Here is a 41047-nt window from a genome sequence, read left to right on the forward strand (position 1 = left end):
ACACCTTCCGCGACTTCAACAACCTGCTCTCCAGCGAATGGGTCAAGCCCGTCGGCGAGGAGGCCAGCAACAACTTCGAGCGCTTCAGTGACCCGGCAGTCGACGAGATCCTCGCCGACTACAAGGTGGCGCTGGACCCCGTGGTGCAGGCCGACCTGGCCAACCAGCTGCAGCAGGTCGTCTACGACCAGATCCCCTCCATCAGCCTCTACTACGGCGGCTCCTGGGGCCTGTTCAGCAACGCGAAATTCACCGGTTGGCCCAGCGCCGACGAACCGTACGCCTCGCCCAAGACCTACGAGTCCACTCCGCTTCTCGTTCTCACAAATCTGAAGAAGGTCAATGATGACTAGCACCACGGCGGCGCCCCGCGGCGCCGAGAGCCGCACTCCAACGGGGCCCGGCCCCACGGCTGCGGCGCACGCGCCGAACCCGTTGGCCACGTCCCTGGGCTTCGTGGCCCGCAAGCTCGGCCTGTTCGCCCTCACCCTGTGGGCGGCCGTCACGGTCAACTTCCTGCTGCCGCGGCTGATGCCCGGCACGCCGGCGGATGCCGCGCTGGCCAAGCTCGCCCAGAACGGCCCCGTCTCCGAGGCCACCAAGGCCGCCATCGAGGCCCAGCTCGGTGTGCCCACCGGCAACATCTTCGAGCAGTACCTGGCCTACCTGCATCAGGTGGTCACGCTGGACTTCGGCATCTCGTACACCTTCTACCCGCAGAGCGTCGGGGAGCTGGTCTCGGCCGCGCTGCCGTACACGCTCGTGTTGGTGGGCCTGGTGACCGTGGTCGCGTTCGTCCTCGGCACCCTGCTCGGCGTGCTGGCGGCGTGGAAGCGCGGCACCTGGCTCGACAGCGTGCCCACCCTGGTGGGCTCGTTCATGAGCGCCTTCCCGTACTTCTGGACGGCTCTCCTGCTGCTCTTCTTTGCCGGCTACGTGCTGAGGCTCTTCCCAACCTCCGGCGCTTACGGCCCCACGGCCGAGCCGAACCTCTCGTTCGAGTTCCTCGGCGATGCGCTCTACCACGGGGTGCTGCCGGCGCTGACGATCCTGATCACCTCACTCGGCGGCTGGATCCTCGGTATGCGCAACACCATGATCTCCACCCTCGGCGACGACTACGTGACCTTCGCGGAGGCGAACGGGCTCAAGCCCCGCACCATCGCCCTCCGCTACGCGGCGCGAAACGCCATCCTGCCCAACCTCACCTCCTTCGGCCTGGCCCTCGGCGGTGTCGTGGGCGGCTCGATCCTGGTGGAACAGGTCTTCGGCTACCCCGGTATCGGCTACCTGCTCTTCAACGCCGTCACCAACCAGGACTACCCGCTCATGCAGGCACTCTTCCTGATGATCACCGTGAGCGTGCTCATCGCCAACTTCCTCGTCGACATTTTGTACGGCGTGCTGGACCCGAGGACCCGACGATGACAACCTCACTGCCCCCCACAACCGCTGCCATTCGCGCACCGATCACATCGATCGGCGAGGCCCCCTCCGCCTGGAAGGTCGTCGTCCGCGTCGCCTCCACGGTGTGGAGCAACGGCAAGGCCCGCATCGGCCTCGTCATGCTCGCCCTTTTCGTGCTGCTCGCGATCTTCGCCCCGCTGATCGCGCCGTACGGTGCCAGCGAGACGGGCTTCGAGCGCAGCGCAGACGGCAGCGCCGCGCACTGGCTGGGCACCACCGCCGCCGGTGAAGACGTGCTGAGCCAGCTGCTCTACGGCGCCCAGGTGAGTATCTTCGTCGGCCTCGTCGCCGGCCTGCTCTCCACCATCATCGCCGTGCTGATCGGGCTCAGCTGGGGCTACGTGCGCGGGTTCGGCGCCGACGTGATCAACTTCATCGTCAACCTGTTCCTCGTCATCCCCGGCCTGCCGCTGATGATCGTCATCGCCGCGTACCTCTCCGGCGGCGGCATCGGCATGATCATCGTGGTCGTCGTGATCACCGGCTGGGCATGGGGCGCCCGGGTGCTACGCAGCCAGACCCAGTCGCTGCGCTCCCGCGACTTCGTCACGGCGGCGGTATTCAGCGGCGAACGGCCGTTCCGCATCGTGTTCCGGGAGATCCTGCCGAACATGACCTCACTCATCGTGGGCAACTTCTTCGGCGCCGCCACCGCGGCGATCCTCGCCGAAGCCGGCCTCGAATTCCTCGGCCTGGGCGACTCCACGGTGGTGAGCTGGGGCACGATGCTCTTCTGGGCCCAGAACTCCAACGCCCTGCTCACCGGCCAGTGGGCACTGCTGTTCGCCCCCGGCCTCTGCATCGCGCTGCTGGCCACCTCCCTCACCCTCATCAACTTCGGCGTCGACGGCATCAGCAATCCGCGCCTCCGGGAAGGAACCAAGCGATGACCCCCGCACCGTACGCACAGACCCCGCCCGCCGCCAACACGACCCTGCTCGAGGTGCACGACCTGTCGGTGCACTACGGCTACGGCGCCGGCGCCACCAAGGCCGTGCAGAACGTGTCCTTCCGCCTGGCCCACGGCGAGTTCGTCGGCCTGGTGGGGGAGTCCGGCTCGGGCAAGTCCACCCTCGGCTTCGCGCTCACCGGGCTGAGCAGGCCGCCGGCGCACATAGAGAAGGGCCGCATCCTCTTCGGAGGCAAGGACATCGCCAGCCTGGACGCCGAGCAGCTGCGCGAGCAACGCCACGGCGGCATCGCCATGGTGCTGCAGTCCGGCATGAACGCGCTGAACCCCGTGCGCAGCATCCGCAATCACTTCGTCGACATCTTCCGCGCCCACGGGCACGTCGACCGCTCCCGCTGGACCGCCCGGGCCACCGAGCTGATCGGCAAGGTCGAACTGACCCCGCAGGTGCTCGACAGGTTCCCGGGCGAGCTCTCCGGTGGCATGCGCCAGCGGGTCTCCATCGCCCTGGCGCTCTCGCTGGAACCCGAACTGATGGTGTTCGACGAGCCCACCACGGCGCTCGATGTCCTGGTGCAGCACGCCGTGATGAACACCATCATCGAGCTGCAGAAGAGCGAGAACTTCACCGCCATCCTGATCAGCCACGACCTGGGCATCGTTCTCGAATCCGCCCAGCGGGTGATGGTGATGCACGAGGGCCGCATCGTCGAGGATGCCCCGGCCCGGCAGATCCTGGAGAACCCGCAGGCCGACTACACCCGGATGCTGCTCTCGCACTACGCCGACCCGCGGGCCGAGGTGGTAGAGCTGCCCGGTTTCGCCGACCGGCAGCAGCGCAAGGCGGAGGGGGCTTCGCGCACGGAGGCTGCCACCCACACGCCCACGGTCTCGCCGCGCACCCGTCGGGCCGACCAGCACGCCATGATCGTCGAGAACGTCTCGAAGATCTACCCGGCCCCGCGCCGCGGCGAGGCGCCGGTGCGCGCCGTTGACAACGTGTCGTTCACCCTCGAACCCGGTGCCGCGCTGGCGCTGGTCGGGGCCTCCGGCTCGGGCAAATCCACCATCGCCAAGCTCATCACGGCGGTGGAGAAGCCCACCAGCGGCCGCATCCGTTTCGGTGACCTCGACGTGGGCTCGCTGAACCGGCGGCACTTCCGCCGGCTGCACCGCGACGTGCAGATGGTGTTCCAGGACCCGTACTCCGCCCTGAACCCGCTGCACACCGTGGAGTACGCGCTCACCCGGCCGGTGATCAACTTCACCGGGCTGCACGGCACCGACGCCCGCCGCCGGGTGCTGGAACTGCTCGACATCGTGGGCCTGAGCCCGGTGGAGGAGTTCGCGGCCAAGCTGCCGCACCAGCTCTCCGGCGGGCAGCGCCAGCGTGTGGTCATCGCCAGGGCGCTGGCCAGCGACCCCCAGGTGATCATCGCCGACGAGCCCGTCTCGATGCTCGACGTGTCGCTGCGCGCCGGCGTGCTCGCCCTGCTCGAGGACCTGCGCGAACAGTGGGGGGTGAGCCTGCTCTACATCACCCACGACCTGCTCTCGGCCCGGGTGGTCACCGACAACATCATGGTGCTCAACGGGGGAGCGGTGGTCGAGACCGGCAACACGGCCGACGTGCTGCGCAACCCGCAGGACGACTACACGATCCGGCTGCTGGATGCGATCCCCAACCCGCGCAAGGTCGTCGCGTGACCGCTCCCTTCGGTACCCTCGCCCTGGCTCCCGAGCTCGAGCACTTCACCGTCGACACCGCGGCCGGGCCACTCACGGCGTTCCGGGTGCTGCCCGCGGGCCCGCGCCGCGGCGTGGCCCTGCTGGTGCCCGGCTTCACCGGCTCCAAGGAGGACTTCAGGCTGCTGCTGCCGCTGATCGCGGCGCACGGCTGGGAGGCCGTGAGCTACAGCCAGCGCGGCCAGGCCGACTCGGCCGCGCCGGCGGGCATCGAGAACTACCGGCTCGAGGACTTCGCGGCGGATGCCGTCACGGTCGCGCACGAGATCGGCGCGGGCGGTGCGGTGCACCTGGTCGGCCACAGCCTGGGCGGCCTCGTCGCCCGGGCCGCGCTGCTGCACAGCATCTCCCAGGAGCAGAGCGCGGCCCAGTTCGCCGACCTCACCATGCTCTGCTCCGGTCCCGGCGGCCGGGCCGGGGTGCATGCGGCGAATGCCGCCCTGGTGGCCGAGCACGGCACCCTGGCGGTCTGGGCGCTCGACCACCCGGAGGGCAGCCCGCTCACCGCGGACGACGTCTTCGTGCGCGACCGCCTGATCGCCTCCTCGGTCGACAACATCCTCGGCGGTGCCCGCATCCTGGACAGCACCCCCGACACCACCGACGCCGTGCGGGCCAGCGCGGTGCCCACCCTGGTCGCGCACGGCGACAGCGACGACGCCTGGCCGATTCCGTCGCAGCGACTGATGGCCGAGCAACTCGGCGCTCAGTACCGGGTGATCCCGCAGGCCGGGCACCTGCCCAACCTCGACAATCCCGGCTTCACCGCCGCGATGCTCAACGATTTCTGGGCATCCACCAGCTGATCTTTCGTCTTTTACACCGCACCACCGCTACCCAAGGAGATCCTCCATGCTCACTTTCCCCCACGGCTTCCTCTGGGGCGCCGCGACCGCCGCCCACCAGATCGAGGGCAACAACGTCAACAGCAACTGGTGGCCCAAGGAACACGCTCATGGCACCACCATGGTCGAACCGTCCGGTGACGCCGCCGACAGCTTCCACCGCTACCGCGAGGACATCAAGCTGCTCGCCGACCTGGGCCTGGATTCCTACCGGTTCAGCATCGAGTGGTCCCGCATCGAGCCGGAGCGCGGCTTCGCGTCCCGCTCGGCCGTGGACCACTACCGTCGGATGGTCGATACCTGCCACGAGTTCGGCATCGAGCCGATCGTGACCCTGATGCACTTCACGGTGCCGCGCTGGTTCGAGAACGACGGCTTCTGGCGGGCTCCCGATGCCGCCGACCTGTTCGCCCGGTACACCGAGCTCGCCCTGCCCGTCGTGGCCGCGGGCGTCAACTACGTCTGCACCATCAACGAGCCCAATATCGCCGCGATGCTCGCCGGCGGAGAGGACGCCGCCAACCTGGTGGCGCACGGCCTCGCCAACCCTGACCTGCAGGTGGCGGATGCCCTGCTGCTCTCGCACCAGCGCTCCCGCGAGGTGCTCAGCCAGGTACCGCACCTCAAGACCGGCTGGACCGTCGCCACCCAGGCCTTCGTGGCCGTGGACGAGGAGGGCGCAGCGGAGAAGCTCGCGGAGTACGGCCACCCGCGCGAGGACTGGTACCTGGAGAACGTGAAGGGTGACGACTTCGTGGGCGTGCAGGCGTACACCCGCACCTTCATCGGACCGGAGGGCCCCCGGCCCGTCGCCCAGGGCGTGGAGACCACCCTCACCGGCTGGGAGTTCTTCCCGCCGGCCGCCGGCATCGGTGTGCGCGCCGCCTGGGAGCTGACCGACCACGTGCCCGTGATGGTCACCGAGAACGGCATCGCCACCCAGGACGACAGCCGCCGCATCGCCTACACCCAGGGCGCCCTCGAGGGCCTGCACTCCTGCATCGAGGACGGCATCGACCTGCTCGGCTACCTGCACTGGTCGGCGCTGGACAACTACGAGTGGGCCTCCGGCTTCGCACCCACCTTCGGCCTGATCGGCTGGGACAAGCAGACCTTCGCGCGTACCCCCAAGCCCAGCGCCAGCTGGCTCGGCGAGGTCGCCCGCCGCAACGGCCTGGAGCCGTCGGTCGCCCCCGCCGCCTGACCTGCCCTGCAACTGTTGCCGATGCGGACAATTGTGCCCGGTGCGCCGGGCGCAATTGTCCGGAACGGGAACAGTCAGGCGGGATGCCGCGCGGCTAGACGAAGCGCTCGAGCACCGTGCCCTCGCGCATGCGCTCGACGCGCTTCACGTGCTTGGTGATGTCGCGCACCCCGCGATACACGGCGAGTTCGGCAACATCCACCACCTTGGTCGAGGCGTGCGACCGGGTCGGATGCGCGAATTCCTCGATCGACTGGAAGCTGTCCCGTCCGCGCGGCTCGGCGCTGAATCGCTGCGCGAAGCCGGTGTTCACGCTGGTGAGCTCGATGTCGGCCTCGTGCGCGGTGACCAGGCTGCGGGTGTCCACCGTGATCACGGTGTGGGCGTCGTCCCGGTAGGAGCGCGCGGCGAGCAGCTCGTTCAGCCGCGGCTTCTGCAGGAAGAAGAACACCCGGTCGTTGAGCATCGTGTACCACTCGCTGGGGGAGAGGTCTTCCAGCGCGGCCGCCAGCGAGGACTCGTGAATCGCCTTCTGGTGCCGGATGACGGCGGTGCCGTAGTCCGGATGTTCCAGCTCCAGCGACTCGCCACGCCGCTTGGTGAGGATCGCGGCCTGCGGTGCCCCCTGCCGCACGCCCCATCGGGTGACCAGCGCGGCCGTGCTGAGCAGTCCGTGCCGCTCGATCGACGGCCACGACCCATCCGCTGCCACGTGGTACAGCTCGGGGTAGAGGCGGATCAGGTCCTTGGAAAGCACGGGGCAAGCGTACCGCGGCTCCGCCGGCCGACCGGGGTCAGAGGTCGAACGCGAGCCGGGCGCCAAGGGCCAGCATAAGCACAGCGATAGCGCCGTCGAGCACCCGCCAGGCACCGGGGCGCGCGAAGATCGGGCGCAGAAGGCGAGCCCCGAAGCCGAGCCCGGTGAACCACAGGATGCTTGCCGTGATGGCGCCGCCGGCCCACCACCACCGCTCGGCGGGGTCCTGTTGGCTGGCCACGGCGCCGAGGAACACCACGGTGTCCAGGTAAACGTGCGGGTTGAGCCAGGTAAGGGCGAGAACCGTGCCCACGGCGACCCGCATCCCGGTGTTGCCCGAGGACCCGGTCACCAGAAGCGCGCCCGGACGGATGGCCCGCCGCGCCGCCCACAGGCCGTAACCGACCAGGAAAGCGGCCCCGACCAGTCGCACGACCACCATGACCGTCGGTGCCGCCGCCACCAGGGCCCCCATTCCGAGCACGCCGGCGAGGATGAGCGCCGCATCGGACAGAGCGGCAATGGCCACCACCGGCGCGATCACCCGGGTGCGGCCCTCGATGCCCAGCCGCAACACGAACGCGTTCTGGGCGCCGATGGCGATAATGAGGGACAGACCCGTGACCAGGCCCAACAGCGCGGGGAGGAGGGTTGTCGCAGGTGTCATGCCTCCCACGCTAGGGAGTCACGGAGGTTCAGTCCAGCTACGTTTTCTTAGGATGCGTAAGCTGGGCTTATGCAACGCTTCACCCTCGACCAGCTGGAGACCCTGCGCGCCCTGGTTCAGGACGGCACCTTCGAGAAGGCCGCCCGCCGGCTGCACGTCACGGCGTCGGCGGTCTCGCAGCGGGTCAAGGCCATGGAGCAGTCCTGCGGCCGGGTCCTCGTGCAGCGCACCACCCCTGTCCGCCTCACGGCCGCCGGTGCGGTGGTGCTGCGCTACGCCCGCCAGGTCGAACTCCTGGAGGCCGACACCGAGCGAGCGCTGCGCGAGAACGGGTCCGCCGAACGTTCCGTGCAAATCTCCCTCGCCGTGAACGCGGACAGCCTGGCCACCTGGTTCCTCGGCGCGCTCGCCGGGGTGGCCGACGAACTCGACATTACCTTTGACTTGCACCGCGAAGACCAGGAGCACACGATCTCGCTGCTGCGCTCCGGCGCCGTGATGGCCGCGGTCACCTCAGACCGCGAATCGATCCAGGGCTGTGTCACCGAGCCACTGGGCCGGGTGCGCTACCGTGCCGTCGCCACGCCGGCCTTCGTGACCCGCTGGCTCGCCCGCGGACTCGCCGCGTTGCCGGCGGCGCCCGTGGTCACCTTCGACAGCAACGACGACCTGCAGGACTCCTTCCTGCGGGCGCACGCCGGCGGCCCCGGTGCCCCACCCCGTCACGTCATCCCCACCTCCCATGACTTCGCCCGCGCAGTGCTGCTGGGCATGGGCTGGGGAGTGCTGCCCGAGCAGCAGTGCCTGGACGAGATCGCCGACGGCCGTCTGGTGGAGCTGGCGGCGGCGCATCCGGTGGACGTGCCGCTCTACTGGCAGCGCTGGAACCTGTCGTCGCCGCTCCTGGACGCCGTATCGGCGGCGGTGCGCGTTCAGGCTGAGTGGACACTGCGGCCGCTCACGGTCTGACCCTTTAAACGGCCCTACAGGTCCGTGTGCGCCAGCGGCAGGCCGCTGAGGCCGGCCCGGATCTCGACGCTCCGAATCTGGTCGAGGGGCACATCGGTCGACGCGGCGAGGTTCTCGGTGCTCGGGCTGGTCGCCGTCCAGGTCGCGAGCACCGTCGCGGTGCCGTCCTGATCGGTCATCACCATGTCGTAGTCCTGGGGTCCGTTGTCCTTCCAGAGCTGATTGAGGTACACGCACGACCAGTCGAACCGGGTGCCCCAGTCGGTGTCGGTGATGGTGAGGGCCGCGGTGAGGGCGTCTGCCTCCACGGGCTCCATGGCAACGACCATCGTCGGGGCCGGGTCGGCGGATGCGGATGCGGGCGGTGCGGCCTCGAGAGTCGCCGGCGTGCCGAGGGTGGCGCCGAGGAACCCGCCGCCCAGGGCGAGACCGGCAGCGACGGCCGTGCCGGCCACGGCCAGTCGCAGCCGGTTGCGCCGCGTGCGGGCGACGGCCGCCCCGGCGAGCCGCTGCACCGAGCCCGGCTGGTGCTGCGCGCCACGAAGATGCGCGGCATCGGTGGCAAGAACGGTGGCGGAAGCATCCGCGGAAGCATCTTCGGTGAGCGCCACGGCCTCCGCCGCGGGCAGGGCCGCCAGGATGCCGGGCAGCCCGGCGAGTTCGGCGACGGCGCCGGCGCAGGCGGGGCAGGTCGGCAGGTGGCGTTCGAAGGCGTGCCGGTCTTCGGGGCTGAGCGCGCCGAGCAGGTAGGCGGCGTCCCACTCGCGGAAGCGGTCGGAGGTCATTCGGTGACCCCTCTTTCCTGTAGGGCGAGCCGCATCGCTCGCAGGGCGTAGTGCAGGCGGGACTTCACGGTGCCCTCCGGCACCTGTTGGAGGAGGGCGATTTCCGCGATCGACTGCCCGAGGTAGTAGGCGCTCACCAGCACGGTGCGGTGCTCGGGAGTGAGCGCGGTGAGGGCATCCGTGAGCAGCCAGCGATCCAGGATGGCCTCGGTGGCGTCGGTCGACGCTCTCTCCGGCAGGTCATCGGTCGCGATCTCACGGGCGTACCGAGCGCTCCGCCTGTCGTCGATGACGAGGTTGCGGGCCACCGTGAACAGCCAGGCGCGAGCGGCGTCGTCATCCCGGTCCAGCAACGCCGGGCGCGTCCAGGCGCGGAGCAGGGTCTCCTGCACCACGTCCTGCGCGAACCCGTAATCCCCGGTCAGACGCACCACGTACCGAAACAGAGCCGGCCCGTGGGCGTCGTGCAGCGCCCGCAGGAGTTCCGCGTGTGGCTCTGCCACGGTCACCTCCCGGTCTGCCCGATGCCCACGATGAACACGGCTCTGCTGGACTAATTCTGCGCGACGAAGAGTTCGAATTCGACGGAGCCGGCGTCTTCGACCGAGACGAAGCCGAGGTCGGGGGCGTCGACGCCGTAGTCGCTGAAGGTGATCGGGATGCTGCCGACAACCTGGCCGCCGGTCTCGGTGAGCGCGGCCTGCAGCTCCACCGTGACCGGCTGGGTGACGCCGTGCAGGGTGAGTTCGCCGGTGGCGCTCAGGGTCTGCGCGACACCGGCCACGGGGGCCTCGAGGGTGACCGGTGCGGTGAGCGTGAAGGTGGCGGTGGGGAAGGCGTCGGCTTCCATCGCGGAGTCCCGGAAGTAGGCATCCCTGGCGCCTTCGTCGGTGGCGATGCTCGCCACGTCCACCGTGATCGTGGCGGCGGTGAGCGAGAGGTTGTCGACGGTGAGCTCACCGGTGACGTCGGTCGTGCGACCGGTCACGGTCACGTCGTTGCCCTGCAGCACCTCGTCGACGCGGTAGCCCGCGAAGGAGTCCGCGGCCACGCTCCAGGTGCCGGAGAGGTCGTCCGCGTTGACCTCGGTGGCCGCGCCGGCATCCGTCGTGCCCGGGGTGCCGGCGGCGATGGTGGGGGCCGCCTCGACGGTGCTGTTGGCGTAGTCGGCATAGACCGCGGGCCCGAAAGCCAGGGCGGCACCGCCGATGACGACAACTCCGCCCGCAATCCACAGCCCGATCTTCGTCTTCTTTTGCATGTCACCCTCGTTCATGGTCTTCGCGTGTACTTGGCGAGCGGATGGCGGTCATCCACTCTGTACAACGAGACGGCAGGCCAAAAGGTTCAGACCGGTTCACTTTTTCGAGAAACTAGCCGGTTCGACCGCTGATCCGGCGGCCCAACTCGGCCGCGGCGTGCTCCACGGCGGCGGCGAGCTCCGGCCAGCGTTCCGGCGGCACGCTGGACCGGGCGAAGGTCACGGCGATGCCGGCGGCGGGCCAGCCGCTGTGGTCGCGAACGGCCACCGCGACGGATGCGAGACCCAGGGTGACGTCGCCGTCCTCCGCCGCGTAGCCCTGCGCGCGCACCTCGGCCAGGAGCCGGCTCAGCTCGCGATAGCTGCTCACGCCGCCCGGCGCCGGGGTGTCGCCGCCGTCGCGCTGCACGAAGGCGGACGGGTCGGGGAACAGGGCCCGCACCTGCGCGACCGGCAGTGTCGCGAGCAGCGCCCGGCCGCTGGCCGTGAGGTGGCTGGGCAGGCGCACCCCGACATCTGTCACCAGGGCGGGGCGGCGGGGAGCACGCTCCTCCACGAGGTAGATCACATCGCGACCGTGCAGCACGGCCAGATGGGCGCTCTCGCCGATGGTGTCGACGAGCGAGGCCAGGATCGGCCGGCCCAGCCTGGCCAGGGGCTCCTGCCGGGCAAAGCCGCTGCTCAGCTCGAAGGCGGCCAGGCCGATGCCGTACCGACGGGCCTCGGGAAAGTGCAGCACGAAGCCGAGCTCGGTGAGCACGCCGAGCAGCCTGTAGACGGTCGACCGGGGGAGCCCGAGCGTCTGCGCGATGGTCGACGCCGGCACCGGCCCGCGCTGGGCGGCCAGGTGGGTGAGGATCTGCAGGGTGTGGCGGGCCGCGGGCACATCGGCCTTCGTAAGCGCCGCTCGGCTCTCAGCAGGCACGTGCACGGCGCCCCGGCTCAGCTGTCATGCGATGAGGCTATCGTCTCGACGCGTCCCCGGGGCGCAGGCCGGTTGCCGGTTCGGCAAGCCAGTTTGTCGCTGTGCCGCCGACGAGGGAGGATGCAGTCATGCACACCAACGACACCGCCCGCGAACCCCAGGAGCCCGACGCCATAGGAGAATTCTGGGATCAGCGCTACGCCGGAAATGCGACCCTGTGGAGCGGCCGGCCCAACGCCGCGCTGGTCAGCGAGACGCACTACCTGCGGCCGGGGCGGGCCCTCGACGTCGGCTGCGGCGAGGGCGCGGATGCCCTCTGGCTGGCGGCACAGGGCTGGGACGTGACGGCGCTGGATGTCTCGCGAGTGGCACTCGAGCGCGCCGCTCGCCAGGCCGAGCTTGTGCGGGCCGACCTGGTGGGCGGCACGGTGCGTTGGCTGCACTCCGGACTCGTCGAGGCGGCCCTGCCGGCGGCGAGCTTCGACCTGGTTTCCGCGCAGTACCCTGCCCTGTTGCGCACCGAGGAGAACATCGCGGAGCGCGCCCTGCTGGATGCCGTCGCGCCCGGGGGTGTACTGCTCATCGTGCACCACCCCACGCCGACCGCCGCTGAGGCCGCCGCGCACGGTTTTGATCCCGACCTGTACGTGAGCCCGGCCCAGGTCGCGGCCATGTTGGACGACAGCTGGCGGATCGAGGTCGACGAAACCCGGCCCCGCCACGTGGCCACCGGTGCCGGTGCCCACCACACCGAGGACGTCGTGGTGCGGGCGCGGCGCCTGCGCTGACGGGGCTCAGCGTTCCCTGAGCGTCGCCACGGTTCCCACCGGTGCCGCCCGCGTACCCAGCCGGCTGGGGGTCGGCTCTGCCGGGTTCTGGCTCACCACCAGTACCCGGGACCCGGACAGGTGGATCTCGTCTACCACGGTGCGGCCGCTCCGTAACAGGTCGGCGAGGCTGGGCGGCAGGTCCAGCTCATCGATACCCGGCGAGAAGGCGCCCGCAGCGCGGGAGGCGGGCCGCGGCGGCAGTCCGAGCAGCTCGGCGGCTCGATCGTTGTAGAGCACCAGATCACCGGCACCGTCGACGAGAATCAGCCCCTCGGGCACCGAATTGACCACGGAGTCGTTGGAGACGAACAGCCGGGCGAGCTCTTCGGGCCCCCAGCCCAGGGTGACCCGGCGCAGGTAGCGTCGCAGCACCCAGGTGGCCAGCGTTCCCGCCAGGAGCAGGGTGAGCGTTACGGCCAGGATGGCGGGCAGCCGGGCGTCGAGGGCGATCTGCAGAGTGCTGGTTCTCACGCCTGCTGCCACCATGCCCACCACCTCGCCGTCGGAGTCGAGGATCGGTACCACGGCGCGCACCGACGGGCCGGGGCTGCCCGGGGTGACGTCGGTGAACGACATGCCGGCCGTGGCGGGGCCCGTGCGGCCCACGTACTGTCGGCCGATTTCGGCGGGGTCCGGGTGCGTCCACCTGACGCCCGCCGGGCTCATGATCGTGATGAAGTCCAGTGCGGCGTCCCGGCTGACCTCGAGCGTGTACGGCTGCAGTGCCGCTGTCGGATCCGGCGATGTCGACGCCCTCACCACGAACGGGCTGTCGGCGATCGCGGCCGCCACCGCCAGCAGCCGGTCGGCCCGCTCGGCATAGCCGCGATCCCTGGCATCGACGAAGGCTGCAGTGCTCACGAACACGGCCAAAGACACTATGAACACAGAGTGAGCGACGAACAGCCGGCGTGTAATGCTCCACCCGTGCATCGTTCGCACCCATCCTTTCCCGGCCGCATCACGGGGCCACGTCGTCGTGACCATCCTGACCTCTAGGGAGAACGTACGCCCAGACCGCCGCGCCGGGGCCGGTGCCCCTGGCGTGCTGATCTGCGTCGCGGCGGTTTATCCGGTCTGACCAGCACTTGAGAGTGCGCGTTGTGGGTCGGTGAGTCGGGGGTCCAGGGGACTGGAGTGCCCTACCGTGGTAGGCTCGGTGACGGTCTTCCGACCCTTCACCAGGACGCGAACGCGTAGCCCCCAGCTCGACTGGGACGGCCGTGTGCGTACGGTGAGGCCCAGACGGACGCGATCCCATGGTCGCTCCAGCCCACGCCGTTTCTCGGTGTCGAGGCCGGTCTCGGCCTACCCGTCCGACACAGCGAGCCCCGTGTTGTCGACCGCTCAGGCGGTCTATTCGGCGTGCTCCGGAGAATCCGTGACCGAAATCATCGCCGTCAAGGCAGAAGTACCCGCCAGCGAGGCGGAGCAGACCGAAACTGCAGCAGCAGCAGCAGCACCGGGAATCGCCGTCAAGGCGGACAGGCTCTACAAGGCCTTCGGCCGTAAACCCCACGACATCGTCAAGAAACTTCAGAGCGGCGCGAGCCGTGACGAGCTCGCGCACCTGGGAACGGCCGCCGTCATCGACGCTTCCTTCGAGGTGCAGCGTGGTGAGATCTTCGTGGTGATGGGCCTCTCCGGCTCGGGCAAGTCCACCCTCATCCGCATGCTCAACGGCCTACTCGAGGCCACCAGCGGCACTGTCACCGTCGGAGACACCCCGATCACCGGCATCCCGGCAGCCAAGCTGAGGGACGTGCGCCGTCAGAGCATCTCGATGGTCTTCCAGCACTTCGCACTGCTGCCGCACCGCACGGTGATCGACAACGTCGCCTACGGCCTCGAGGTGCAGGGCATTCCCCGTGAGGAGCGCCTCGCCAAGGCGCGCACCATCATCCGCCTGGTCGGACTGGACGGCTGGGCCGACAATCTGCCCTCCGAACTCTCCGGTGGCATGCAGCAGCGCGTCGGCCTCGGCCGGGCCCTGGCCGCCGACACCGACGTTCTCCTGATGGATGAGGCGTTCTCCGCCCTCGATCCGCTGATCCGCCGCGAAATGCAGGAACAGCTCATCGAGCTGCAGGCCGAACTCGGCAAGACCATCATCTTCATCACCCACGACCTCAACGAGGCCATGTTCCTCGGCGACCGCATCGCCGTGATGCGCGACGGCCGGATCGTGCAGATCGGCACGCCCGAAGAGATCCTCACCGACCCGGCCAACGACTACGTCGCCCAGTTCGTGCAGGATGTCGACAGGGCGCGGGTGCTCACCGCCGGCAGCGTCATGGAGCCGGCGCGTTCGGTGGTCACCGTCACCGCCGGCCCGCGTGCGGCTCTCCGCACCATGCGCGACCTGCAGACCTCGGCCACGTTCGTGTTGCGCCGCGACCGCAGCTTCGCCGGGGTCGTGCGCGACCGCGACGTGCTCAACCAGGTCAAGGCCGGCGACGGCGACCTGCGGGCCATCATCCTGGACGCCACCGCGGTGGCCGCCGACACCGCCCTGGTCGACCTCGTCGAACTGGCCGTGGAGAGCGACCTGCCCATCGCCGTGGTCGACGACCGCAACCGCCTGCTCGGCGTGATCCCCCGGGTGACCCTGCTCGCGGCCCTCGGCAATGTCAGTCCGACGACCGGTGAGCTGCCGGTGATGGAACCGCCGGCCACTATCTCGATGAGCATCATCACCGAAACCCTGCGCGAAACCGCGTCGGAAGGAGTACAGCCGTGAACGACTTCCGGATTCCCCTCGGCTCCTGGGCCGATACCTTCATCGACTTCATCACCGACACCTTCGGGTTCTTCTTCGACTTCGTGCGAGCCATCTTCAGCGGCGCCTACGACCTCGTCGACCTCATTCTGGCCACACCGCCGTTCTGGGTGATCATCCTGGTGGCCGCGGCGTTGGCACTGATGATCCGCGGCTGGAAGTTCGCCGTGGGCACCGTCGTCGGCCTCGTTGTCATCGTCGGCGTCGACCAGTGGGAGAACGCGATGGATTCGCTCGCCCTGGTGCTCGTCGCGAGCGTCCTGGCGATCCTGTTCAGTGTGCCGCTGGGCATCCTGTCGGCCAAGTCCGGCGTGGCGTCCAGCATCATCCGCCCGATCCTCGACTTCATGCAGACCATGCCGGCCTTCGTGTACCTGATCCCCGCGCTGATCCTGTTCCGCGTCGGTGTTGTTCCCGGCATCGTGGCGACGATCATCTTCGCCATGGCTCCCGGCGTTCGGCTCACCGAACTCGGCATCCGCAGCGTCGACAGCGAGGTGGTCGAAGCCGGCCAGGCCTTCGGTGCGTCACCGTGGCGCATCTTGCGTCAGATTCAGCTGCCCCTGGCGATGCCCACCATCATGGCCGGTATCAACCAGGTGATCATGCTGTCGCTCTCGATGGTCGTCATCGCCGGCATGGTCGGCGCCGGCGGTCTCGGCCAGCAGGTCGTGGCCAGCCTGAACCGCATCGACGTGTCGCTCGGCTTCGAGGCCGGCCTCTCCGTGGTGATCCTCGCGATCTTCCTGGACCGTCTCACCGCGGCTCTCGGCAACGGGAACACCCCGATCAGCAGGGTGCTCGCCGCTCGCAAGCGCCGCGCCCACCCGGTCCACGCCCCGGCCGCGGCCGTCGCCGTGGAGCCGACCGTGGCCCCGGCCGTGACACCGACGCAGGCCGCCGAGCGCGAGCCGTCCCGCGTCTAGCTCCACCCGTAGCTTCAACCCCGGTCACCACCAGCAGGTGACACGAAAGGCAGACACATGAAGAACCGTTCACTCAAGATCCTCGCCACCGGTGCCATCGGCATGCTCGCCCTGGCCGGCTGCACCGCGGCCGAAGCCGAGACCGTCGGCGACGGCAACGCGGACAACAAGGACCTCACCATCGCCGTGTTCAACGGCTGGGACGAGGGCATCGCGGCATCAGAGCTGTGGAAGGCCATCCTCGACGAGAAGGGCTACAACGTCGAACTCGAGTACGCCGACGTTGCACCGGTCTACGCCGGGCTCTCCACCGGTGACTACGACCTCAACCTCGACGTCTGGCTGCCGAACACGCACAAGTCCTACCTCGAGGAGTACGGCGACGACATCACCGAACTCGGGGCCTGGAACGACGAGGCCAAGAACACCATCGCCGTGAACGCGGATGCACCGATCGACACCCTCGCCGAGCTGGCCGACAACGCCGACCTGTTCGACAACCGTCTCGTGGGCATCGAGCCCGGCGCCGGTCTCACCGAGGCCGTGACCGACAACACCATTCCCACCTACGGCCTCGAGGACATGGACTACCAGACCTCCTCGACCGCAGCGATGCTCACCGAGCTGACCGCTGCGGAGAAGTCCGGCGAGAACATCGCCGTCACCCTGTGGGCGCCGCACTGGGCCTACGACACCTTCGACCTGAAGAACCTCGAAGACCCCGAAGGCACCCTCGGCGCCTCGGAGACCATCCACGCCTACGGCAAGAAGGATTTCTCCACCGACTTCCCGCAGGCCACCGAGTGGATTGCCGACTACACCATGGACCTCGACAAGCTCCAGTCGCTCGAAGCCGCCATGTTCGTTGACTACGACGGCCAGGACTACGGCCCCATCGTCGCGAAGTGGATCGAAGACAACCAGGAGTACGTGGACTCGCTCACCGCGTAGTCGACTGCCCCAACCGTGAACGGCCCGTGCCTCGGCACGGGCCGTTTCTGTGTCGTCTCCGGCGCGGTCGTCTCAGACGCTGGCGCGCAGTTCGGCGCCGATGTACGCCGCCCAGGCACCGGCCTTGCCGGTCTCGCCGGCGGCCAGCGGTCCCTCGGTGCCGTCGACGACGAAGCCGTGCGGCTTGGCCACGATAGTCGCGCCGGCGGCGTGCAGGGCGTGCGAGATCTTGGCCGCCGCATCCCCGTGGATGAAGAGCTTGATGCGGGTGTCGAACGCGGCGGCCCGCACACCGGCGAGGGAGCCCGGTGCGAGGGTGCGCAGGAACCGGCGCATCCGATCGGTCGGCTTCCAGCCGTTGATCGGGCATCCCACCACCAGGACGTCGACGCCGTCGAGGCTTGCCTCGGTGATGTCGGACACGCTGAGGGTGGTGGTGCCCTGGCCCAATTCGGTGGCGATCACCTCGGCGATGGTGCGGGTGTTGCCATAGTTCGTGTCATAGACGACGACTGCGTGCATGAGTCCTCCCGGGTCGCGGCGACGTTGGCCGACACGAGTCATAGTGGCCCCGGCCCCGGCGACCGACAAGAGCAACAGGTCCCGCGGGTCACTGCGATTGCCGGGTCATTGCGACTGCGGGGTCACTCCGACTGCGGACCTCGCGGCGCGGTGAAGTTCGACAGCGCCTCGGTGATGGCCCGCTCCGATTCCGCCCGGGTCAGCGTGGCCTCGCCGTCGCCGGGCTGAGCACCGTACGCTCCGAAGGAGGCGTGGTTGGCGCCCTCGATCCGCACGAAGGTCGTGTCGGCGGGCAGCAGGTCGGCGGTGTCGTCGATCTTGGCCGGGGTGCTCAAGCCGTCCTCGCTCCCGCTGATGCTCAGTACCGGCAGCTCATCGTCGACGGCCGAGGCGCAGTAGCTGCCGAACAGCACCAGGCCGGCGACCTCGTTGTCTTCGGCGTACATGCAGGCCCGCACGCCGCCGAGCGAGTGGCCGCCCACGAACCACGCCGCCACATCGGGCGCGGTGGCCGTGAAGGTGTCCAGCGGACGCTGGTCGAAGAAGGCGAGGTTCAGCACCGGTTTGGTGATGACCACGGTCATCCCCGTCTCTGCCACGGTGGGAGCCAGGGTGGCGAGGTACGCGTACGGGTCGACCTTGGCGCCGGGAATGAAGACCAGGCCGGCGACCGAGCGTTCCTCGGCCGGGGTGATCACGACGGAGACGTCGGTGTCGGTCACCGTGACGGCGGGGTCGTCGAACACCGCCTGGGCGGCCGTGCGGTCGGCGGGCATCACGAGCTGGGTCCAGAACAGGACAGCAACGATCCCGAGGGCCAGCGCGGTGAGCGCGGTCCAGCCGGCGAATCTGATGCGGGTACGCAGAGCGGTTCGAGGGGTGCTGTCAGTGGTCAATTCGATCAGTCGTCCAATCCGCGTGCGGCGAGGGCCTCTCCGATCGCATCGGCGGCGTACAACGAGCGTACGACGACGGGGACGGCCAGGGCGATGACCGACCCCTGTGCGCCGCGGGCCCGCCGGGCGTCGAGCACCTCCCGCACGATCTCCGCCACCAGCGGGATGCACCGGATGGTCAGGGCCACGAGCAGCCCCACTCTGTCGGCATCCACCCAGCGCCGGAACGGCCGCAACAGCAGCTGGAACGCCTCGAGCACCGCGGTGACCGTGGTGGTGAGGGTGAAGAGGGCGGCGAGGGCCACGGCCACCAGCAGCCGGCCGGCCATCAGACCGGCCGTGGTCCAGCCCTCCGCCGAACCCCCGGCGACCAGCACCTGCACCGGCACGGCGAAGACCAGGATCCACAGGACCGGACCGATCTGCGGCCAGGCCGCCGTGGGCGGAATGCCGGCCAGCGTGTACAGGGCGACCACGGCCACCAGTTCGCCCGCCAGCACCAGCGGATCGGCCGCCAGGCCGACCAGCACCATGGCGACAGCGAGCACGGCCAGCTTGAGCACCGCCGGCGCGCGGTGCAGCAGCGAGGTCCCCGGCCGGTACAGCCCGATCATGTCGGCCCGGTCATGACAGCAGGCTCAGGTACGCGGTGAGGGCGGTGGCGGGCACGTCGTCGGCGACGACCCGGCCCTCGTCGATCACGATCACCCTGTCGAACCCGTCCAGCACCTCCAGGTCGTGGGTCACCACGATCACCTGCTGGGTCAGCGACACCAGCAGCCCGGTGATCAGACGGGTGTTGCGGGCATCCAGCAGGGTGGTCGGTTCGTCGGCCACCACGATGCTGGGACCGGCCACCAGCACCGCAGCCAGGGCCAGCAGCTGCTTCTGACCGCCGGACAGACGGTGCGCGGGGCGTTCGGCGAGGGCGGTGAGACCGAACCTGTCGAGCGCCTCCGCCGTGCGGGCCGTGATTTCGTCGGCGGCCAGACCCCGGCGCCGCAGGGTGAAGGCCACATCCTCCTGCACGGTGGGCATCACGATCTGGTTGTCGGGGTTGGTGAAGATGAAGCCCACCTCGCGCCGCACGAGTTTGGCCTGCCGGCGCACGTCGAGGCCGTTCACCGTGACGGTGCCACTGGTGGGGGTGACCAGGCCGTTGATCATGCGCGCCAGCGTCGACTTGCCGCTGCCGTTGGCGCCGACGATGCCGATCCGGCGTTCGGTGAGGTGCAGGTCGATGCCGCGCAGCACCGGCCGGTCGTCGAAGCCGTGCGAGACGTCCTCGAAACGGATGCCGGCTGCGCTCACGCTCACGCCCGGGCGTCGACGGGCGCGGAGACCGGAACCGTGCGGCGCGGGGCGATCAGGCCCGGGTACGCCCGGTGCACCTGCTTGGCGACGAGGACCGTCACGACCACCTTCACCAGGTCGCCGGGCAGGAACTTCGTACTGTCGACGGCGGCGGCCCACAGCGGCAGGCCCAGGTTGATGGCGGTGACGGGCACCCCGATCAGGTAGACGACCACGATGCCGCCGAGAGCGGTGGCGCCCAGTGCCGGCCAGAACGGGTAGCGCGGCAGCAGCCACGCGGTGAGAGCGCCGATCACGACGACGCCCAGCAGCCATCCGTAGGGGTAGCCGGCGGAGGGGGAGGTGGTGAACCAGACCAGGCCGCCGCGCCCACCCGAGAGCAGGGGAAGCCCGGCTGCGGCGAGGACCAGCAACAACAACACGGCCAAGAAACCCTTGCGCGCGCCGAGGATCGCGCCGGCCAGCATCACGCCGAGGGTCTGGAACGTGATCGGCACGGTGCTGGCACCCAGGGAAAGCGCGCCGGGGAACCCGAGGGCGGCGATGAGGGCGGCGAAAATGGCGATCTGAGCGAGGTCGCGCACGCTGAGGCGGGCCGTGACTCTCCGGGCGGGAACGGTGGGGGCTGTCATGGTTTTCAATCTAGATTTCCCCGGCAGGGCGCCGCAGTGGAATACCTACAAAGAATCCGGCGGAACGCTGGTCGTGGGTCCCGGCCGGGGCCTCCGGTCCGGTTTCCCGCTGCCATCGGCACGCCTATCCGTCGAACCGGTGCGGTTTTATGATCGTCGCAGCCGGACGGAGAGTTCACCGATGCCGGGACACGGAAGGCAGTTCTCATGGGTTTCTTCGGATTTCTCCTGCTCGGCCTCTTGGCCGGCGCCCTGGCCAAGCTGATCCTCCCCGGAACGCAGGGTGGCGGATGGTTCGTGACCCTGCTGCTCGGTGTGGTCGGCGCGTTGCTGGGCGGCTGGCTGGCCGGCCTGATCTTCGGGGTCGACATGGGGTCGTTCTTCGACCTGCGCACCTGGGTGATCGCCATTCTCGGGTCGATAATCGTGCTGCTCATCTACGGTGCGGCCACCCGCAACCGCGGGAGTAGCAGCTCGACCTGACCTGCAGCGCGTGTGGTGCTTAGGCGACGAGGCGACTGATCGTGGCCGATCCGGCGCGGGCGCCGGACGTCGGTTCGGCCCACACCGAGATCGGAGCCGGGTTCCAGGGCAGAGCGGTCGGTTCCGCACCGGAGGACACCAGGAGGGCGCCGGTGGTGACGGCCGTGATCCCGTCCACCGGGGTGTCGGTGCGGGGCTCGGCGATGTTACGGGGCGCTGCCGGGGTGTCGGTGCGCAGGCGCATGGTCTCGGCGGCCAGGAGCTCGGTGAGGGTCTCGGCGATCTGGTGGGCCTTGAGCCCGTGGAAGATCACATCGGTGTCATCGGAGCGGCGGGGGACCAGGGTCCAGTCGCCCTCGGCGCCGACGAGATCGGCCAGCGCGGCGTGGAGGTGTTTGAAGACCTCGGCGCGGCTGAGTTCTGCCGGAGCGGGAGCAACCGGGGCCTGGATGACGGGTGCGGTGCGACGTCGACGACCGAACATCGTGAGCCCCTTCCTACTAACAACGCGAGAAGACCAGTTTCGTCTTCTCTACCCCGAAATCACGGGGGACACGCCGCAGAACGGGGACTGGCGGGGGGATGCCCGCTAATTGACCTTCACGGCAGTGGCGCCCGGCACGGATTTCTCGTCGGCGTCCTTCACCACGTTGCCGACGGCGACCGCGACGCTGAGTCCCCAGCCGATCCAGGTGAGCACCAGGCGCCAGTCCCTCGGACCGTTCTTGGTGGCCTGCAGAATGTGCCAGCCGCCGACGACGACGCTGATCATTGCGGTGTTGAACAAGAACTTTCGCATGGCTACACGCTAGCCGACAACCCGCGAACTGAGAGAAAAGCCCCAAAAAGACTCGAGTTTTAGGTGCTCACGTCACAGCTCGCGGGTGTGGTCGCGGGCGAAGGTGAGGGTTTCGGTGAGCAGGGCCAGGCGCTCCGGCTCGGTGCGGGCGGTCCGGGTGTTCACCTCGGCCACGATGGTGCCGTCCCAGTTCACCGCGGCGAGGTTCCGCAGCACCTCTGCCACCGGCTCGGTGCCGCGGCCGGGCAACAGGTGTTCGTCGAAGACCCGGCCCTCGTCGAGGGAGCCCGTACCGTCGCAGAGGTGCACGTGGCGCAGACGCTCGCCCAGGGCCGTGGCCATCACGAGGCTGTCCTGTCCGCTCAGCGCACAGTGCGAGAAGTCGAGGGTCACCGCGGCGCAGTCCATCACCGTGGGGTCCCAACCGGGGGAGTACGCCTTGACCCCGCGCCCGCCGATCTTCCACGGGAACATGTTCTCGACGGCGATCTGAAGGCCGGTGCCCGCGCTCAACTCCCGCACGATGTCGAGAAAGTCCTCCGCATAACCGGCCTGCCAGCGAAACGGCGGATGCACCACCACCGTCGATGCGCCGACCAGCCCGGCGAGCTCGGCGGACCTCTCCAACTTCACCCGGGGGTCCCGACCCCAGACGAAGTGGGTGAGCAACAGTACCGGTGCGTGGATCGAGAAGATCGGCAGGCTGTACCGCTCGGATAGCGCGGTCAGCGCCGCCGCATCCTGGGTGGCCTCGTCACGGGTGACCATGATCTCAACGCCGTCGAACCCGGCCTGCTTCGCCAACCTGAACGAGTCTTCCAACCCCAGCGGGTACACGCAGGTGGAGCTCATGCCGATGCGAATCACGGCGTCAGCATAGCCTTCGCTGGTAACCTCGAGGTGCAGCCAGGTGCGCCGCACAGGCGGGCACCGGAATGGATGAGTCATCGAAACCGCAGCAGACACCACCGCATCTGTCACCGCACCCGACCCCACCGGAGAGGCCGGCGCAGAGCTCGGCCCCGATTCGGTCGCGCCCGGTCACTTCGACCTGGTCGTGGTCTCCAACCGGCTTCCGGTCGACTACGAAGTAGCCGAGGACGGCACCGAAAGCTGGCGCACGTCGCCCGGCGGCCTGGTCACCGCCCTCGAACCGATGATGCGCGCCTCCGACGGCGCCTGGGTGGGCTGGCCCGGCGTGGCCGACCGCGAATTCGAGCCCTTCGAAAACGACGGCATCTCGATCGTGCCCGTACGCCTGAGCACCGAAGACCTCGAGCTCTATTACGAGGGCTTCTCCAACGACACCCTGTGGCCGCTCTACCACGACGTGATCGCCTCGCCCAGCTACCACCGCGAATGGTGGGACGCCTATGTGCAGGTCAACCGCCGGTTCGCCACCGCGGCCGCGGCATCCGCAGCGCCCGGCGCCACGGTCTGGGTGCACGACTACCAGCTGCAGCTGGTGCCGCGGATGCTCCGCGACGCCCGCCCCGACCTGGTGATCGGCTTCTTCAACCACATCCCGTTCCCGCCGTACGGCATCTTCGCCCAGCTGCCCTGGCGCAAACAGATCCTCGACGGCCTGCTCGGCGCCGACCTGATCGGCTTCCAGCGGCTGGCGGATGCCGGCAACTTCTCCCGTGCCGTGCGCCGCCTGTTCGGCTACGCCACCCGCGGTGTCGCCGTGGACGTGCCCAGCCAGAACGGCCAGCACCGCCGGGTCATCGCCAAGCACTTCCCGATCTCGATCGACGCCGAAGCCTACGAGGAAATGGCCAAGCGACCGGAGATTCAGGAACGCGCCCGCCAGATCCGCGAGGACCTCGGCAATCCCAAGACGATCATGCTCGGCGTCGACCGACTGGACTACACCAAGGGCATCGGCCACCGCATCAAGGCCTTCGGTGAGCTGCTCGCCGACGGCACGCTGAGCGTCGAGGACGTCACGCTCGTGCAGGTCGCCAGCCCGTCCCGCGAACGCGTGGCCACCTACATGCAGTTGCGCGACGAGATCGAACTCGCCGTCGGCCGCGTCAACGGCGACTACTCCACCATCAGCCACACCGCCATCAGCTACCACCACCACGGCTACCCGCGAGAAGAAATGGTGGCGCTCTACCTGGCCGCCGACGTGATGCTCGTTACGGCCCTCCGCGACGGCATGAACCTCGTCGCCAAGGAGTACGTCGCGGTGCGCTACGACGGCGACGGCGTGCTCGTGCTCAGCGAATTCGCCGGCGCTGCCGACGAACTCAAGCAGGCCGTGCTGATCAACCCGCATGACATCGACGGCATGAAGGCGTCGATCATGAAGGCCATCACCATGCCCAAGCGTGAACGCACGAGGCGCATGCGGGCCCTCCGCCGCAAGGTCTTCGACAACGACGTGGCCACCTGGTCCGCCTCGTTCCTGCAGACTCTCACCGGCGGGGCCGCCGTGCCCAGCGGCGTGCCGGAGAACCTCGTGTCAGCGCTGAAGGACATCAGCTCGGCCGAGACCATCCTGGTGGCCCTCGACTTCGACGGCACCCTGGCGCCGCACGTGGACGAACCCGAGGACGCCCGCGCGGTCGACGGCACCCACGACGTGGTGCAGCGGCTGCTCGACCTGCCCGGCGTGCGTGTCGCGTTCGTCTCCGGCCGGGCCCTGGTGAGCCTCAAGCATGTGGCCGAACCGCAGAGCGAGGTTTTGCTCACCGGATCGCACGGTATCGAGGTGCAGCTGGACGCAAACGGCATCGAGCTGGGTCTGGTACCCGAAGAGGTGGAGAAGCTCGACACCCTCACCCGGGTGCTCGAGCGCATCTCCGGCCCGGTGTTCGGCACCTGGATCGAGCAGAAGCCGGCCGGCCTGGCCCTGCACACCCGCCTGGCCACCGCGCAGGACGGCCAGGCCGTGCAGCGCGAGGCCCGCGACCAGCTGGCCGAGCTGCTGCCGGCCCTCACCGTGCGCGAGGGCAAGAACGTGCTCGAATTCTCGGTGCGCTCCAGCACCAAGGGCGACGCCCTCGAACGCCTGCGCGCGCACACCGGCGCCGACAGGGTGCTCTATGCCGGTGACGATGTCACCGACGAAGACGCCTTCACGGTGCTGGGCGAGGGCGACCTGGGCCTCAAGATCGGCCCGGGCGCGACCCAGGCCGGCTATCGGGTGCGGGGCCCGAAGGAGGTCACCCAGGTGCTGGCGCTCCTGGCCGACTTCCGCGCCGCCGCCACACAGCAGCAGTAGGTCCCGCGTCGCGGGCGTGCCACCGGTCGTCATGACCGGTGTGCCGCCCGCGACGTTCTAGACTCGGTGCATGTCTGAGTTCGATATGAAGCCCCGTAGCCGCGACGTCACCGATGGCATCGAGGCCACCACCTCACGCGGCATGCTCCGAGCTGTGGGAATGGGCGACGCGGACTGGGAGAAGCCCCAGATCGGCATCGCCAGCTCCTGGAACGAGATCACCCCGTGCAATCTGTCCCTGGACCGCCTCGCGCAGGCGTCCAAGGAGGGTGTGCACTCCGGCGGCGGCTACCCGCTGCAGTTCGGCACCATCTCGGTCTCCGACGGCATCTCGATGGGCCACGAGGGCATGCACTTCTCCCTGGTCTCCCGTGAGGTCATCGCCGACTCCGTCGAGGTCGTCATGCAGGCCGAACGCCTCGACGGTTCGGTGCTACTGGCAGGCTGCGACAAGTCGCTGCCCGGGATGCTCATGGCCGCCGCGCGCCTGGACCTCGCCAGCGTCTTCCTCTACGCCGGGTCCATCGCACCCGGCTGGGTGAAGCTGAGTGACGGAACCGAAAAAGACATCACCATCATCGACTCGTTCGAAGCCGTCGGCGCCGTCAAGGCCGGCCGCATGAGCGTGGAAGACGCCAAGCGCATCGAGTGCGCCTTCGCCCCCGGCGAGGGCGCCTGCGGCGGCATGTACACCGCCAACACCATGGCCAGCGTCGCCGAGGCCCTGGGCATGAGCCTGCCCGGCTCCGCGTCGCCCGCCTCCGCCGACCGCCGCCGCGACTACTACGCGCACCGCTCCGGCGAGGCCGTGGTCAACCTGCTGCGCTTGGGCATCACCGCCCGCGACATCCTCACCAAGAAGGCGTTCGAGAACGCCATCGCCGTGGCCATGGCCTTCGGCGGTTCCACCAACGTGGTGTTGCACCTGCTCGCCATCGCGCAGGAGGCCGAGGTCGAGCTCACCCTCGACGACTTCAACCGCATCGGCGACACCGTGCCGCACATCGGTGACCTCAAGCCCTTCGGCAAGTACGTCATGAACGACGTCGACCGTCACGGCGGCGTGCCCGCCGTGATGCGCGCCCTGCTCGAGGCCGGTCTCATCCACGGCGACGCGCTCACCGTCACCGGTAAGACCGTGGCGGAGAACCTCGCCGAGATCGACCCGCCCGAGCTCGACGGCACCGTCTTGCGCACCCTGGACAACCCGATCCACGCCTCCGGCGGCATCACCATCCTCAAGGGCTCCATCGCCCCCGAGGGCGCCGTCGTCAAGACCGCCGGCTTCGACAGCGACATCTTCGAGGGCCCCGCCCGGGTCTTCGAGCGTGAACGCGCGGCCATGGACGCCCTCACCGCGGGGGAGATCCTCAAGGGCGACGTCGTCGTCATCCGCTACGAAGGCCCCAAGGGCGGCCCGGGTATGCGCGAGATGCTCTCGATCACCGCGGCCATCAAGGGCGCTGGGCTCGGAGCCGATGTACTACTATTGACTGATGGTCGATTCTCAGGCGGCACAACCGGACTGTGTATCGGCCATATAGCACCCGAAGCGGTGGACGCAGGTCCGATCGCCTTCGTGCGCGATGGTGATCTGATACGGGTCGATATCGCAGCTCGCTCGCTTGACCTACTGGTCGACCCCGCAGAGCTGGCCGCCCGCCGAGAAGGCTGGGCTCCACTTCCTCCCCGTTACACCCGTGGCGTTCTCGCCAAGTACTCCAAGCTCGTGCAGTCCGCGGCCCTGGGTGCGACCACGGGATAATCGACACCATCCGTCATTCGAATTAGGGATTTGCTCTCATGACCACGGAACCTTTGCCCGTGCCATCCGCCCCGACCCCCAGCGCGCCGTCCGCCGACGCCGTGTCGGGAACGCCTGAAATCCTCACCGGTTCCGGCGCTATTCTGCGCAGCCTCAAGATGCTCGGCGTCACCGACGTCTTCGGGCTGCCCGGCGGCGCCGTCATCCCGCTCTACGACGAGCTGATGAACCAGGACGACATCCGCCACATCCTGGTACGCCACGAACAGGGCGCCGGCCACGCCGCCGAGGGCTACGCGTCCTCGAGCAACCGGGTCGGGGTGGCCATCGCCACCTCCGGCCCCGGCGCGACCAACCTGGTCACGGCCATCGCCGACGCCTACATGGACTCGGTGCCGCTGCTGGCCATCACCGGCCAGGTGTTCTCCACGCTGATGGGCACGGATGCCTTCCAGGAGGCCGACATCGTCGGCATCACCATGCCGATCACCAAGCACTCGTTCCTGGTGAAGCGGCCCGAAGACATCCCCGCCGCCATCGCCTCGGCGTTCCTGATCTGCAACACCGGCCGTCCCGGTCCGGTGCTGGTGGACATCACCAAGGACGCCCAGCAGATGAAGGCACCGTTCATCTGGCCGCCCAAGCTGGACCTGCCCGGCTACCGGCCGATCACCAAGGCGCACGGCAAGCAGGTTCAGGCCGCGGCGGCGCTGCTGGCCGGCGCCAGCAAGCCCGTCTTCTACGTCGGCGGCGGCGTCATCCGCGCCCAGGCATCACCCGAGCTGCTCGAGTTGGCCGAACTGACCGGCACCCCCGTCGTCACCACCCTGATGGCCCGCGGTGCGTTCCCCGACTCGCACGACCAGCACCTGGGTATGCCCGGCATGCACGGAACCGTCGCTGCTGTGCTGGCGTTGCAGGAATCCGACCTCATCATCGCTCTCGGCGCCCGTTTCGACGACAGGGTCACCGGCAAGGCCTCCGAGTTCGCGCCCCACGCCACCATCGTGCACGTGGACGTGGACCCGGCCGAGATCGGCAAGATCCGCGCCGCCGACGTGCCGATCGTGGGTGACGCCAAGGACGTCATCGCCGACCTCACCGTGGCCTACCGCGAGGCGATCACGACGACGACCCCCGACATCTCCGAGTGGTGGACCTACCTCAAGGGCCTCCGGGAGAAGTTCCCGCTGGGCTACAGCGAACCGGCCGACGGCCTGCTCGCCCCGCAATACGTGATCAAGCGCATCGGCGAGCTCACCGGGCCGGAGGGCGTCTACGCCGCCGGCGTCGGCCAGCACCAGATGTGGGCGGCACAGTTCATCAAGTACGAGCGGCCGAACTCCTGGCTCAACTCGGGCGGCGCCGGCACCATGGGCTACTCGGTGCCCGCGGCGATGGGCGCCAAGGTCGCCGAACCCGACCGCACGGTCTGGTCCATCGACGGTGACGGCTGCTTCCAGATGACCAACCAGGAACTCGCCACCTGCACGATCAACAACATTCCGATCAAGGTGGCGATCATCAACAACTCGTCGCTCGGCATGGTGCGTCAGTGGCAGTCGCTGTTCTACGACGGCCGGCACTCCTTCACCGACCTCAACACCGGTCACGGCACCGCGATGGTGCCCGACTTCGTGAAGATGGCCGATGCGTACGGTGCCCTGGGCATCCGGGTCACCCGCGCCGACCAGGTCGACGACGCGATCAAGCTCGCGTTGGCCACCAACGACCGGCCCGTGGTGATCGACTTCATCGTCAGCCGCGACGCCATGGTGTGGCCGATGGTGCCGCAGGGCGTCAGCAACAGCTTTGTGCAGTACGCCAAGGACCACGCCCCCACCTGGGAAGAGGAGTAACCGATGAGTACCCACGTTCTCAGCCTCCTCGTCGAGGACAAGCCCGGACTGCTGACCCGCGTCGCAGGCCTGTTCGCCCGGCGCGGCTTCAACATCGAGAGCCTCGCCGTCGGCCACAGCGAAATCCCCGGCCTGTCGCGCATCACGATCCTCGTCGATGTCGAGGACGCCCCGCTGGAGCAAGTGACCAAGCAGCTCAACAAGCTGATCAACGTCATCAAGATCGTCGAGCTCGACCCGAGCCAGTCGGTCCAGCGCGAGCACCTGCTCGTCAAGGTGCGGGCGGACAACACCACCCGCTCCCAGGTCCTCGAAGCGGTCACCCTGTTCCGTGCCCGGGTCGTCGACGTGTCCACGGATGCCGTCGTCATCGAGGTGACCGGCGACTCCGGCAAGACCCAGGCGTTCCTGCGGGTGCTCGAGCCATACGGCATCAAGGAGATCGCCCAGTCGGGCCTCCTCGCCATCGGTCGGGGATCCAAGTCGATCACCGAACGCGTCTTCAAAAACTAAATCCGAGTCTCTAGGTCTCAACAAGCTCGACCCTCGACCAACAAAACTTTTCTCGACAAATACAACAACCAAGGAGAACCCACATTGTCTGAAATCTTCTACGACAAAGACGCCGACCTGTCCCTGATCCAGGGCAAGAAGGTCGCCGTCATCGGCTACGGCTCGCAGGGCCACGCCCACGCGCAGAACCTGCGCGACTCCGGCGTCGAGGTCGTCATCGGACTCAAGGAGGGCTCGAAGTCTCGCGCCAAGGCCGAAGAGGTCGGCTTCACCGTCCTCAGCGCCGCCGAGGCATCCGCCTGGGCCGACGTCATCGTGGTCCTCGCACCCGACCAGGTGCAGCGTCACCTGTACAAGGACGACATCCTCCCCAACCTCGCTGACGGCAAGGCCCTGGTCTTCGGCCACGGCTTCAACATCCGCTTCGGCTACATCGAGGCGCCCGCGGGCGTCGACGTGGTCATGGTCGCCCCCAAGGGCCCGGGTCACACCGTGCGTCGCGAATTCGAGGCCGGCCGTGGCGTTCCCGTCATCGTCGCCGTCGAGAAGGACGCGTCGGGCAACGCCTGGCCGCTGACCCTCAGCTACGCCAAGGCGATCGGTGGCCTGCGCGCCGCCGGCATCAAGACCACCTTCACCGAAGAGACCGAGACCGACCTGTTCGGTGAGCAGGCCGTTCTCTGCGGTGGCGCGTCGCAGCTGATCCAGTACGGCTTCGAGGTTCTCACCGAGGCCGGCTACCAGCCGCAGGTTGCCTACTTCGAGGTGCTGCACGAGCTCAAGCTCATCGTCGACCTGATGTGGGAGGGCGGCATCGCCAAGCAGCGTTGGAGCGTCTCCGACACCGCAGAGTACGGCGACTACGTCTCCGGCCCGCGCGTCATCGACCCGAGCGTCAAGGAGAACATGAAGGCCGTTCTCGCCGACATCCAGAACGGCGCATTCGCCGAGCGCTTCATCAACGACCAGGATGCCGGAGCTCCCGAGTTCCTGGCCCTGCGCAAAAAGGGCGAAGAGCACCCGATCGAGGCCACCGGTCGCGAGCTGCGCAAGCTGTTCGCCTGGAACGCCTCGAACGACGACGACTACGTCGACGGCGAAGCTGCCCGCTAACTCCCGTTTCACCCGAAGGGGCCGGTCATTCGACCGGCCCCTTCGGCGTGCCCCGGCGCCGCTCACAGGGTGAATGCGCCGTCAGTTGCCAATTGAAGCCCCTTCGGACGCCATGACGGGGCGCCAACTGGCAAGTCGCCGACCGGGCCGGATGTGAGTTGCCTCTTGACGCCACTTCGCTCGCTCTCAGGGGGCACGAACTGGCAACTCACGGAAACGGCCTTGCGTCGAGTTGCGGCATCCTTCCCCCTCAGAGCCCCCGAAGGGGGTGTTTGCGGCGACTCGGCGAGCTAGTCGACCTCTTGTTCGGGCAGGCACCGTGCGCGGATGTAGCGTGCGACCGGGTCCGGGGTGAGATAGACGAGGTGGGCGGCTCCATTGATCGCGTCCGGCAGGTGCGGATCTGCGCCGGTGCGTTGGCGGGCGCGGGTGAGCGTCTGGGCGATCTCCCGGAACACCGGCGCGGAGTCGGTGCCGAACGCGAAACGGATATCGCTGCCGGTTGCGCGCAGGAGGGCGGGGTCGACGGTCTCCCCGGTGCGCGGCAGGTCGTCCCGAATGAAGTTCTCGGCCAGGGCCGCCCCGCGCTCGGTGTACCACTCGAGCCCGGGCGGGGCGTCGAGCGGACCCCGGCCTGCGGAGTCGTCGGGGCTGTTCAGCCGGGCGGCCGGGTCCCGCCCCGCCGTGCGCGCCACCACGGCGAGGGCGCCGGCCCAGTCGTCGGTGCGCTCCCGCAGGTGCTTTCGCACGGCGTCGGTGGTGCGGGCCAGCAGCGCGGTGCCCGAATCCGTGCTGCGGAAGAAGCCCGGTTCGTACACGAGAACCTGTCGCACCAGGTCCGGATGCCGCACGGCGAGCCGAAGCGCCACGATCCCACCGGCGCTGGCGCCGAAGATCGCGGCGGGAACGAGCCCGAGGTCCTGGAGCAGCGCGGCGGCATCGTCGGCGTGGGTATACGAATCGCATGGCCAGCCCGCCCTAGTGCTCCGTCGGGTGCCGCGGGGATCCCAGGTCACAACGGTGAGCCCGGCGACGCCGGTGAGCCCGGCCAGCCGCTCGGCGATCGGCCGGAACATCTCGGCGTCGTCGCTGGCGGCGCCGATGATCAGCAGCGGCGGGCCGGCGCCGCGCACCTCGGCCTACAGGCGGCATCCGTTCACGTGGTGCCGGCCCACGGTCGGGGCCGGAGCACCAGGGATGGCGAAGGGGACGCCGGGGGACTCGTCTCGAGCCATGGCGGAAGTCTACGAGCGTCCCCGGCAGACCGATAGGCTTCCGCAGGTGAACGCTATGAATGCCGGAGGCGAGAGCTCGGTCCCGGCCCGGTTCACCGGCCGGCCCGGGACCCGACTGCTGGCGACCGTCGCCCTCGTGGGCGCGGTCCTCTACGTTCTGGTGGACGTGGTGTTGCAGCTGTTACCGCCGCACTACAGCCTGATCTCGGAGGCCGAGAGCAACCTCGCGGTGGGGCCGTACGGCTGGATCATGAACCTGAACTTCCTGGCCAGGGGAGTGGTGACGCTCTGCGCCGTCGCCGCGCTCTCCTCGTTCGGCCCGCGGTCGCGGCTGCGGCAGGCCGGCCTGGCCCTGATGCTGTTCGCCGGGGTGTGCTCCGCCGCGCTGGCATTCCTGCCCACCGACATCCCACCCGCCGATGCCCCGGGGCTCGCCCCGACCACGGCTCTGGGCGCCGCGCACCTGATCGTCGCGGCCGCGGGTTTCGTCGCCGCGCTGGTGGCGTTCGCCTTGCTGACGGGGTGGCTCCGCGGCAGCGAGCTGCCGCGCGCGTATCCGGCCGCCGCGTGGCTCACCGGGGTCGCCGCCGTCGGCCTGGTGTCGCTGGGCGTCACCGCCGCGATCGCCCCCGGCCTACTGGGCCTGGCCGAGCGGGTCTGCCTGGCCGGGGTGCTGGGTTGGGTCATCGCGGTGAGCATTGCCGTGGTCAGGGCCGTGCGGCGCCGCTGAGTCGCCGCGGTGCCCGTCAGCCGAGCGGCTTCACGGCCTGGATCGTGTAGCTGAGCGGTGCGACCCCGGCCCGCTCGCCGAGCGCGAACTCGCCGTCGGGTCGCTCGATCATCTGGCCGGGCAGGGCCTCCCACGGCACGCTGTCGTGTTCGACGAGCATCGTCAGGGTGAGGCCGGCGTTCAAAAGCGCCGTGACGATCTCGCCGATCCCGTGGTTCCACTCGTAGGTCTTCGTGTTGGTGATCGGCCGATCTGTCACGACGTAGCTGGAATCGTCGTCCCACTCCAACGGTTCCTGCTGCTCGAAGTAGGGGAAACGCAGGTGCAGGTCATCGGCGAGTCGCTCGTCCATGGTCCACAGGATCGGGTGACCCTCACGAATGAACAGGCGACCGCCCGGTACCAGCAGCCCGGCGACGACGGCCGCCCACCGCTCGACGCTCGGCAGCCAGCACAGGGCGCCGATGCCCGTGTAGACCAGGTCGAAGCCGGCCTGCGGAAGAACCGCGAGGGCCGCGTACACATCGGACTCGACGAAATCGACGGAGTCCCCGGTTTCGGCGACCAGGCCGCGGGCCTCGGCAAGAGCCACCGATGAGAAGTCCAGCCCGGTGACCCGGGCGCCCAACCGGGCCAGCGAGAGCGTGTCGGTTCCGATGTGACATTGCAGGTGCACCGTCGTCAGCCCGGCGATATCGCCCAGCCGCTCGCGGTCGAAGCGGACGACATCCGACAGGAGCGCGGGATCGTCGACGTACCGCTGCACTCCGTAACCGAACCCGGTGCGCACCGCGTGGGCCGCGGCCCGATCGTCCCAGTTCGCGCGGTTGGTATCGAGATGGTGTTGCATGATCAACCTGTTTTCGCCCGGGGTCGAACGAGCCCACCAGACTACCCCGCGAGTACTATGGCGCGCATCAGCGGGGGCAGCGCACATCCGACTCGAAGGAGCGTCATCGTGAAAGCACTCGTTTACGGCGGCCCGGGCGTGAAATCCTGGACCGACGTGCCGGACCCACGGATCCTGCGGTCGACCGATGCGATCGTGCACATCGACACCACCACCATTTGCGGCACCGACCTGCACATCCTCAAGGGCGACGTGCCCGCCGTGATGCCGGGGCGCATCCTGGGTCACGAAGGGGTAGGCACCGTCGTCGCGGTGGGGGAGTCGGTGGAGTCCATCGTCGTGGGCCAGCGGGTGCTGATCTCCTGCATCAAGTCCTGCGGGCACTGCGCGAACTGCAAGACGGGCCTGTACTCCCACTGCCTCGGCGACGAGGGCCGGTCGGGCATCGGTTGGGTTTTCGGCCACCTCATCGACGGCACCCAGGCCGAGCTGGTGCGGGTGCCCTACGCCGACAACTCGCTCTACCCGCTGCCCGACTCCGTCACCGACGCCGAGGCCGTGATGCTCTCGGACATCCTGCCCACCGGGTTCGAGATCGGCGTGCAGTACGGCCAGGTGGCACCCGGCGACGTCGTCGCCGTGATCGGCGCCGGTCCGGTGGGCCTGGCCGCCATCGCGACCGCGGGACTCTACGGCGCCGGGGCGATCGTGGCCGTCGACATCGACGAGAACCGGCTCGAACAGGCCAAGACCTTCGGGGCCACCCACACCGTGCGATCCGGACGACCGGAGTGGCGGGACGAGGTGCTCGCCGCCACCGACGGCGCCGGTGTCGACGTGGCCATCGAGGCCGTCGGCATCCCGGAGACCTTCACCATGGCCACCGAGATCGTGCGGCCCGGCGGACACCTGGCGAATGTGGGGGTGCACGGCAAACCCGTGCCGCTGCACGTAGAAAACCTGTGGATCCAGAACATCAGCATCAGCATGGGCCTGGTGAACACCAACACCACGCCGATGCTGCTCAAGCTGGTGGCCCAGCACAAGATCCCCGCAGGCCGGCTGGCCACCCACACCTTCGACTTCGACCATGTGGAAGACGCCTACGACACGTTCTCCCGCGCCGCCGAAACCCACGCGCTCAAGGTGCTGATCAGCCACTGAACTAATAGGCTGAGCGCATGACTTCTTCCCGGGATGACGACGCGCTCGGCTGGGCCGGCGACGACGACCCCACCCTCGTGTCCGGCAGCACCAACCCACCCGAGCCCACGGATGCGCCTGCTGCCGACCTCCCCGAGGGCTGGGCCGTCACCGGATCACCGGGTGGCTACGTCGATGCACCCGCGGGCAAGGCGGCCCTGTCGTCGCCGGCCCTCGTTGGCCTGGGCATCCTCGCGGGCGTCTACCTGCTCTACACGATCGGCTGGTTCATCGGAGTGGGGCGCATCGAGAACCCGCTGACCGACCCGCTGTCTCAGTTCATGTTCTCACTGGGCACCTGGCTGGCCGTGGCCGCACCGCTCGTGTGGTTCGCCGCCTCGTACTGGCTCACCCGCGGCATGCCGCGTCTGCGCTGGACCTGGCTCATCCTGGGCGTCGTGCTGCTGGCCCCCCTGCCCTTCATCGCCGGAACCGGGGGACTCTGATGAGCACTGCAACCACCGCACCCAATCGCACCCGTCGCACGCCGGCGTGGCTCTCCGCGACCATCGCCATCCTGTTCGGGCTGTTCTACGCGTACAGCGCGTGGTCGGGCCTGGGCAACCTGCTGGGCCTCAACAGTGCCGCCCAGTCGCTCGACACCACCCTGAGCGGCTTCGGCTGGGGCCTGTTGTTGGCGGGTGTGCTCGTCCCGATCGTGGTCTTCGGGATCGCGTTCTGGCTCGGTCGCCGCCGGGAAGCCGGTCCGCAGGCGCTTCTGCTGCTGGCCGGGCTGGCCCTGGTCTCGGCGATCTCGCTCGACATCTTCGTGTTCGGTCTCGGCAGCCTGATCGTCTAACGCCGACCGGGCCGGCTCAGCCGGCCAGGCCCGCCACGAGCACCAGACCGATCAGCACCAGCTGGCCGAGCAGCCGCGGAACCAACGGAATCGCGACAGCGCCGAACCGGTCCTTGTGCCGGGCGGCGTAAACGTTGGCGGGGAAGACGGCCACGAGGAACACGGCCAGAGCGACACCGGACGTAACACGGGTGGATTCGAGAAGAAGCCCGATGCCGCCGGCAATCTCGCACAGACCGGTGAAAATCACGAGGTTCCGCGGGGCCAACAGGCCCCGCACGCGCAGTCGTGGCGGGATCATTGCCGACATCGTGCGTTGAACCGCGGGCACGAAATGACTGATCCCGGCGACGACGAAGACCACCGCCAGGACGATTCTCAGCGCGGTTAGGACGTAGGTCACTGACTCGGGGCTCATGGCTCCATTGTGGTGCCAGTAAGGTGTTGTGGTATCTGGCGCCCCACCGTCGAGGCGCGAGCTTCCCTCGCCCGACGCTTTCTAAGGATCTGTTTTCGTGTCGAAGCCCGTCGTATTAATCGCCGAAGAACTCTCGCCTGCCACTGTCGATGCCCTCGGGCCCGACTTCGACGTTGTCAACGTCGACGGCACTGACCGTGCCGCACTGCTCTCCGCCCTGGCTTCCGCCAACGCCATCCTGGTCCGCTCCGCGACCAAGGTCGACGCCGAGGCCCTTGCCGCCGCACCGAACCTGAAGGTCATCGCCCGTGCCGGTGTCGGCCTCGACAACGTCGACATCAAGGCCGCGACCGCGGCCGGTGTCATGGTCGTCAACGCCCCCACCTCCAACATCATCTCCGCCGCCGAACTCACCGTCGGCCACATCCTCAGCCTGGCCCGCCACATCCCGCCGGCCCACGGCGCCCTCGCTCAGGGTCAGTGGAAGCGCTCCAAGTACACCGGCATCGAGCTGTACGAAAAGACCGTCGGCATCATCGGCCTCGGCCGCATCGGCGCCCTGGTGGCCGCCCGTCTGCAGGCCTTCGGCGTGAACATCATCGCGTTCGACCCGTACATCACCTCGGCCCGCGCCCAGCAGCTGGGCGTGCACCCGGTGAGCCTGGACGAACTGCTCGCGCAGTCCGACTTCGTCACCATCCACATGCCGAAGACCCCCGAGACCACGGGCATGATCAGCGCCCCGCAGCTCAAGCTGATGAAGCCCACCGCGTACGTCGTCAACGTCGCCCGCGGCGGACTCATCGACGAAGCCGACCTGTACACGGCCCTCGTCGACGGGACCATCGCCGGTGCCGGCCTCGACGTCTTCGTCAACGAGCCGCCGACCGGATCACCGCTGCTCGGCCTCGACAACCTGATCAGCACCCCGCACCTGGGCGCGTCCACCGACGAAGCCCAGGAAAAGGCCGGCGTCTCGGTCGCCAAGTCGGTGCGGCTCGCGCTGTCGGGAGAACTCGTGCCCGACGCCGTCAACGTCGCCGGTGGCATCATCGACCCGACGGTCCGCCCCGGCATCCCGCTGGTCGAGAAGCTCGGCCAGGTGTTCTCCGGACTCGCAGCGCACAGCCCGCTCACCAGCGTCGACATCGAGGTGCGTGGTGAGATCGTCGAGTTCGACGTCTCGGTGCTCAAGCTCGCCGCGCTCAAGGGCATCTTCACCAACGTGGTCAGCGAAACCGTCTCGTACGTGAACGCGCCCCTGCTCGCCGAGCAGCGCGGTGTCGCGGTGCGCCTGATCACCGAGGCCGAATCACCCGAGTACCGCAACCTGATCACCCTCCGCGGCGCCCTCGCCGACGGTTCGCAGGTCTCGGTGTCCGGCACCCTGGTGGGCCCCAAGCAGATCGAGAAGATCGTCGAGGTGAACGGCTACGACGTGGAGGTGCCCTTCGCCGAGCACCTCATCGTCATGCTGTACACCGACCGTCCCGGGATCGTCGCGGTCTACGGCCGTGAGTTCGGCGAGGCCGAGATCAACATCGCCGGCATGCAGATCGCGCGGCACGAGGCCGGCGGCCCCGCGCTGAGCGTCCTGACCGTCGACTCGCCGGTGCCGGCCAGTCTGCTCGCCTCGGTGCGTGAAGCCATCACGGCCGACGTGATGGTCGCCATCGACATCACCGAATAGGTCGCGCTGCCGCACAAGCCGCACACACACAAGAAAGCCCCGGATGCGAATCCGGGGCTTTCTTGTGGATGGAGCGGTGGTGAAGCGAGGGTTACACGTCGTCGATCGAGCGCTCCCGCTGCACGACGCGCTCTCCGCTGACCGGGTCGACGGCGCTGCGAGTGGTGCTGATGCTGCTGCGGCGGCGGGTGAGCAACACCAGGCCGAGCACGAAGATGAGGGCACCGGCCCCCATCAGGATGTAGCCGACCAGGTCGAGGTCGACCCAGTCGACCTGGATGTTCAGGGCCCACACGAGGATGGCGCCGACGACGAAGAGGAAGATTCCCAATCCGATACTCATAGGTAACTGCTTTCTTCTTCAGTGGCACATGCACGTCGGCGACGCGCACGGTCAGGGTTCTCAAGCATAGACAGCCAAATGCGCACAGTAGGGTTGATTTGCAGGGTATCTCCAAGCCAATATCGCGCCAATATCGCCAGCCCACCGGCTGCCTCACCGTAATCGGAGCCGCATGTCCCGCTCAGTCAAGCTCGCAGTCATCGCCGGAGACGGCATCGGCCCGGAGGTCGTCGCCGAAGCGCTGAAGGTGCTCGACGCCGTGACCCACGCCGACCCCGTCGAGTTCGAGCTCACCCACTTCTCGCTCGGTGCCACCCGGTTCCTCGCGACCGGCGACGTGCTCACCGACGATGACCTGGCCGCGATCAGCGCCCACGACGCCATCCTGCTCGGCGCCGTCGGCGGTCTGCCTGGCGACCCGCGGCTGAAGAACGCCAACATCGAGCGCGGGCTGCTGCTCAAACTGCGTTTCTCCCTCGACCACTACGTGAACCTGCGACCCAGCGTCCTCTACCCCGGTGTGCCCAGCCCGCTCGGCGCCCCCGGCGAGGTCGACTTCGTCGTCGTGCGCGAAGGCACCGAGGGTCCCTACGTCGGCAACGGCGGCGCCATCCGTCAGGGCACACCGAACGAGGTCGCCAACGAGGTCTCGGTCAACACGGCGTTCGGCGTGGAACGGGTCGTGCGCTACGCCTTCGAAGCGGCCCAGAACCGCCCGCGCAAGAAGCTCACCCTGGTGCACAAGACCAACGTTCTCGTCTTCGCGGGCAGCCTGTGGCAGCGCATCGTCACCGAGGTCGCCGCCGAATACCCTGACGTGACCGTGGATTACCTGCACGTGGACGCGGCAACGATTTTCCTGGTCACGAATCCGAGTAGATTTGACGTCATCGTCACGGACAACCTCTTCGGCGATATTCTCACTGACCTGGCAGCGGCAATCAGCGGCGGCATCGGCCTGGCGGCATCCGGAAATATCAATCCGGAAGGTCGCTTCCCCAGCATGTTCGAACCCGTGCACGGTTCGGCACCCGACATCGCGGGCCGGCAGTTGGCCGATCCCACGGCGGCGATCCTCTCTGTCGCGCTCCTCCTGAACCACCTCGGTCTGGCGGATGCGTCGGCCAGGGTGAGCGCGGCCGTCACGGCCGACATCATCGCCCGCAGCGTCGCAGCGGAGCCACGATCCACCAGCGCCGTCGGCGATGCCATCGTGTCCCGCCTGACCGGCACTCCCGCCTAACCGCACTCCCGTCTAAACACAAGGGACTCCCATGAGCCAGCAGACCACCACCTTCCCGCTCGAGTTCGAGCGCACGCCGTCACAGACCGCCCGCAGCATCGCTGAGCGCGAAACGATCCTCGCCGACCCCGGCTTCGGCAAGCACTTCACCGACCACATGGTCACCATCGACTGGACCATCGAGAAGGGCTGGCATGACGCCAGGGTCACCCCTTACGGGCCGCTGCTGCTCGACCCCGCCTCCTCGGTGCTGCACTACGGCCAGGAGATCTTCGAGGGCATGAAGGCGTACCGTCACGCCGACGGCTCCATCTGGACGTTCCGGCCGGAGAAGAACGCCGAACGCCTGCAGAGCTCCGCCCGCCGGTTGGCGCTGCCCGAACTTTCAGTGGCCGACTTCATCGAATCCGTCAAGCAGATGGTCGCCGTCGACGGCTCCTGGGTGCCCGACGCCCCGGAGACCAGCCTGTACCTGCGCCCGTTCATGATCGCCAACGAGAGCTTCCTCGGCGTGCGGGCCGCGCACAAGGTGGGCTACTACGTGATCGCCAGCCCCGCCGGCGCCTATTTCACCGACGGCGTCGCCCCGGTGAAGATCTGGCTGTCCACCGAGTACTCCCGCGCCGGTCGCGGCGGCACCGGAGCCGCCAAGTGCGGTGGCAACTACGCGGCCTCCCTGCTGCCCCAGCAGGAGGCCTACGACAACGGCTGCGCCCAGGTGCTCTTCCTCGACGGGGAGACCGGCACCCACATCGACGAACTCGGCGGCATGAACGTGTTCTTCGTGCACGGCACCGACACCCTCGTCACCCCCCGCCTCACCGGCACCATCCTCGAGGGCGTCACCCGCGACAGCATCATCCAGCTCGCCCGTGACCGCGGCATGACCGTGATCGAGCGCGACGTGACGGTGGACGAGTGGCGCGACGGCGTGGCATCCGGCGAGATCACCGAGGTGTTCGCCTGCGGCACCGCCGCCGTGGTCACCCCGATCGCCCAGCTCAAGGCCGTCGGTTTCACCATCGGCGACGCCGACGCTGCCGCGGGGGAGATCACCCTGGCGCTCCGTCAGGAGCTCACCGACATCCAGTACGGCCGTCTGCCCGACCGGCACGGCTGGTTGCTGCGTCTGGACGCGGAGGTGACAGCGTGAAGATCGCCAGGTTCAGCCACGCCGGAACCATCGCGTTCGGCATCATCGATGACGACGAACTGGTCGTCCTGACCGGCGACCCGATGTTCGCCGGTTACAACCCCACCGGCGCGCGCCTGCCGCTGGTGGATGTGGCACTGCTCGCGCCGGTTATTCCGCGCTCCAAGGTCGTCGGCCTGGCCGGCGCCTACTTCGCGGATGCCGCGGAGAAGGCCGCGGCGCTTGCCGCGCCGGGGGAGCCCGCCGAGCCGCGCTTTTTCCTCAAGCCCAACACCACCGTCGTGGGACCCAACGACCCGATCGTGCTGCCCGCGGCCTCCGACGATGTACGCGTCGAGGGTGAGCTGGCCATTGTCATAGGCCGGGTCGCCAAGAACCTCAGCGTCGCCGACGCTCCCGGGGCCATCTTCGGCTACACGATCGCCAACGACGTCACCGCCGTCGACCTGGCCGAGGGCAGTGGCCACGGGGCCAGGGCCAAGAGCTTCGACTCGTTCTGCCCGCTCGGCCCGGTCATCGACACCGAGTTCGACCCCACGGACGGCCGCGTGCTCGGCCGGGTCAACGAGGTGGAGTTCCAGAGCGGAGAGGTGTCGCTGCTGGCGTTCTCGATGGCGGAAATCGTCTCGTTCCTCTCGCACTCGTTCACCCTGTTGCCCGGCGATGTGATCCTCACCGGCTCGTCCAGCGCCGCACGGCGCGTGTCGCACGGCGATACCGCGAGCATCGAGATCCCGGGCCTCGGCGTGCTCACCAACCCGGTTCGCCGCCCGGCCTGACCGACCGGACCGACGGGGACCGATGAACGCTGCCGAGCTGTACACGGTCGACCTGGAACTGCGCGGGGTCACCATGGCACGGCGGCCAGGGATGCTCGCCGGCACCGTGGCATCGTTAGCGGTCAGCCTGCTCGGCATGGGTGACACCCCGATCGGACCGGCGGTCGCCGACCTGGTGATCCGGGTGAGGGCCGATGGGCGCGAGGTCTACCGCTCCGGGTAGAACAACTCGCAGCCGGCCGACTCCATGCTGGAGACGGTGCGCCGCGAGCTGAACGAATTCAGGCCAGAGGTCTTCGCCGCGGAGTGGGGAATCGACAGCTTTTAGGCAGCGACTGTTGCCCAATCGGACAATTGTGCCCCTTGGGTTCAAAGGGTCGTTGCAACACCTGAGTGATTGAGGTGTTGGCGATGAATGGTTCGGCAGGGTTTCCGCGTGAGGTTCGCCGCCGGT

General features: G+C 68.6%; 45 protein-coding genes (1 of these 45 running past the window's edge). 26 read left to right on the plus strand and 19 right to left on the minus strand.

The genetic code is table 11. The features are described from left to right. The 6 genes in view from RCH12_RS06010 to RCH12_RS06035 are tightly spaced (at most 46 nt apart) and all read left to right on the plus strand, a layout consistent with a single transcriptional unit that may run on beyond the window. On the plus strand, positions 1-353 hold the end of the coding sequence (locus RCH12_RS06010; protein ID WP_327016321.1) for an ABC transporter substrate-binding protein. Its footprint begins 1267 nt before the window's first position; 353 of the gene's 1620 nt are visible here — the last part of the coding sequence; its start codon lies off the left edge, out of view; it ends in the stop codon at positions 351-353. Further along, positions 346-1428 (plus strand): ABC transporter permease, encoded by a 1083-nt coding sequence (locus RCH12_RS06015; RefSeq protein ID WP_442784559.1) that lies wholly within the window; start codon positions 346-348, stop codon positions 1426-1428. The genes RCH12_RS06010 and RCH12_RS06015 overlap by 8 nt, the downstream gene beginning before the upstream one ends. Continuing rightward, on the plus strand, positions 1425-2357 hold the full coding sequence (locus RCH12_RS06020) for an ABC transporter permease (RefSeq protein WP_103429729.1): 933 nt from the start codon (positions 1425-1427) through the stop codon (positions 2355-2357). Before RCH12_RS06015 ends, RCH12_RS06020 begins: the two co-directional genes overlap by 4 nt. Continuing rightward, positions 2354-4084 (plus strand): ABC transporter ATP-binding protein, encoded by a 1731-nt coding sequence (locus tag RCH12_RS06025; protein WP_327016322.1) that lies wholly within the window; start codon positions 2354-2356, stop codon positions 4082-4084. Before RCH12_RS06020 ends, RCH12_RS06025 begins: the two co-directional genes overlap by 4 nt. Next, positions 4081-4929: an alpha/beta fold hydrolase gene (locus tag RCH12_RS06030; protein WP_327016323.1), complete on the plus strand. Its 849-nt coding sequence runs from the start codon at positions 4081-4083 to the stop codon at positions 4927-4929. Before RCH12_RS06025 ends, RCH12_RS06030 begins: the two co-directional genes overlap by 4 nt. A gap of 46 nt (positions 4930-4975) precedes the next feature. Further along, on the plus strand, positions 4976-6172 hold the full coding sequence (locus RCH12_RS06035) for a glycoside hydrolase family 1 protein (RefSeq protein ID WP_327016324.1): 1197 nt from the start codon (positions 4976-4978) through the stop codon (positions 6170-6172). 94 nt (positions 6173-6266) lie between these two features. On the opposite strand, the gene RCH12_RS06040 is transcribed toward RCH12_RS06035, so the two are convergent. Beyond that, a complete protein-coding gene (locus RCH12_RS06040) occupies positions 6267-6929 on the minus strand; it encodes a DUF7002 family protein (RefSeq protein ID WP_103429725.1) in 663 nt (220 codons plus the stop codon). A 37-nt stretch (positions 6930-6966) separates the two neighbouring features. Then, positions 6967-7596: a LysE/ArgO family amino acid transporter gene (locus RCH12_RS06045; protein WP_327016325.1), complete on the minus strand. Its 630-nt coding sequence runs from the start codon at positions 7594-7596 to the stop codon at positions 6967-6969. Between the two features lie 69 nt (positions 7597-7665). Here RCH12_RS06045 and RCH12_RS06050 point away from each other — a divergent pair, with 69 nt between their 5' ends. Continuing rightward, positions 7666-8565 (plus strand): LysR family transcriptional regulator ArgP, encoded by a 900-nt coding sequence (locus tag RCH12_RS06050; RefSeq protein WP_327016326.1) that lies wholly within the window; start codon positions 7666-7668, stop codon positions 8563-8565. A gap of 14 nt (positions 8566-8579) precedes the next feature. Here the strand turns inward: RCH12_RS06050 and RCH12_RS06055 are convergent, their stop codons facing one another. The 4 genes from RCH12_RS06055 to RCH12_RS06070 form a co-directional block, all read right to left on the minus strand. Continuing rightward, positions 8580-9350: an anti-sigma factor family protein gene (locus RCH12_RS06055; RefSeq protein WP_327016327.1), complete on the minus strand. Its 771-nt coding sequence runs from the start codon at positions 9348-9350 to the stop codon at positions 8580-8582. Beyond that, entirely contained in the window at positions 9347-9853 is a 507-nt protein-coding gene (locus RCH12_RS06060; RefSeq protein WP_103429795.1) for a sigma-70 family RNA polymerase sigma factor, read from the minus strand. The genes RCH12_RS06055 and RCH12_RS06060 overlap by 4 nt, the downstream gene beginning before the upstream one ends. Positions 9854-9903: 50 nt before the next feature. Further along, the gene (locus tag RCH12_RS06065; RefSeq protein WP_327016328.1) at positions 9904-10611 is read right to left on the minus strand and encodes a YceI family protein; all 708 of its coding nucleotides are present in this window, start codon (positions 10609-10611) and stop codon (positions 9904-9906) included. Positions 10612-10723: 112 nt separating this feature from the next. Next, complete coding sequence (locus RCH12_RS06070; protein ID WP_327016329.1) at positions 10724-11536, minus strand: IclR family transcriptional regulator; 813 nt, start codon at positions 11534-11536, stop codon at positions 10724-10726. A 128-nt stretch (positions 11537-11664) separates the two neighbouring features. On the opposite strand from RCH12_RS06070, the gene RCH12_RS06075 reads away from it, so the two are divergent. Then, a complete protein-coding gene (locus RCH12_RS06075) occupies positions 11665-12324 on the plus strand; it encodes a class I SAM-dependent methyltransferase (RefSeq protein WP_327016330.1) in 660 nt (219 codons plus the stop codon). Positions 12325-12330: 6 nt separating this feature from the next. On the opposite strand, the gene RCH12_RS06080 is transcribed toward RCH12_RS06075, so the two are convergent. Further along, on the minus strand, positions 12331-13227 hold the full coding sequence (locus tag RCH12_RS06080; RefSeq protein WP_165788964.1) for a PAS domain-containing protein: 897 nt from the start codon (positions 13225-13227) through the stop codon (positions 12331-12333). A 607-nt stretch (positions 13228-13834) separates the two neighbouring features. Between RCH12_RS06080 and RCH12_RS06085 the strand changes: the two genes are divergently transcribed. The 3 genes from RCH12_RS06085 to RCH12_RS06095 are packed head-to-tail and all read left to right on the plus strand — an operon-like array spanning position 13835 to position 17022. Then, complete coding sequence (locus tag RCH12_RS06085) at positions 13835-15106, plus strand: quaternary amine ABC transporter ATP-binding protein (RefSeq protein WP_327016344.1); 1272 nt, start codon at positions 13835-13837, stop codon at positions 15104-15106. Next, the gene (locus RCH12_RS06090; protein WP_088456672.1) at positions 15103-16071 is read left to right on the plus strand and encodes an ABC transporter permease; all 969 of its coding nucleotides are present in this window, start codon (positions 15103-15105) and stop codon (positions 16069-16071) included. Before RCH12_RS06085 ends, RCH12_RS06090 begins: the two co-directional genes overlap by 4 nt. A 57-nt stretch (positions 16072-16128) precedes the next feature. Then, positions 16129-17022, plus strand: coding sequence for a glycine betaine ABC transporter substrate-binding protein (locus RCH12_RS06095; protein ID WP_103429717.1), 894 nt, complete (start codon positions 16129-16131; stop codon positions 17020-17022). 72 nt (positions 17023-17094) lie between these two features. On the opposite strand, the gene RCH12_RS06100 is transcribed toward RCH12_RS06095, so the two are convergent. The 5 genes from RCH12_RS06100 to RCH12_RS06120 all read right to left on the minus strand — a co-directional run bounded on the left by RCH12_RS06100 (position 17095) and on the right by RCH12_RS06120 (position 20386). Beyond that, a complete protein-coding gene (locus RCH12_RS06100) occupies positions 17095-17544 on the minus strand; it encodes a flavodoxin family protein (protein WP_327016331.1) in 450 nt (149 codons plus the stop codon). 122 nt (positions 17545-17666) lie between these two features. Next, entirely contained in the window at positions 17667-18440 is a 774-nt protein-coding gene (locus RCH12_RS06105; protein ID WP_327016332.1) for an alpha/beta hydrolase, read from the minus strand. Positions 18441-18445: 5 nt separating this feature from the next. Next, a complete protein-coding gene (locus RCH12_RS06110; protein WP_103429715.1) occupies positions 18446-19054 on the minus strand; it encodes an energy-coupling factor transporter transmembrane component T family protein in 609 nt (202 codons plus the stop codon). Positions 19055-19064: 10 nt separating this feature from the next. Further along, complete coding sequence (locus RCH12_RS06115; RefSeq protein ID WP_243398984.1) at positions 19065-19757, minus strand: energy-coupling factor ABC transporter ATP-binding protein; 693 nt, start codon at positions 19755-19757, stop codon at positions 19065-19067. Then, positions 19754-20386 carry a biotin transporter BioY gene (locus tag RCH12_RS06120; protein ID WP_327016333.1) on the minus strand — a complete coding sequence of 211 codons (633 nt, stop codon included), beginning with the start codon at positions 20384-20386 and terminating at the stop codon, positions 19754-19756. The genes RCH12_RS06115 and RCH12_RS06120 overlap by 4 nt, the downstream gene beginning before the upstream one ends. 207 nt (positions 20387-20593) lie before the next feature. Here RCH12_RS06120 and RCH12_RS06125 point away from each other — a divergent pair, with 207 nt between their 5' ends. Beyond that, complete coding sequence (locus RCH12_RS06125) at positions 20594-20869, plus strand: GlsB/YeaQ/YmgE family stress response membrane protein (RefSeq protein ID WP_088456667.1); 276 nt, start codon at positions 20594-20596, stop codon at positions 20867-20869. Between the two features lie 19 nt (positions 20870-20888). Here the strand turns inward: RCH12_RS06125 and RCH12_RS06130 are convergent, their stop codons facing one another. The 3 genes from RCH12_RS06130 to RCH12_RS06140 all read right to left on the minus strand — a co-directional run bounded on the left by RCH12_RS06130 (position 20889) and on the right by RCH12_RS06140 (position 22535). After that, on the minus strand, positions 20889-21353 hold the full coding sequence (locus RCH12_RS06130) for a hypothetical protein (RefSeq protein ID WP_103429713.1): 465 nt from the start codon (positions 21351-21353) through the stop codon (positions 20889-20891). A gap of 105 nt (positions 21354-21458) precedes the next feature. Next, complete coding sequence (locus RCH12_RS06135; RefSeq protein ID WP_103429712.1) at positions 21459-21668, minus strand: hypothetical protein; 210 nt, start codon at positions 21666-21668, stop codon at positions 21459-21461. Between the two features lie 72 nt (positions 21669-21740). Beyond that, positions 21741-22535 carry a sugar phosphate isomerase/epimerase family protein gene (locus RCH12_RS06140; RefSeq protein ID WP_103429790.1) on the minus strand — a complete coding sequence of 265 codons (795 nt, stop codon included), beginning with the start codon at positions 22533-22535 and terminating at the stop codon, positions 21741-21743. 79 nt (positions 22536-22614) lie between these two features. Between RCH12_RS06140 and RCH12_RS06145 the strand changes: the two genes are divergently transcribed. The 5 genes from RCH12_RS06145 (at position 22615) to ilvC (ending at position 30150) form a co-directional block, all read left to right on the plus strand. Beyond that, complete coding sequence (locus RCH12_RS06145) at positions 22615-24900, plus strand: bifunctional alpha,alpha-trehalose-phosphate synthase (UDP-forming)/trehalose-phosphatase (RefSeq protein ID WP_442784562.1); 2286 nt, start codon at positions 22615-22617, stop codon at positions 24898-24900. A 70-nt stretch (positions 24901-24970) separates the two neighbouring features. After that, positions 24971-26665 (plus strand): dihydroxy-acid dehydratase, encoded by a 1695-nt coding sequence (ilvD, locus tag RCH12_RS06150; protein ID WP_103429710.1) that lies wholly within the window; start codon positions 24971-24973, stop codon positions 26663-26665. A 38-nt stretch (positions 26666-26703) separates the two neighbouring features. Beyond that, the gene (locus RCH12_RS06155) at positions 26704-28524 is read left to right on the plus strand and encodes an acetolactate synthase large subunit (protein ID WP_103429709.1); all 1821 of its coding nucleotides are present in this window, start codon (positions 26704-26706) and stop codon (positions 28522-28524) included. Between the two features lie 3 nt (positions 28525-28527). Next, the gene (gene ilvN, locus RCH12_RS06160; RefSeq protein WP_088456661.1) at positions 28528-29037 is read left to right on the plus strand and encodes an acetolactate synthase small subunit; all 510 of its coding nucleotides are present in this window, start codon (positions 28528-28530) and stop codon (positions 29035-29037) included. 84 nt (positions 29038-29121) lie between these two features. Further along, complete coding sequence (gene ilvC, locus RCH12_RS06165) at positions 29122-30150, plus strand: ketol-acid reductoisomerase (RefSeq protein ID WP_088456660.1); 1029 nt, start codon at positions 29122-29124, stop codon at positions 30148-30150. Positions 30151-30440: 290 nt separating this feature from the next. Here ilvC and RCH12_RS06170 read toward each other — a convergent pair whose 3' ends face one another. Further along, positions 30441-31283, minus strand: a complete 843-nt coding sequence (locus tag RCH12_RS06170; RefSeq protein ID WP_327016335.1) for an alpha/beta fold hydrolase — start codon at positions 31281-31283, stop codon at positions 30441-30443. 157 nt (positions 31284-31440) lie between these two features. On the opposite strand from RCH12_RS06170, the gene RCH12_RS06175 reads away from it, so the two are divergent. Continuing rightward, positions 31441-32115, plus strand: coding sequence for a DUF998 domain-containing protein (locus RCH12_RS06175; protein ID WP_327016345.1), 675 nt, complete (start codon positions 31441-31443; stop codon positions 32113-32115). A 16-nt stretch (positions 32116-32131) separates the two neighbouring features. Here the strand turns inward: RCH12_RS06175 and RCH12_RS06180 are convergent, their stop codons facing one another. Continuing rightward, positions 32132-32965 carry a class I SAM-dependent methyltransferase gene (locus RCH12_RS06180; protein ID WP_327016336.1) on the minus strand — a complete coding sequence of 278 codons (834 nt, stop codon included), beginning with the start codon at positions 32963-32965 and terminating at the stop codon, positions 32132-32134. Positions 32966-33073: 108 nt separating this feature from the next. Here RCH12_RS06180 and RCH12_RS06185 point away from each other — a divergent pair, with 108 nt between their 5' ends. From RCH12_RS06185 to RCH12_RS06195, 3 genes are read left to right on the plus strand one after another with little or no spacing between them, the layout of a single operon-like run. Continuing rightward, on the plus strand, positions 33074-34129 hold the full coding sequence (locus RCH12_RS06185) for a zinc-dependent alcohol dehydrogenase family protein (RefSeq protein ID WP_103429706.1): 1056 nt from the start codon (positions 33074-33076) through the stop codon (positions 34127-34129). 17 nt (positions 34130-34146) lie between these two features. Further along, positions 34147-34614 (plus strand): DNA polymerase III subunit gamma/tau, encoded by a 468-nt coding sequence (locus RCH12_RS06190; protein WP_103429705.1) that lies wholly within the window; start codon positions 34147-34149, stop codon positions 34612-34614. Continuing rightward, positions 34614-34967: a bacitracin resistance protein gene (locus RCH12_RS06195; protein ID WP_103429704.1), complete on the plus strand. Its 354-nt coding sequence runs from the start codon at positions 34614-34616 to the stop codon at positions 34965-34967. The genes RCH12_RS06190 and RCH12_RS06195 overlap by 1 nt, the downstream gene beginning before the upstream one ends. A gap of 16 nt (positions 34968-34983) precedes the next feature. On the opposite strand, the gene RCH12_RS06200 is transcribed toward RCH12_RS06195, so the two are convergent. Next, positions 34984-35385 carry a DoxX family protein gene (locus RCH12_RS06200; RefSeq protein WP_327016337.1) on the minus strand — a complete coding sequence of 134 codons (402 nt, stop codon included), beginning with the start codon at positions 35383-35385 and terminating at the stop codon, positions 34984-34986. A 97-nt stretch (positions 35386-35482) separates the two neighbouring features. On the opposite strand from RCH12_RS06200, the gene serA reads away from it, so the two are divergent. Further along, positions 35483-37075 (plus strand): phosphoglycerate dehydrogenase, encoded by a 1593-nt coding sequence (serA, locus tag RCH12_RS06205; RefSeq protein WP_103429702.1) that lies wholly within the window; start codon positions 35483-35485, stop codon positions 37073-37075. A gap of 91 nt (positions 37076-37166) precedes the next feature. Here the strand turns inward: serA and RCH12_RS06210 are convergent, their stop codons facing one another. Beyond that, a complete protein-coding gene (locus RCH12_RS06210) occupies positions 37167-37418 on the minus strand; it encodes a DUF6458 family protein (RefSeq protein WP_103429701.1) in 252 nt (83 codons plus the stop codon). Positions 37419-37590: 172 nt separating this feature from the next. Between RCH12_RS06210 and RCH12_RS06215 the strand changes: the two genes are divergently transcribed. Genes RCH12_RS06215 through RCH12_RS06230 form a run of 4 tightly spaced genes read left to right on the plus strand, consistent with a single transcriptional unit; the run spans position 37591 to position 40816 of the window. Continuing rightward, a complete protein-coding gene (locus tag RCH12_RS06215; RefSeq protein ID WP_327016338.1) occupies positions 37591-38661 on the plus strand; it encodes a 3-isopropylmalate dehydrogenase in 1071 nt (356 codons plus the stop codon). Positions 38662-38692: 31 nt separating this feature from the next. Next, complete coding sequence (locus RCH12_RS06220) at positions 38693-39814, plus strand: branched-chain amino acid aminotransferase (RefSeq protein ID WP_327016339.1); 1122 nt, start codon at positions 38693-38695, stop codon at positions 39812-39814. Then, positions 39811-40593: a fumarylacetoacetate hydrolase family protein gene (locus tag RCH12_RS06225; RefSeq protein ID WP_103429699.1), complete on the plus strand. Its 783-nt coding sequence runs from the start codon at positions 39811-39813 to the stop codon at positions 40591-40593. The genes RCH12_RS06220 and RCH12_RS06225 overlap by 4 nt, the downstream gene beginning before the upstream one ends. A gap of 22 nt (positions 40594-40615) precedes the next feature. After that, positions 40616-40816 (plus strand): hypothetical protein, encoded by a 201-nt coding sequence (locus RCH12_RS06230; protein WP_327016340.1) that lies wholly within the window; start codon positions 40616-40618, stop codon positions 40814-40816. The last annotated feature ends 231 nt before the right edge of the window (positions 40817-41047 follow it).

This window comes from Cryobacterium sp. MP_3.1, assembly GCF_035984795.1.
GTDB classification, from domain to species: Bacteria; Actinomycetota; Actinomycetes; order Actinomycetales; family Microbacteriaceae; genus Cryobacterium; species Cryobacterium zongtaii.

Coding starts and splice junctions, on each gene's coding strand:
- RCH12_RS06015 (WP_442784559.1), top strand. CDS start 346: ATGACTAGCACCACGGCGGCGCCCCGCGGCGCCGAGAGCCGCACTCCA.
- RCH12_RS06020 (WP_103429729.1), top strand. CDS start 1,425: ATGACAACCTCACTGCCCCCCACAACCGCTGCCATTCGCGCACCGATC.
- RCH12_RS06025 (WP_327016322.1), top strand. CDS start 2,354: ATGACCCCCGCACCGTACGCACAGACCCCGCCCGCCGCCAACACGACC.
- RCH12_RS06035 (WP_327016324.1), top strand. CDS start 4,976: ATGCTCACTTTCCCCCACGGCTTCCTCTGGGGCGCCGCGACCGCCGCC.
- RCH12_RS06045 (WP_327016325.1), bottom strand. CDS start 7,596: ATGACACCTGCGACAACCCTCCTCCCCGCGCTGTTGGGCCTGGTCACG.
- RCH12_RS06050 (WP_327016326.1), top strand. CDS start 7,666: ATGCAACGCTTCACCCTCGACCAGCTGGAGACCCTGCGCGCCCTGGTT.
- RCH12_RS06055 (WP_327016327.1), bottom strand. CDS start 9,350: ATGACCTCCGACCGCTTCCGCGAGTGGGACGCCGCCTACCTGCTCGGC.
- RCH12_RS06065 (WP_327016328.1), bottom strand. CDS start 10,611: ATGCAAAAGAAGACGAAGATCGGGCTGTGGATTGCGGGCGGAGTTGTC.
- RCH12_RS06075 (WP_327016330.1), top strand. CDS start 11,665: ATGCACACCAACGACACCGCCCGCGAACCCCAGGAGCCCGACGCCATA.
- RCH12_RS06095 (WP_103429717.1), top strand. CDS start 16,129: ATGAAGAACCGTTCACTCAAGATCCTCGCCACCGGTGCCATCGGCATG.
- RCH12_RS06100 (WP_327016331.1), bottom strand. CDS start 17,544: ATGCACGCAGTCGTCGTCTATGACACGAACTATGGCAACACCCGCACC.
- RCH12_RS06110 (WP_103429715.1), bottom strand. CDS start 19,054: ATGATCGGGCTGTACCGGCCGGGGACCTCGCTGCTGCACCGCGCGCCG.
- RCH12_RS06120 (WP_327016333.1), bottom strand. CDS start 20,386: ATGACAGCCCCCACCGTTCCCGCCCGGAGAGTCACGGCCCGCCTCAGC.
- RCH12_RS06125 (WP_088456667.1), top strand. CDS start 20,594: ATGGGTTTCTTCGGATTTCTCCTGCTCGGCCTCTTGGCCGGCGCCCTG.
- RCH12_RS06130 (WP_103429713.1), bottom strand. CDS start 21,353: ATGTTCGGTCGTCGACGTCGCACCGCACCCGTCATCCAGGCCCCGGTT.
- RCH12_RS06135 (WP_103429712.1), bottom strand. CDS start 21,668: ATGCGAAAGTTCTTGTTCAACACCGCAATGATCAGCGTCGTCGTCGGC.
- ilvD (WP_103429710.1), top strand. CDS start 24,971: ATGTCTGAGTTCGATATGAAGCCCCGTAGCCGCGACGTCACCGATGGC.
- RCH12_RS06155 (WP_103429709.1), top strand. CDS start 26,704: ATGACCACGGAACCTTTGCCCGTGCCATCCGCCCCGACCCCCAGCGCG.
- ilvN (WP_088456661.1), top strand. CDS start 28,528: ATGAGTACCCACGTTCTCAGCCTCCTCGTCGAGGACAAGCCCGGACTG.
- RCH12_RS06175 (WP_327016345.1), top strand. CDS start 31,441: ATGAATGCCGGAGGCGAGAGCTCGGTCCCGGCCCGGTTCACCGGCCGG.
- RCH12_RS06180 (WP_327016336.1), bottom strand. CDS start 32,965: ATGCAACACCATCTCGATACCAACCGCGCGAACTGGGACGATCGGGCC.
- RCH12_RS06190 (WP_103429705.1), top strand. CDS start 34,147: ATGACTTCTTCCCGGGATGACGACGCGCTCGGCTGGGCCGGCGACGAC.
- RCH12_RS06195 (WP_103429704.1), top strand. CDS start 34,614: ATGAGCACTGCAACCACCGCACCCAATCGCACCCGTCGCACGCCGGCG.
- RCH12_RS06200 (WP_327016337.1), bottom strand. CDS start 35,385: ATGAGCCCCGAGTCAGTGACCTACGTCCTAACCGCGCTGAGAATCGTC.
- RCH12_RS06210 (WP_103429701.1), bottom strand. CDS start 37,418: ATGAGTATCGGATTGGGAATCTTCCTCTTCGTCGTCGGCGCCATCCTC.
- RCH12_RS06215 (WP_327016338.1), top strand. CDS start 37,591: ATGTCCCGCTCAGTCAAGCTCGCAGTCATCGCCGGAGACGGCATCGGC.
- RCH12_RS06220 (WP_327016339.1), top strand. CDS start 38,693: ATGAGCCAGCAGACCACCACCTTCCCGCTCGAGTTCGAGCGCACGCCG.
- RCH12_RS06230 (WP_327016340.1), top strand. CDS start 40,616: ATGAACGCTGCCGAGCTGTACACGGTCGACCTGGAACTGCGCGGGGTC.